Source organism: Nonomuraea sp. NPDC003214 (genome assembly GCF_053590035.1).
In genome coordinates, this window is record NZ_JBSFSX010000014.1 from 56,187 (window position 1) to 110,114 (window position 53,928).

Sequence of the window (53,928 nt, forward strand, 5' to 3'; positions counted from 1 at the left end):
GCTGGCGGCGCTCGCCCGGCGCTTCGGCGACCTCGACCTGGCCGAGGAGGTCACCTCCGAGGCCATCGAGGCGGCGCTGGAGCGCTGGCCCGTCGACGGCGTGCCGCCCAAGCCGGGCGCGTGGCTGATGACCACCGCCCGGCGCCGGGCCGTCGACCGGCTGCGGCGCGACCAGGCGTACGCGGCCCGGCTGGCCATCCTCCAGATCGAGGCCGAGCGGGCCGGGCCCGCCCCGGCCGCGGGGCTCGACGACGACCTGCCCGACGAGCGGCTGCAGCTCTTCTTCACCTGCTCGCACCCGGCGCTCGCCGCCGAGGACCGGACCGCGCTGACGCTGCGCTGCCTGGCCGGGCTGACCATGTCCGAGGTGGCGCGGGCCTTCCTGGTGCCGTCCCCGACGATGGCCAAGCGCATCACCCGGGCCAAGAAGAAGATCCGCGAGGCGCGCATCCCGTTCCGGGCGCCGGACGTGGACGAGCTGCCGCAGCGGTTGCCCGGCGTCCTCCAGGTGATCTACTCGATCTTCACCGAGGGCTACGCGGCCAGCGAGGGGCCGCTCCTGCAACGGCTCGACCTGGCCGAGGAGGCCATCCGGCTGGCCCGGATCCTGCGCCGGCTGCTGCCCGCCGAGCGGGAGGTCGCCGGGCTGCTCGCCCTGATGCTGCTGGTCCACGCCCGGCGGGACGCGCGCACCGGGCCCGGCGGGGAGCCGGTGCTGCTGGAGGAGCAGGACCGGGGGCGCTGGGACCGGCCGATGATCGAGGAGGGGGCGGCCCTGGCGACGGTGGCGCTGACCGGCGGCCCGCCGGGGCCGTACGGGGTGCAGGCCGCCATCGCCGCCCTGCACGACGAGGCGGCCGACGTCGCCGCCACCGACTGGGCGCAGATCGTGGCGCTGTACGACGTGCTGCTCGCGCTCACGCCGTCGCCGGTGGTGGCGCTGAACCGGGCGGCCGCCGTGGCGATGCGCGACGGGCCCCGGGCCGGGCTGGCGCTGCTCGACGAGCTGGCCGGGGAGCCGCTGCTGCGCGGCCACCACCCCTACCCGGCGGCGCGGGCCGACCTGCTGCACCGGCTCGGCCGCCACGCCGAGGCCGCCGCTGCCTATCGCGAGGCGCTCGCCCTGGCGGGCACCGCGCCGGACCGCGCCCTTCTGCGCCGCAGACTGCGGGAGGCCGAGCACGCCGGCTCGTAGACAGGAAGGGGTCAGGCGGCGGGGCAGGTGGTGCCGGAGCCGGGCATCGTGCCCTTGAGCAGGTAGGAGTCGACCGCGCGGGTGATGCAGGTGCTGCCGCTCAGGTAGGCGCCGTGGCCTTCGCCCTCGTAGGTGACCAGGACGCCGGTCTTGAGCTTCTCGGTGAGGGAGACCGCCCACTGGTACGGGGTGGCGGGGTCGCCCTTGCCGCCGATCACCATGATGGGCGCGGAGCCGGTGGCGTCGATGCGCTTGGCGTCGTCGGTGCCCTCGACGGGCCAGTGGGCGCAGGCGGAGCTGGCGCCGTCGGCGGCCAGGATGGGGAAGATCTTGCTGACCTTCTCGTTGATGGCGGCGGTCTCGGCCTTGGTGGGCCGTTCGGCGCTGTCGACGCAGTTGATCGCCTGGAGGCTGGTCATCATGGTCGAGTAGGTGCCGTCGTCCTTGCGGCCGGTGTAGGAGTCGGCGAGCGTGAGCAGCATGGCGCCGTCGCCCTTGAGCGCCGCGGCGGCGCCCTGCTCCAGGATGGGCCAGGTGGCCTTGGCGTACAGCGGGGTGATGATCGAGAGCTGGGCGAGACCGTAGGTGAGCTCGCGGTCGCCGACCTTGAGCGGCTTGGTCTTGAGGCCGTCCAGGAGCTTCTCGACGGTCTGCTGCACGGCGGCGGGGGTCTTGCCGAGGTCGCAGCCCTGGGCGACGCAGTCGTCGGCGAAGGCGTCGAAGGCGTCGGCGAAGCCGGTGGCCTGGATGACGGCCCGCTCCTCGAAGGTGACGGACGGGTCGTAGGCGCTGTCGAGGACGAAGCGGCCGACGTTGCCGGGGAACTTGGTGGCGTACACGGCGCCGAGGTGTGTCCCGTACGAGAGGCCGAAGTAGTTGAGCTTGTCGTCGCCGAGCGCGACGCGGAGGCGGTCGAGGTCCTGGGCGGCGTTGACGGTGCCGACGTGCGGCAGCACCTTGGCGGAGTCCTTCTCGCAGGCGGCGGCGAACTCCTTGGCGAGCTGGTCGGAGCCGTCGCCGGTCATCTGGAGGAGCTTGTCGATCTGGCCGCCGCACTTGACGCCGGCGCTGCGGTCGACGCCGCGGGGGTCGAAGCTGACCAGGTCGTAGGAGGAGCCGAGGCCGGCGAACGCCTGGCGGGCGAGGGCGAGCGTGTCGACGCCGGACCCGCCGGGGCCGCCGAAGTTGAAGACCAGGGAGCCGAGCTTGTCGCCGGTGGCCTTGACGCGGATCAGCGCCAGGTCGATCGTGTCGCCGCTGGGCTTGGCGTAGTCGAGCGGCACCGGGACCTTGCCGCATTCGACGGCGGGATCGGGGGCCATGGGCTTGCCGTCGGCGCCGGTCAGGTCGGTGCACGGGCTCCACGCGACGGTGCCGGTGTCGCGGCCGGCCTCCTTCTTGGCGGCCGGCTCGGTGTCGGTGCCGGTGCCGCAGGCGGTGGCGGCGGTGGCGCACAGGAGCAGGGCAATCATGGACTTCTTCATGGCATCCAGCATGGTACGGCCGCTTTTGCCCAGGTAGTGCCGTGTAACAGCAGTTGCGGATGACATCCGGGACCTGCCGGATGTGACAGATGTCAGCGTTTGCGGACCATCCACATGCCGAGCAGGCCGAAGCCGACGCCGGTGGCGCAGGTCCAGATCCACCAGGTGTTCTCGGGGGCGGGGCGGAAGATCAGCAGAGCGACCAGGGCGAGCGCCCACAGGCCGGTGCCGGCGGCGACCGCCGCGGTGTCGTTGGTCTCGATCGGCTCGGGGTCGGGGTGCCACTGCTGCGTCACGGGATCCAGCCTAGCTTCCAATCGGGTCTCGATACGATTACCGGCATTTGTCACAAAACCCGATGACTGTCACTCTTCGCGCGTGAGTGACACTCGTAACGCAATCGATCGATACTTCGCAATCACCGCACGTGGTTCGACCATGTCCCGGGAGATCCGTGGCGGCTTGGCCACGTTCTTCACCATGGCGTACATCGTCGTGCTGAACCCGATCATCATCGCCAACGGCACCGACGTCGAGGGCCAGGTCATCGGGGACGGCACGACGCCCAACACGGCGCTCGTCGCCGCGGGCACCGCGTTCGTGGCCGGCGTGCTGACCATCCTCATGGGCGTCATCGGCAAGGTGCCGTTCGCCATGGCCGCCGGGCTCGGGCTCAACGCCTTCGTCACCTTCAACATCGCCACCCAGATGACCTGGGAAGAGGCCATGGGCCTGGTGTTCCTCGAAGGGATCATCATCGGCCTCCTGGTGCTGACCGGGTTGCGGGTGGCGGTGTTCAAGGCCATCCCGGGCCAGCTCAAGACCGCCATCAGCGTGGGCATCGGCCTGTTCATCGCACTGATCGGCTTCGTCGACGCGGGCTTCGTGCGCCGCGCCGCCGGGACGCCGCTGGAGATGGGCATCGCCGGCAGCCTGACGTCGTGGCCGATCTTCGTGTTCATCGTCGGGTTGCTGACCACGGCGGTGCTGGTGGCGCGGAAGGTGCGCGGCGCGATCCTGATCGGCATCGTGGGCACCACCGTGCTGGCCATCGTGGTCGAGCTGATCACCAAGTCCGGCGCGTTCGGCCCCGACAACCCCGGCGGCTGGCAGCTCAACGTGCCGTCCGTGCCCGAGCAGGTCTTCGGGCTGCACAACGTGTTCACGCTCTTCACCGAGTTCGACCCGTTCGGCGCGTTCAGCCGGGTCTCGGTGCTGCTGGTCGTCCTGCTGGTGTTCACGCTGCTCATCACGGACTTCTTCGACACGATGGGCACGATGGTCGGCGTCGGCCGCCAGGCCGGGCTGGTCCAGGAGGACGGCACGCTGCCGCGCACCCGCGAGATCCTGCTCGTCGACTCGCTCGGCGCGGTCGCGGGCGGCGCCGGCTCGGTGTCGTCCAACACCACCTACATCGAGTCGGCCGCGGGCGTCGGCGAGGGCGCGCGCACCGGCCTGGCCAGCGTCGTCACCGGCCTGCTGTTCCTGGTCGCGATCTTCTTCGCGCCGCTCGTCACGGTCATCCCGTACGAGGCCGCCGCGCCGGCCCTGGTCATCGTGGGCTTCCTGATGATGACCGCGATCCGCGAGATCGACTGGACCGAGTACGAGATCGCCATCCCGGCGTTCCTGACCATCGTCATCATGCCGTTCACGTACTCGATCTCCAACGGCATCGGCGCCGGCTTCATCAGCTACGTGCTGATCAAGGTCGTGCGGGGCAAGGCGAAGGAGCTGCACCCGCTGATGTGGGCGGTCGCCGGGCTGTTCGTGGTGTACTTCGCGCTCGGGCCGATCAAGGTTCTGCTCGGGCTCTGACGAAGGAAGGGGCCGCCATGCTCGGCGGGGCGGCCCCGGGGTATCAAGGAGTGAGACACGCACCGTTTGGGAGAAATATCTTGTCTTCCTGTATAGTTAGCAAAGGTAATGACTCGTGCTAACCAGACCCCAGCAGCCCAAGATCAACCTGCGCAGCGACGCAGGACTGGCTACGGCTTTGCGCGTCTCCCTCGCAAGGCTGAACAGGCGACTCCGACGACAGGGAGCGGCGCACCCGCTGACGCCCACGCAGTTCGCGACCCTCGCCGCCGTGGAACGGCATTCCGCGATAACCCCCGGCGAATTGGCCGAGCTCGAGAAGGTGCAACCGCCCTCGATGACGCGCGTGATCGCCGCGCTCGAGGAACGCGGCCTGCTGCACCGCACCCCGCATCCGACCGACCGGCGCCAGGTGACCGTGACCGTGACCGAGGCCGGCCAGACGCTGCTGAAGGAGGAACGCCGCCGCAAGGAGGCGTGGCTGACCAGGCAGTTGAAGGAGCTCACGCCCGAGGAGCGGTCGATCCTCAGGCAGGCGGCGCCGATCCTGGAGAAGCTCAGCAGGATATAGAGCCTGAACAACCCAAGACCGGGATGTTCCGGTCGCTCAAGATTCGCAATTACCGCATGTTCGCGGTCGGCGGCGCTGTGTCCAACGTGGGCGGCTGGCTGCAGCGCACCGCCCAGGACTGGCTGATCCTCGAACTGACCGGGGGCAGCGCCTCCGCGCTCGGCACCGCCACCGCCCTGCAGTTCCTGCCGATGCTGCTGTTCGGGATGTTCGGCGGCGTGCTCGCCGACCGCTACCCCAAGCGGCCCATCCTCATCACCGCCCAGTCCATGATGGCCGTGCTCGCCCTCGCGCTCGGCGTGCTCACGATGACGGGCACCGCGCAGGTGTGGCACGTGTACGTGATGGCGTTCGCGCTCGGCCTCATCGCCTGTGTCGAGGTGCCGGCGCGGCAGGCGTTCGTCGTCGAGATGGTCGGCAGGCGCGACCTGCCCAACGCGATCGCGCTCAACAGCTCCAGCTTCAACCTGGCCCGCGTGCTCGGCCCGGCGCTGGCCGGCGTGCTCATCTACCTGCTCGGCGGGACCGGCCCGATCTTCCTGATCAACGCGCTCACCTTCGCCGCGGTCATCTCCAGCCTGGCCTTCATGCGCAAGTCGGAGCTGAACCTGGCCGACCCGGTGCCACGGGCCAAGGGGCAGCTCCGCGAGGGGCTGAAGTACGTGATCCGGCGCGAGGAACTGCTCATGCCGATCCTCCTGATCGCGTTCGTGTCGATGTTCTCGCAGTCGTTCTCCATGTCGATAGCGCTCATGGCGCGCGAGGTGTTCGACGCGGGGGCGTCCTCGTTCGGGCTGGCGTCCAGCATGTTCGCCGTCGGTGCGCTCGGCGGGGCGCTGCTGGCCGCGCGCAGGGTCAGGCTGTCCCGCAAGGTGCTGTTCGCCGGGGCGATCGGGTTCGGGCTGTTCCAGATCGCGACCGGGCTGGCCCCGGTCTACCCGGCCTACCTGGCGCTGCTGGTGCCCACCGGCATCGCGCTGATCACCATCAACACGGCGGCCAACGCCAGCGTCCAGCTCGCCACCTCGCCCGAGATGCGGGGCCGGGTGATGGGCATCTACATGCTGGTGTTCACCGGAGGCGCGCCGCTGGGGGCGCCGCTGATCGGGTGGCTGTCGGACCTGGCCGGGCCGCGGGCGGGCGTCATGCTGTCCGGCGCGCTCGTGCTGGTCGGCACCGGGCTGGCGGTGCTGGCGACGCGCCTGATCCGCAACCGGCTGGCCCGCCGCGCGGCGGTCACCGCCTGACCGCGCGGGACGGGCGGCGGGGGCACAATCGGAGGGCATGAGACTGTTCGCGGCCGTGGTGCCGCCCGCCGAGGTGCTCGACGAGCTGGAGCGGGCGATCGCGCCGCACGTCGGGCAGGTGCCGGAGCTGCGCTGGCCCGACCGGGCCACGTGGCACATCACGCTGGCGTTCTTCGGTGACGTGCCCGAGCGGGCGCTGCCCGACCTGCGCACCAGGCTGGCCCGCGCCGTCGCCCGCCACCCCGCCGCCCGCCTGGCCTTCACCGGCTTCGGGGCGTTCTCGTCGCTGCGCCGGGCCCGGGTGTTCTGGGCCGGTCTGTCCGGCGACCCGATGAACCGGCTGGCCGACTCGGTCAAGGCGGGCGCCCGCCGGGCCGGCGCCTCGCAGACCGACGAGAAGCGGTTCCACCCGCATCTCACGCTCGCCCGCGCCAAGGCCGAGACGGACCTCCGCCCGCTGGCCGAGTCGCTGTCCGGGTTCAGCGGCTCGCCCTGGCGGGCGGAGACCGTACGGCTCGTCAAGAGCGAGCTCGGCGCGCAGGTGAGGTACGAGTCACTCGACGAATGGGACCTGGCACCCGCGCCGCGCGGCTAGGCTCCAGGGCGTGGACCGTCCCCGTTCCTGGCTGCTGCCCGTCGTGCTGGGCCTTCTGATGCTGATCGTGATCGTCGGCGCCCTGGTGACCTGACCTACCAGGCGTAGTCCTCGGGAGCCGTGCGGTGACCGGGGAAGATCTCGTCCAGGCGGGCCAGCGTCTGCTCGTCCAGCGTGATCTCCAGCGTGCGCATGGTGCCTTCGAGCTGCGCCAGCGTGCGCGGGCCGATGATCGGCGCGGTGACCGCGGGCTGCGCGAGCAGCCAGGCCAGCGCCACGTACGCCGGGTCCTCGCCCAGCTCGTCACAGAGCTTCTCGTACGCCACGATCTTGTCGCGGTGCTTGTCGAGCTCCCTGGTCATGTGCTCGCTCGCCGAGCGGCCCTTGTCCAGCTTGCGCAGCACGCCGCCGAGCAGGCCGCCGCCCAGCGGGCTCCACGGGATCACGCCGATCCCGTAGTCGAGGCAGGCGGGCAGCACCTCCAGCTCGACCGCCCTGGTCAGCAGGTTGTAGTGGCTCTGCTCGCTGGTCAGGCCGAACGAGCCGCGCCGCGCCGCCGTCTCCTGCGCCTTGGCGATGTGCCAGCCGGCGAAGTTGGACGAGCCCACGTACAGGATCTTGCCCTGCTGGCGCAGGATCTCCATGGCCTCCCAGAACTCCTCGAACGGGGTGTTCCGGTCGATGTGGTGGGCCTGGTAGACGTCGATGTAGTCGGTCTGCATGCGCCGCAGCGAGGCGTCGCAGGCCCGGCGGATGTTCAGCGCCGACAGGCCCCGCTCATTGGGCCAGTCGCCCATGTCGCCGTAGAGCTTGGTCGCGATGACCGTCTTCTCCCGGCGTCCGCCGCCCTGCGCGAACCACCGGCCGACGATCTGCTCGGTGATGCCCTCGCCCTTGACCCAGCCGTAGACGTTGGCCGTGTCGAAGAAGTTGATGCCCAGTTCGTGCGCCTTGTCCATGATCGCGAAGGAGTCGTCCTCCGAGGTCTCGGGCCCGAAGTTCATCGTGCCGAGGCAGAGCGGGCTGACCTTGAGGCCACTGCGACCGAGGTTCACGTAGTCCATGGATCAACCCTAAATACCTGGAGTGGACTCCAGGCCATAGGGTGGCCGCGTGAGTTCGGTGACCGGCCTGTTCAAAGCCGCCGCGCCGCTGTTCCTGTCCATGGTCACCGGGCTGGCGGGGACGCTCGTGGTCACCGCCGTGCTCGGCCGGCACGCGACCGTCACGCTGGCCGCCTTCGCCGTCATGACCGCCGTGCTCACCCCGGCCTCCACCGCCGTCGCGGGGGCGCTGCGCGGGCTGGCGCCGTTCGTCGCGCCCCACCGCGACGACCCCGACACCGTGCTGCCGATCCTGCGTGACGCCCGCTGGCTCAGCCTGCTCGTCGGGGCGGCCGGGGCGCTGGCCGTGCTCGGCGTCCCGGCGCTGGCGGGCGTGAGCGGGGTGCCCGGCGAGGTGGTGGCCGAGCTCGGCGCGCTGCCCTGGCTGCTGGCCCTCTACCTGCTGGTGTTCGCGGCCGGGGGCGGCGCCACGTCGGTGCTCGTCGCCATCGGGCGCAGCCGGCCGGTGCTCTGGGCGGGCCTCGCGGGCACGTCGGTGATGGTCGTCCTCGCCCTCACGCTGGTGCCCCGGCTCGGGCTCACCGGCGTCGGCGTCGCCTGGCTGCTGTCGGGCGTCGCCTCCGTCACCGTCGCCGATCTCTGCCTGCGCCGCGCGCTCGGCCGCCGCATCGGCAGGGGCAGGCCGCGCCCGCGCGAGATCGCCAGGCTGGCCCGGGTGAGCGTCCCGCTGGCGGCCACGGTGCTGATCAAGTTCGGCGCGCTCGGCGTCGTCACGTTCGCCGCGAGCACCACCAGCACCCGCGACACCGCCGCGCACGCCGTGCTGACGACGCTCACCGGCTTCACCATGCTGGCCTCGCTGGCCGTGGCGCAGGCGTCGGTGCCGGACGTGGCCCGCGCCGCCACGCCCGCCGCCGCCCGCCGCGCCAACCGCACCGCCGCGCTGCTCGCCGTCGCCGGCACCACCCTGGCCGCGCTCGCGCTGCTGGCGCTCGGCGATCCGCTGCTCGGCCTGTTCAGCGACGACCCCGGCGTACGGGCGCGGGTGCTCGGGCTGATGCCGCTGATGCTCGTCTCCTCGATGGCCGACGCCGCCCAGGCCGTGCAGGGCTTCGGGCTGACCGCGCTCAAGCGGTCCGGGGCCAGCCTGCTCTACTTCGCCGCCGGCTACGGGCTGCTCGCGCTGGCGGCGGTGCCGGTGGCCGCCACCTGGGGCGTCACCGGGCTGTGGGCCGCGATGGCCGCCGGGAACGCGCTGCTCCTGGCGTTGCAGGGCGCGGGGTTCCACCGGCACAGCGCTCGCGTGGGCACCGCCCGGGCTGCGGCATGATGGCGACGTGGTCCTGATCCGAGCCTGCGCCGTGGCGGTGACGGCGCTCGCCGCCTGCGCGGCCCCCGCCGCCGCGTCCGACGTGTCCGCCGTCTCCCCCGCGCCGCGCGACGGGGAGAAGCTGTTCACGTTCAAGGACCCGCGGATCACCGAGTCCAGCGGGCTGGCCCTGTCGCCCACCCGCGACGACGTCTACTACACGCACAACGACAGCGCCGCCCAGCCCGAGTTCTACGCCGTCGGCCCCGACGGCCGCACCCGGGCCACCTTCCGCCTGCGCGGCGCCGAGGCCCGCGACTGGGAGGCCATGGCGGCCACCCGCGACCCGCAGACCGGGCGCGGCGTGCTCTGGTTCGCCGACATCGGCGACAACCTCGACGGCGCCTGGCCCGACGTCTCGATCTACAAGGTCGCCGAGCCGGCCACGCTGACCGACGCCACCCTGCCCGCCACCCGCTACCGGTTCCGCTACGAGGGCGGCGGGCGCAACGCCGAGGGCATCATGGTCAACCCGGTGACCGGGCGGCTCTACGTCGTCTCCAAGGAGTTCAGCGGGTCCGTCTACGAGGCGCCGAAGAAGCTGCGCACCGGGCGGGTCAACGTCCTGCGCAAGGTCGCCGCCGCGCCCATCATGGCCACCGACGCCGCCTACGCCCCCGACGGCTCCTCGTACGTGATCCGCACCTACTTCTCGGCTACCGTCTACAAGCCCTCGGGGGAGGTGCTGACCCGGGTGTCGATGCCCGACCTGGAGCAGGCCGAGTCCATCGCCTACACGCGCGACGGCAAGGCGCTGCTGACCGGGTCGGAGGGCGAGAACAGCCCCGTATACAAGGTGCCGATCCCGGCGACCGGCGCGCCCTCGCCCGCCGCCGAACCGCCGTCGCCCTCCGCCGGGCGGCCGGAGGCCGAGGGCACCCGGGCCGCGGCCGACGCCCCGGCGGCCTCTCCGGGGCTGACCGTGCGCGACGTGCTCATCTGGCTCGCGGCGGCGGCGGTCGCGATCGGCTTCATCACCTTCCTGGCCCGCCGCACCCGCTGACGCCGCCGCTCAGCGCGAGATGTCGCGCATGGTGGCGGTGAACATGTCGCCCCGTAGCGCCCGCTCGACGGCCTCGACCGAACGCGACAGGCGGACCAGCCGGGGCCCCTCCTCGCGGTAGGCGTCGAGCACGGCCTCGATGGCGTGGGGCGGCAGGTGGCCCTTGAGGTCGACGGCGGCGCCCCGATAGCCGGCGCGGGCCGCCTCGATGGCCGAGCGGACATGATGGCCGGCCATGCGGGCCAGCGCGACCGGGTGGCGCCGGAGCACCTCGTAGGCGCGGTAGTCGGGCGGGACGGCGTCGAGCAGCCACGCCACGGCCGAGGTCTCCCAGTCGGGGACGCTGGGCGGCCGGACCTCCGCGGGCCAGTCGGACGGGACGTACATGCCGCCATCGTACTCGTGTTCGATTGTCGAGCCGAGTAGCACCTACCGTTTCGGATACATTGCCCCCGAGAGCGGACGAACGGCTGCCACGCAGGCACACTGGCCTCGTGACGGAGAAGATCGGAGTCGTGGGGGCCGGGATCGTCGGCCTGGCGGTGGCCCGCGAGCTCGCGGGCGCGCGGGGCGCCGAGGTGACCGTGCTGGAGAAGGAGGGCCGCGTCGGCGCCCACCAGACCGGCCACAACAGCGGCGTCGTGCACGCCGGCCTCTACTACCCGCCGGGCTCGCTGAAGGCCAGGCTGTGCCGCGAGGGCGTGGCCATGCTCAAGGACTACTGCGCCGAGCACGCGCTGCCCTACCGGGAGGTGGGCAAGCTCGTCGTGGCGAGCACCCGGGCGGAGCGGCCGAGGCTGGCGGCGCTGGCCGAGCGGGCCAGGGCCAACGGCGTGCCGGGGATCGCCGAGCTCGACGCGCTGGCGCTGCGCGAGGTCGAGCCGCACGCGGTGGGCGTGGGCGCGGTGCACTCGCCGCACACGGCGATCGCCGACTTCCCGGCCGTGGCGCGCCGGCTCGCGCTGGACGTGGCCGAGCTGGGCGGTTCGGTACGGCTCGGGCATCCGGTCAGGGGGATCAGGCAGGGCGCCTCGGGTGTGGAGGTGCTGGCCGGGAGGCGCAGGTTCGTCTTCGACCGGCTGGTGGTGTGCGCGGGGCTGGGCACCGACGCGGTGGCGCGGATGGCGGGGCAGCCGGGTGACGTGCGGATCGTGCCGTTCCGGGGCGAGTACTACGCGCTCGGGGAGTCGGCCAGGGAGCTGGTGCGGGGGCTGATCTATCCGGTGCCGGACCCGCGGTATCCGTTCCTGGGGGTGCATCTGACCCGGCACATCGACGGGGAAGTGCTGGTGGGGCCGAACGCGGTGCTGGCCGGGGCGTACGAGGGCTACAGATGGCGAAATTTCCGTAATGTCGGGCAGATTCTCCGCTGGCCCGGCACCCTCCGCATGGCCCGCCACCACTGGCGCACCGGCGTCAAGGAGGTCTACGGCTCGCTCGCCAAGGCCGCCTTCGTCCGTGCCGCCCGCCGCTACGTGCCCGAGCTCACCTCCGCCGACCTGCACCGGACCGAGGGCGGCGTGCGCGCGCAGGCCGTCGCCCGCGACGGCAGCCTGGTCGACGACTTCGCCGTGGACGTGCACGGCGACGTGGTGCTCGTGCGCAACGCCCCGTCGCCCGCGGCCACGTCGAGCCTGGCCATCGCCCGGCACATCGCCGGAATTGTCCCAGCACCTGTCCGATGAGGGCATCCTTGAGGGGGACATCATCCCCTTCGAGGACGAAGAGGACACCGGCCCCTTCCAGGCCGACAGGTGCAGACAGGAGGACAGGTTGAGGTTCGCGGCTCGTCCGCCCCGGCAATCCGGAGCGTCCCCGCGCGGCTCCCGCACGTCAGGCCCGGTGGGCCGGCACCCGGCGGGCGGCCGATGATGGAAGCGCGCCTGCTGATCGTCGAGGACGACCCGAACATCCTCGAACTCCTCGCCGCCAGCCTGCGGTTCGCCGGATTCGACGTGTGCACCGCCAAGAGCGGCCACGACGCGGTCGCGGCGGTGCAACGGCAGCGGCCCGACCTGGTCGTGCTCGACGTCATGCTGCCCGACCTGGACGGCTTCGAGATCGTCCGGCGGATGCGCGGCGGCGGCGTCCACACGCCCGTGGTGTTCCTCACGGCCAGGGACGAGACCGAGGACAAGATCCGCGGCCTGACCATCGGCGGCGACGACTACGTGACCAAGCCGTTCAGCCTGGAGGAGGTCGTCGCCCGCATCCACGCGGTGCTCCGCCGCACCAGCGGCGAGGCGCAGCCGCCGCCGCCCCGGCTGACGTTCGCCGACATCGAGCTGGACGAGGAGAGCCACGAGGTGTGGCGCGGCGGCCACGCGGTCGCGCTGTCGCCCACCGAGTTCAAGCTGCTGCGCTACTTCATGACGAACGCCGGGCGGGTGCTGTCCAAGCCGCAGATCCTCGACCACGTGTGGGACTACGACTTCCGCGGCGAGGTCGGCATCGTCGAGTCGTACGTGTCGGTGCTGCGCCGCAAGATCGACAACCGCAGCCCCCGGCTGATCCACACCCTGCGCGGCGTCGGTTACGTCCTGCGCCTGCCCTCGGGCCCGTAGATGCCGCTCAGGATCAAGCTGATGGCCGTCATGCTGGCCCTGCTGGGGCTCGGCATGACGTTCATCGGGGTGGTCAGCGTGTCGGTCCTGCACGGCTACCTGCTCGACCGGGTCGACAGCCAGGTCAACCTCGTCTCCGTACGGGTGCACAAGCGGCTGGTCAACGACGCGCAGCGGCGCGCGGCGGGCAAGCAGAACACCGAGAAGCCGCTGCTCATCGAGTCCGACACGATCGTCCTGGTCAAGGACGCCGCCGGGGTGCTCACGCCCACGCAGAGCGAGCGCGACGTCGACGTCAAGCCCAAGCCGGTGCTCGACCCGTCACGCGGACGCGACATCTACACCGCCCCGGCCGCCGGCGGCGACGGCGAGTGGCGGGTGCGGCAGAGCACGACGCCGCAGGGCACGTTCGTCGTCGCCACCGACCTGGGCGAGGTCAACGAGATCACCCGGCGGCTCGTCCTCATCGAGCTGCTGGGCGGCGGCGGCATCGTCATCCTGCTGGCGATCGTCGGCGTGGCGACCGTGCGGCGCAGCATGCGGCCCCTGGCCGAGATCGAGCGCACCGCGGGCACCATCGCCGCCGGGGAGCTCGGCCGCCGGGTGCCCGACGGCGACCCCCGTACCGAGGTGGGGCGCCTGGCCGCCGCGCTCAACGGGATGCTGGCGCAGCTCGAAAGCGCGTTCACCGCGCGGTCGGAGGGCGAGGCGGCGGCACGCCGGTCGGAGGACCGGATGCGCCAGTTCGTCGCCGACGCCTCCCACGAGCTGCGCACCCCGCTGACCTCCATCCGGGGCTTCGCCGAGTACGCCCGCCAGAACCCCGGCGCCGACCCCGCCGAGCTGATGAAGCGGGTCGAGCACGCGGCCGGCCGCATGAGCCTGCTCGTGGACGACCTGCTGCTGCTCGCCCAGGTGGACCAGTCGAGGCCGCTGAAGATGCGGCCCGTCGACATGCTGGCGCTGGCCGCCGACGCCGTCCAGGACGCCCGCATCCTGGCCCCCGACCGCGAGATCGGGCTGGACGTCGTGGGCGGCGCCGCGCTCATCGTCTCCGGTGACGAGGTACGGCTGCGCCAGGTCGTCGGCAACCTGATGTCCAACGCGCTCATCCACACCGACCCGGGCACGCCCATCACGATCCGGGTCGGGGCAGGCGACGGCACGGTCTTCCTGGAGGTGGCCGACCAGGGCCCCGGCCTCACCCCCGAACAGGTCGAGCGGGTCTTCGAACGCTTCTACCGGGCCGACTCGGCCAGGTCCAGACGCCGGTCCGGCGAGGACCGGGGCAGCGGCCTCGGCCTGGCCATCGTCCAGGCGCTGGCGCACGCCCATGGCGGCACCGTCGTCGTCCGCAGCACGCCGGGCGAGGGATCGACCTTCCGCGTCGAACTCCCACTCGCCTTGGAGTGAGCATTCAGCATTCCCTCAGGTCGCTGGGTCACCCTGGAAGGGTGAGCAAGAGCGAAGCGCTGATCATGGTGGTGGACGACGAGCCCAGCATCAGGGACCTGCTCTCGGCCAGCCTGCGCTTCTCCGGGTTCGAGGTGCTCACCGCCGCCGACGGCAACGAGGCGGTCGAGGTGGCCCAGCGGGCCGCGCCCGACCTGGTGGTGCTCGACGTCATGCTGCCCGACCTGGACGGGTTCGAGGTGGCCAGGCGGATCGACGCGCCCGTGCTCTTCCTCACCGCCCGCGACGCCACCGAGGACAAGATCGCCGGGCTGCGCGTCGGCGACGACTACGTCACCAAGCCGTTCAGCCTGGAGGAGGTCCAGGCCCGCATCCGCGCCGTGCTGCGCCGCACCCGGGGCGAGGGCGCGCCCGCCACCCGCCTGAAGGTGGCCGACCTGGAGCTGGACGAGGACGCGCGCGAGGTGTGGCGCGGCGGCCGTCAGGTGCGGCTGTCGCCGACGGAGTTCAAGCTGCTGCACTACTTCATGGCCAACGCCGGGCGGGTGCTGTCCAAGGCGCAGATCCTCGACCACGTGTGGAACTACGACTTCGGCGGCGACGCCGGCGTGGTCGAATCGTACGTGTCCTACCTGCGGCGCAAGGTCGACGACGTGGAGCCGAGGCTCATTCACACGCTGCGCAGCGTCGGTTACGTGCTGAGAGAGCCACCCGCGGGCTAGCGTGGTCCGTATGGACCTGCTCGGCGCGCTGGAGGAGCTGCGGCAGCCGCTCGACCGGGAGCTGTTCCCGCTCGAGATCGGCGACGCCGCGACCGATCGGCGCGCGCTGCGCGAGCTGACCGGGCAGCTCGACGACTACCTGCTGCCCCGGCTGCGGGCGATCGACGCGCCCCTGCTCGCCGTCGTCGGCGGCTCCACCGGCGCGGGCAAGTCCACGCTGGTCAACTCGCTGGTCGGCGTCGACGTGACCGAGCCCGGCGTGCTGCGGCCCACCACGCTCGTGCCGACGCTCGTGGTGAGCCCGGCCGACCGCGACTGGTTCATGGCGCAGAACGTGCTGCCCGGCCTGTCCCGCGCCACCGGCGTCGGGCCCGGCGCGCTGCGCGTGGTCACCGCCGACGCGCTGGGGGCCGGGCTGGCGCTGCTCGACGCGCCCGACATCGACTCCGTCGTGACCGCCAACCGCGAGCTGGCCGCGCAACTCCTGGCCGCCGCCGACCTGTGGCTGTTCGTCACCACCGCCGCCCGCTACGCCGACGAGGTGCCGTGGAGCTTCCTGCGCTCCGCCCGCGAACGCAGCACCGCCCTCGCCGTCGTGCTCGACCGCGTGCCGCCCGAGGCCGCCGGGCCCGTCGCCCGCGACCTCGAACGCCTCCTGGAGGAGAACGGCCTGGCCGGCAGCCGCCTGTTCACCGTCCCCGAGACCGTGCTGCCCACCGAGAAGGCCCGGCTGCCCGCCGACGCCGTCGCGCCCATCGCCGGCTGGCTCGCCGGGCTCGCCGCCGACGCCGCCGAACGCTCCCGCGTCGTACGCCAGACGCTGTCCGGCGCGCTCGACAGCCTCGCCACCCGCGTGCCGTCGCTGGCCACCGCCGTCGAACGGCAGGAAGCCGGCCTCGACGCGCTGCGCTCCATCGTGACCGCCGCCTACGCGGGCGGGCTCGCCGACTTCGACGAGGGCATGCGCGACGGGTCGCTGCTGCGCGGCGAGGTGCTGGCCCGCTGGCAGGACTTCATCGGCACCGGCGACCTGATGCGCTCCCTGGAGAGCCGCGTCGGCTGGCTGCGCGACCGCATCGTCGGCTTCTTCACCGGGCGCGCCCCCGAGGTCGAGCTCCGCGACGCCCTGGAGAGCGGCGTCGAGACCCTGATCAAGGGCGTCGCCGACAGCGCCGCCGAACGCGCCCTCGACGGCTGGGCCGCCGCGCCCGGCGGGCCCGGCCTCCTCGAACGCGCCGGCCCCGTCGAGTCCGCCCGCCTCGGCCGCGCCTCCGCCGCACTCGGCGAACAGGCCGAGACCGCCGTGCGCGGCTGGCAGGAGTACGTCCTCGACCTCGTACGGGAGGAAGGCGCCGAACGGCGCACCACAGCACGGATGGCGTCGTTCGGGGTGAACGGCGCGGGGCTGCTGCTGATGCTGGCCGTGTTCGCCTCCACCGGCGGGCTGACCGGCATCGAGGTCGGCATCGCGGGCGGCACCAGCGTGCTGTCCCAGAAACTCCTCGAAGCGATCTTCGGCGACCAGGCCGTCCGCACCCTCACCGCCCGCGCCCGCGACGACCTGCGCGAACGCGTCCGCGAACTGCTCGACCACGAAGCCGATCGCTACCTGGCCCTGCTCGCCTCCGTCGAACCCCCGCCCGGCACCGCCGCCGCCCTGCGCGACGCCGCCGCCACCGTCCGCCGCCACCGGGCCGAACTGCCGGGCGGTGACCAGGCGTGAAACTGCTGCGCCGCAAGGACCGGCCCACCCTGGAAACCCGGCTCGACGCCCTGCTCGAAGCCGCCTCGCTCGGCGAAGGACGGCTGGCCGACGACGCCGTCCAGGCCGCCCGCGAAGTCGCCGAACGAGCCGGGACCCGGCGGCGGCTCTCCGTCGCCCACACCGTGGCCGCGCTCGCCGGAGCCACCGGCAGCGGCAAGTCGTCCCTCTACAACGCGCTGGCCGGGGCCGAACTCGCCGGCGTCGGCGTCACCCGGCCCACCACCGCCACCGCCCAGGCCGCGCTCTGGGACGGCGAAGGCGCCGGGCCGCTGCTCGACTGGCTGGAGGTGCCGCACCGGCACTCCGCCTCCGGTGGCGGGCTCGGCGGGCTCGTCCTGCTCGACCTGCCCGACCACGACTCCATCCGGCTCACCCACCGGCTGGAGGTCGACCGGCTGGTCGAGCTCGTCGACCTGCTCGTGTGGGTGCTCGATCCGCAGAAGTACGCCGACGCCGCCGTGCACGAACGCTACCTGCGGCCGCTCGCCGGGCACCGGGACGTCATGGTCGTCGTGCTCAACCAGATCGATCGGCTGCCGCCCGAGGCCGTCGAGCGGTGCCTGCGCGACCTGCGCCGCCTCCTCGACGACGACGGGCTCACCGGCGTGCCCGTCCTCGGCGTCTCGGCCCGTACGGGGGCCGGGGTCGCCGACCTCCGCGCGCTGCTGGCCGACCGGGTGGCCCGCCGCAAGGCCTGGTCCGACCGGCTCGCCGCCGACGTCCGCGACGCCGCCACCCTCCTCACCACCGCTTCCACCCTCCCACCCCACCCCGAGAGGAGCGCCGCCCCGCCCGAACAGACCACCACCCCCGAGGCGCCGCCTCCCAGCGCGGGCCCCGGCGTCTCCGAGGCCGAGGGCCCCTCCCGACAGGGCCGGACCGCCGCTTCCGAGGGGAGAGCGTCCGGGGTGGAGGGCGCTGGCGTCTCCGGGGGCGCTTCCCCGCAAGGGCGGAACGCCGCCTCCAAGGGGACGGCCTCCGGGGCGGAGGACACCGTCGCCTCCGGGGACGCTTTCCCGAAGGGACGGGCCGCCGCACCCGAGGGCGCGGGCCTCTCCGGGGGCCCTTCCTGGCAGGGGCGGGCCGCCGCCTCCGGGGGGACGGCTTCCGGGGCGGAGGACACCGGCGTCTCCGGGGGCGCTCCCCCGAAGGGCCGGGCCGCCGCACCCGAGGGGACGGCTTCCGGCGTGGAGGGGAGGGGGGTTCTGGCGTTGGGGCGGGCGGCGCTCGCTCAGGGGGGACCTCAGCAGGGGGAGTCAACCGTGCCCGGGGAGCAGGGCGTCGGGGGGTTGGCGGGGGCGTTGACGGCGGCGTTGTCGAAGGCGGCCGGGGTGCCGCTGGTGGTGGCGGCCGTGGCGAAGGGGCACCGGCATCGGGCGGTCGTGGCGACCGGGTGGCCGGTGACGCGGTGGGTGCGCAGGTTCCGGCCGGACCCGCTGCGCAGGCTGCGGATCGGGGTGGCGGCCCCGTCCGGGCGCGGCCGAGGCGACCGGGCGGACCGCGCGGCGGCTCGTACGGGGCAGGGGGTCGAGCCGGTGAGCCGCACGTCGGTGCCGGCGGCGTCGGCGGTGCAGCGGGCGCAGGTGGAGACGGCGATCCGGGACGTCGGCGAGCAGGCCGCGCGGGGGCTGACGGCGGCGTGGGCGGCGGCGGTGCGGCGGGCGGCCCGGTCGCGGTCGGCGGAGCTGGCCGACGCGGTGGACCGGGCGGTGGGGCGCACGTCGCTGGGGGTGACGCGGCGGCCGCGCTGGTGGCGGGCGGTGAACGTGCTGCAGTGGCTGGTGTTCGCGGGCATGGTGGCGGGCGCGGGCTGGCTGGCGGCGCTGTTCGGGATGGACTACCTGCGGTTGCCGGAGCCGCCGATGCCGACGGTGTGGGAGGTGCCGTGGCCGACGGCGCTGCTGGTGGGCGGGGCGCTGGCGGGCGTGCTGGTGGCCCTGCTGTCGAGGCTGGCCGCGTGGCTGGGCGGGCGCCGTCGTGCCCGTAAGGCCGCGCGGGCGTTGCGGGCCGCGATCGGCGAGGTGGGTCAGGCGTACGTGCTGGGGCCGGTGGAGGAGGAGCTGGCCCGTCACGCCCGCTTCACCGAGGCCGTGGAGAGGGCCCGCGCCGAGTAGGGGTGCCGCAGGACTGCCGGTGTCTCACCCGATACCGAGAGAGCCGGAGATCTGCTGGAGGCTGTCCAGCAGCGGACGCAGCAGCGGGTGCGACTCGGCCCCGCGCCGGACGGCGGCGAACACGCGGCGCTCCATGCCGGCCGCGAGCGGGCCCGGCGTGTGGTGCACCGTGACGCCGGGCAGCGTCATGTCGCGCAGCGCCAGCCGGGGCACCAGGGCGATGCCCGCCCCGGCCCCGACCAGCGCCACCACGGCGCGGAAGTCGTCCGAGCAGTGCGCGAACCGGGGCGAGAAGCCCGCCTGCTCGCAGGCGAACGCGATCACGTCGTGCACGGGGTTGCCGGGGTAGGGGCCGATCCACGTCTCCCCGGAGGCGGCGGCGAGGTCCACGGGGGAGCCGGACAGCGGGTGGCCCTCCGGCAGCACCAGGTCGAACGGCTCGGCGTACAGCGGGACGCGGAACAGGCGGCGGTCGGCCGCGTCGGGGCCGCCTCGGTACTCGACGGCGATCGCCACGTCGGCCTCGCCGTCGAGGAGCATCGCCAGGCTCTGGTGGCCCTCGGCGTCGCGTACCCGCACCTGGACGCCGGGCGCGGCGGCGCGCAGCGCGACGATCGCGGGGGAGAGCACGGCGCTGATCGCGGTGGCGAAGCAGGCCGCGGTGACCTCGCCCGCCGCGCCCGTGGCGTAGGCGGCGACCTCGGCCTCCGCCCTTTCGAGCTGGGCCAGCACCTCGTTCGCGTGGGCCAGCATGATCTTGCCCACGGCGTTGAGCCGGACGCCGCGCCCGTCGCGCACGAACAGCCGGTGCCCCACCTCGTGCTCCAGGGCGACGAGCTGCTGGGAGACCGCCGACGGCGTCAGGTGGAGGGTGGCCGCCGCGGCGGTGACCGTGCCGTGGTCGGCCACCGCGCGCAGCGTGCGCAGCCGCCGCGTGTCTATCACGCTGCGAGGATACGGGTCAGGCGCGTGCCCGTACGAACGCGGTCACCGCCCGGTCCACGTCGGCGGCGGAGTGGGCGGCCGAGAGCTGGACGCGGATCCTGGCCTGGCCGTGCGGCACCACCGGGTAGGAGAAGCCGATCACGTAGACGCCCAGCGCCAGCAGTCGCTCGGCCATGGCGGAGGCCTCGGCGGCGTCGCCGATCATCACCGGGACGATCGGGTGGTCGCCCGGCAGGATGTCGAACCCCTCGGCCGCCATCCGGCTGCGGAACCGCTCGGTGTTGGCGCGCAGTTGCTCGCGGGCGTCGCTGGAGGTCTCCAGCAGGTCCAGGATGCGCAGCGACGCCGCGGCGATCACCGGGGCGAGCGAGTTGGAGAACAGGTACGGGCGCGAACGCTGCCTGAGCAGGTCGCAGATCTCCTGCCGGGCGGCGACGTAGCCGCCGCTGGCGCCGCCGAGCGCCTTGCCGAGCGTGCCGGTGATGATGTCGACCCGGTCGCTCACCCCGTGCAGCTCGGGCGTGCCGCGCCCGGTGGGGCCGACGAAGCCGACGGCGTGCGAGTCGTCGACCATGACCATGGCGTCGTAGCGCTCGGCCAGGTCGCAGATGTCGGCGAGCGGCGCCAGGTAGCCGTCCATGGAGAAGACGCCGTCGGTGACGATCAGCCTGCGCCGCGCGTCGGCCGACTCCTTCAGCCTGGACTCCAGCTCGGCCATGTCGCGGTTGGCGTAGCGGTAGCGGCGGGCCTTCGACAGCCGGATGCCGTCGATGATGCTGGCGTGGTTGAGCGCGTCGGAGATCACCGCGTCCTGCGCGTCGAGCAGCGTCTCGAACACGCCGCCGTTGGCGTCGAAGCACGAGCTGTAGAGGACGGTGTCCTCCTGGCCGAGGAAGTCGGACAGCCGGGCTTCGAGCTCCTTGTGCACCTCCTGGGTGCCGCAGATGAACCGCACCGAGGCCATGCCGAACCCCCACCGGTCCAGCGCCTGCTTGGCGGCCTCGACGACCTCGGGGTGGTCGGCCAGGCCCAGGTAGTTGTTGGCGCAGAAGTTGAGCACCTCCTGGCCGGCCACGCTCACCGCCGAGCTCTGCGGGGTGCTGATCACCCGCTCGGGCTTGAGCAGCCCGGCCTCGGTGATCTCGTCAAGCGTCGCACGCAGCTGCTCGCGTACGTTCGTGAACATCAAGCGCTCCAATCCAGGATGACTTTGCCCGTGCGGCCACTGGCGGCGGTGTCGAAGGCGGCGTCGAACTCGTCGTACGGGAAGCGGTCGGTGATCACCGGGGTGAGGTCGAGCCCCTTCTCCAGCAGGACCGACATGTTGTACCAGGTCTCGAACATCTCGCGGCCGTAGACGCCCTTGATGGTGAGCATCGAGGTGACGACCGTGGCCCAGTCGATCGCGAACTCCTCGGCGGGCAGGCCGAGCATGGCGATCCGGCCGCCGTGGGTCATGTGCGCGATCATGTCGCGCATCGCCGCCGGGTTGCCGGACATCTCCAGGCCGACGTCGAAGCCCTCGCGCATGTCGAGGCGGCGCATGCCGTCGGCGATGGTGTCGCGGGAGACGTTCAGCGCCAGGTTGACGCCGAGCTTGCCGGCCAGGTTGAGCCGCTCGTCGCTGACGTCGGTGATGGCCACGTGGCGGGCGCCGACGTGGGTGGCGACGGCGGCGGCCATGAGCCCGATCGGGCCGGCCCCGGTGATCAGCACGTCCTCGCCGACGAGGGGGAAGGAGAGCGCTGTGTGCACGGCGTTGCCGAATGGGTCGAAGATGGCGGCCACGTCGGGGTGGACGGGGGTGCGGTGCACCCACACGTTCGTGGCGGGCAGCGTGACGTATTCGGCGAACGCGCCGTCGCGGTTGACGCCGAGGCCGATGGTGTTGCGGCACAGGTGGCGGCGGCCGGCCATGCAGTTGCGGCACTTGCCGCAGACGATGTGGCCCTCGCCGCTGACGAGGTCGCCGACCGCGATGTCCTCGACGCCGGGCGCCACCTCGACCACGTGCCCGGAGAACTCGTGTCCCACGATGAGCGGAAGCGTCAGTGTTTGCTGCGCCCAATCATCAAATTTCCGAATATGCAGGTCTGTGCCGCATATGCCGGTCCGCAGGACCCTGATCTTCACCTCGCCCGGCCCCACCTCGGGCTCCGGGACGTCGACCAGCCAGAGCCCCGGCTCCGCCCTCTCCTTGACCAGCGCTTTCATCGCGTGCATCCCCCTCGATCCGAACCTAACGCACTGTGCCGCTTCCCCTCCCGCGTGTCCATCGAGGGATTCTTAACTGCCCCCCAAGCTCTGCTTCACGCTGAAGGGCGTACGCGGGCTGAGCAGGAGATCGTCAACGCTTGGTGCGCATTAATGTGCAAAAATGCCGACTTACAGGCACAAAAAGACCAGAGGGGCATCCGTGGAAGACCTGCGATTCGGCGTCATCGGCCTCGGCCTGCGCGTGAGCCTCGCCGTGGCCGCCCACCAGCCCGGCCGGGGCTCGGTGGTGGCCGCGGTCTGCGACACCGACCCGGCGACGCTCAAGGAGCAGGCCGCCCGCTTCGGCGACCCGGTGACCACCACGGACCACCGCGACCTGCTCCGCCGCGCCGACCTCGACGCGATCATCGTGATGACGCCCGACGACACCCACGAGGAGATCGCGATCGCCTGCCTGGAGGCGGGCAAGGCCGTCTACCTGGAGAAACCGCTGGCCATCACCGTCGAGGGCTGCGACGCCGTCCTGCGCGCCGCCCGCGACACCGGCACCCGCCTGTACGTGGGCCACAACATGCGGCACATGGGCGTCGTCCGGCTGATGCGCGACATCATCGCCCGCGGCGACATCGGCGAGCCGAAGACCGTCTGGGTGCGCCACTTCGTCTCCTACGGCGGCGACTACTACTTCAAGGACTGGCACGCCGACCGGTCCCGCACCACCGGCCTGCTGCTGCAGAAGGCCGCCCACGACCTCGACGTCCTGCACTGGCTGGCCGGCGGCTACACCACCCGGGTCAACGCCCTCGGCGACCTCGCGCTCTACGGCGACCTGCCGCGCCGCGCCCCCGGCACGCCGCGCCCCGACGGCTGGCTGCGCGAGTTCGACTGGCCGCCCACCAGCCGCCGCGACCTCCACCACGTCGTCGACGTCGAGGACGTCTCGGTCATGAACATGCGCCTCGACAACGGCGTCGTCGCCGCCTACCAGCAGTGCCACTTCACGCCCGACTACTGGCGCAACTACACCGTCATCGGCACCGAAGGCCGCCTGGAGAACTTCGGCGACGGCCCCGGCGACACCGTCAAGGTGTGGAACACCGGCCCCACCGGCTACCGCGACGACTGCGACATCGCCTACCGGGTCCCGCAGGCGCAGGGCAGCCACGGCGGCGCCGACCTGGACATCGTCGCGGAGTTCCGCCGGTTCGTGCGCGAGGGCGGCGTCACCGACACCTCCCCGGTGGCGGCCCGCATGAGCGTCGCCGCCGGCTACATGGCCACCCTGTCCCTGCGCGACGGCGGCGCCCCGTACGACGTGCCGTCCCTGGACCCGGAGCTGGCCGCCTACTTCGACGGCGGCCAGCGCTGACGGGAGCCCGCGGCCGGGCGGGTCAGCGGCCGGATTCGCGGTGGCGCTCGTCCAGGTCGGCGGGGGCGGTGTCGCGGTCGACGCCCGGGAAGGGCGACGGCTCCTGGGCGGCCTGGGTGAGCTGGCGGGGGCCGTTGGGGTTCTCGGCGTCCTGGGCGTCGGCGACGGCCTCGGCGGCGGCTTCGGACGCCTTGGCGATCTCCTCGTCCATGGCCGACGTCTCCGGGGCCTCCTCGCGCGTGGCGGCAGAGCGGGGGAGCGCCTCGGTGAAGGCCTTGGAGACGCCCTGGAGGGCCGAGGTGACCTCGCTGGGGATGACCCAGAACGTGTTGCCCTCGCCCTGCGCGAGCTGCGGCAGCACCTGCAGATACTGGTAGGCGAGCAGCTTGGGGTCGGGGTCGTTGCGGTGGACGGCCTGGAAGACCTGGTCGATGGCGCGCGACTGGCCCTCGGCTTCGAGGATCGCGGCGGCGCGCTGGCCCTCGGCGCGCAGGATGCTGCTCTGCTTGTCACCCTCGGCGGTGAGGATCTGCGACTGGCGCTGGCCCTCGGCGTTGAGGATGGCGGCGCGCTTGTCCCGCTCGGCGCGCATCTGCTTCTCCATCGCGTCCTTGATGGTCTTGGGCGGGTCGATGGCCTTGATCTCGACCCGGTTGACCCGGATGCCCCACTTGCCGGTGGCCTCGTCGAGGACGCCGCGCAACTGGCTGTTGATGGTGTCGCGGGAGGTCAGCGTCTTCTCCAGGTCCATGGAGCCGACGACGTTACGCAGGGTGGTGACCGTGAGCTGCTCGACGGCCTGGATGTAGTTGGCGATCTCGTACGCGGCGGCGCGCGGGTCGGTGACCTGGAAGTAGAGGACGGTGTCGATCTCGACGACCAGGTTGTCCTCGGTGATGACCGGCTGGGGGCGGAACGACACCACCTGCTCGCGCAGGTCGATCATCGGATAGACGCGGTCCACGTACGGGATGACGAAGTTGAGCCCGGGCTTGAGCGTGCGGTGGTAGCGGCCGAGGCGTTCGACGTTGCGCGCCCGCGCCTGCGGGATGATCCGCACGGCCTTGAGCACGGTGAACACCGCGAAGAGTATGACGAAGATGCCGACGAGCAACAGCGGATCCATGGCTCACTCCCGGGGATATACGAGGGCGGTGGCACCGTCGATCTCGATGACGTCGACGGTGGCGCCGGTGGGGATCACGAGGGTCTCGTCGTAGGCGCGGGCCGACCATTCCTCGCCGCCGATGCGGATGCGGCCGTCCCGCCCGGTGACCTCGGACAGGACGTAGGCGGGCTTGCCGACGAGGGCTTCGACGCCGAAGCGGCGCAGTTGCGGCTGGCGGATGTGACGTGCGGCGATGGGCCGGATCACGACCAGGCCGGCCGCGGACGAGAGGGCGAACAGCAGCAGCTGGAGCGGGACGGGCAGGCCGAGCGCGGCGCCCGCCGCGGTCAGGAGGGAGGCGACGCCGAGCAGGCCGAGGGCCGCGGTGAGCGTGAAGATCTCGGCCACCCCGAGGACGACTGCGAGGATAATCCAGATGATCCATTCATCCATGCTCCGGCCTCCTATAGGGACAACGGGCCTGCGCAGGCACCGGTTCCCCCCTGTTCCACCGTAATGCCGGAAGCGGCGCTACGGCAGGGGCGGGGCCGAACGCAGGGCGCTTCCGCGCAGCCACTGCTCCCACGACAGTTGCCAGAAGCCCCATCCGTTGTCCCATTCGAGCCGGCGGTCGGTGCCGGTGATCGTCACGGGGTCGCCGCGCAGTGAGGTGTCGTAGAACCAGGCGGCCTGGTCGGGGCGGGCGTTGACGCAGCCGTGGCTGACGTTGGCGCGGCCCTGGGCCCACACGTTGTCCTTGGCGTGCACGTACTCGCCGCTGTCGGAGATGCGGACGGCATGGTCGATCATGACGTCGTAGTAATCAGGGTCGCCTTCGGAGCGGCCGGGGGAGATCATGCGGACCGGGTTGCCCTTGTCCATCGTCAGATGGACGCCGCTGGTCGTGGTGTATTCGCGGGTGGTGGCCATGCCGGCGCTGATGGCCATGCGCTGCACCACGCGGCCGTCGCGCCGGACGGTCATCTGGTGGGTGCGGGTGTCGATGGCGCTGGTCTGCGCGCGGCCCACGGTGAAGGCGAAGGTCTGGTCGCTGACGCCGTAGACGCCGGGGGCCAGGCGGATGCCGGCCAGATGGGCGGTGACCGTGACTTGCTGGCGGGGCCGCCAGAACCGCCGGGGCCGGTAGACGGCCCGGGTGTCGTCGATCCACCTCCAGGCACCCTCGGCGGGCGGCTCGGCCCGGACCTCCAGGGCGCGCTCGACGGCCGCCTTGTCGCGGACGGGCGTGTCGAAGTCGAGGATGACCGGCATGCCGATGCCGACGGTCTCGCCGGGCTGCGGGGTGGTGGCGGCCAAGCCGAAGGAGCGGGCGGCCTGGCGGGTGCGGAAGCGGCCCATCGTCACCGTCGAGGGGCCTTCGGCGCCCGCGGCCTTGACGGTGACGGTGTATTCGGCGCCGGGCTTCAGCGTCCAGGAGGAGCGCCAGGTGGTGCGGGTGGGGTCGAGCGTGCCGCGCACGGGCACGCCCGACACGTACGCGAGCACCTGGCTGAGCGTGCCGCCCTTGGCGCTGACCACCAGGCCCTGGTCGGGGCGGGCGCGCTTGGTGTCGAAGGCGGGGGAGACGTGGACGACGGGCGGGCGGGGCGGGGGCTCGGCCGAGGCGCAGCCGGCTGCCGCGAGCAGCACGGCCACGCAGATCGTCGCGGCACGCCGCAGCATGACACTCCTGCTTTCCGGGGACCGGGGAGCCTCAAGGGTAGCGGGGAGTCATGGCTCAAGCACGCCGAGTCACTTATCCGACAGTTCCGGTTACCTCCCCCAAGGAGATGTCGCCGGCCATCGCGCTGATCGTCACCGTGTCGCCGTCCTGGAGGAACGTCCTGGTGTCGCCGCCGGCGAGCTTGAGCGGGTCGGTGCCGTTCCAGGTGATCTCGATGAGGGAGCCGCGCTCGTCCACCTGGCCGCCGGAGACGGTGCCGCTGGCGAACAGGTCGCCGGTGCGCAGCGGCGCGCCTCCAGAGGTCAGGTGCGCGAGCATCTGGTCCGGCGTCCAGTACATGTCCCGGTACGGCGGGCGCGAGACGACCTCGCCGTTGAGCCGGATCTCCATGGTCAGGTCGAGCCCCCAGTCGCCCTTGCGGCGCAGGTAGTCGAGCGGCGGCGGGTCCTGCTCGCGACCGGGGACGCGCGGCAGCGCCTCCAGCGGCGTGACCCACGGCGAGATCGACGTGGCGAACGACTTGCCCAGGAACGGCCCGAGCGGCACGTACTCCCAGGCCTGGATGTCACGCGCGGTCCAGTCGTTGACCAGCGTCACCCCGAACACGTGGTCCTCGAAGTCGCCGGTCCCCGGCACGCCGACCACGAACCCCAGCTCGGCCTCGATGTCGAGCTTGGCGGTCGGCCCGTAGGAGCCGGCGCCGAGCTGCCCGTGCGGCCGCCTGATCGGGGTGCCGGACACCACGACGGTGCCCGCCCTGCCGTGGTAGCCGACGGGCAGGTGCCGCCAGTTGGGCAGCAGCGGCTCGCTGCCGGGCCGGAAGATGCGGCCCAGGTTGCCCGCGTGCTCCATCGAGCAGTAGAAGTCGACGTAGTCGGCCACCTCGAACGGCAGGTGCAGCTCCACCTGGTCGAGCGGCACCAGGTGCGGCTCGGTGATGGCCAGGTCGCCGGTGAGCTTGTTGCGGATGAGCGTGCGGGTGTCGTGCCAGGCGCTGCGCCCGCGGGCCATGAACGGGTTGAGCGTGGGCGCCGCGAACACCTCGTCGTGCAGCGCGGCCGCCAGGTCGAGCACCCGGTCGCCGTATCGCACCCCCACCCTCGGCGCCTCACCGTGCCGTGAGAACACCCCGTAGGGCAGGTTGTCCACTCCCCAGCTCACGCTTCCTCCTCGATCAGTCCCAGGGCCCGCAGGTCGTCGACGGGCGTGCCGGTGCTGCACGAGCCGTAGCTCACCAGCAGGTGCCTGGCCCGCTTCGCGGTCTCCTCCGGTACGTTGCGCGCGAGCTGCACGAGCTGGCCCACGTCGGTGGAGCGCAGCACGGGCGCCGGGTCGCGGCCCGCGACGGCCTCGCACACGGCCAGCACCAGGTTGAGGAAGCCGTAGCGGTCCACGCCGAGCGTCGGGTCGAAGTGCCGTACGGCGTGGTGCAGCCCGGCGGTCGCCTTGAACGGGATGTCGTTCTCGACGCAGAACCGGACGAACGCGGCGACCTGCTCGACCGGCGGGAAGGCGTCGGCCGCCTCGCCGCCGCAGCGGATCTTCAGCCCCACCCCGGCGGGCACGTCCGGGACGAACTTGCCCGGCGGCACCTCGACGAACAGCCGTATCCCCGACGGCAGGTCCAGCTCGCGGGCCACGTCCTCGACGGTGCGCTCGGCGGGCAGCCTTGCCTCGACGAAGTCGACGGGCAGGTCGTCGAAGGGCGGCAGCTCGGGCGTGTCCTTGATCAGCCCGATGCGGCGCGGCTGCCAGTCCTCGGCGCGCAGCCGGTCGAGCCGGCTGGCCGGGCACAGGAAGCGGTGCGTGAGCACCTCGACGTTCTCCTCGACGCCGCGCCGGTTGCGGGCCAGGGCTTCGGACATGTGCAGCGACGTCGGCGGGAACAGGCCCGCGTCGTCGACGAGTGCGGTGAAAAGCGTCATCGTGACCAGGTCCAGGCGTATCCGGGGTCCTCGCAGGACAATGCGCCCTGCCCGAGATCGAGCGGGCGGAAGGTGTCGACCATCACCGCCACCTCGTTGGTGGTCGTGAGGCCCTTGGCGACGGCGTCGATGACCGCCTCGACCGCGCCGGGCTGCGGCCCGTGCGTGAATCCGGCCGGGTGCAGTGAGATCGAGCCGATGTCGATGCCGGAGCCCTGGCGCGCGGAGTAGTCGCCGCCCACGTAGAACATGAACTCGTCGGAGTCCACGTTGTGGTGGTTGTAAGGGATCGGCACGGATTCGGGATGGAAGTCGAGCGGCCGGGGGCAGAACGAGCACACGACGAAGCCGGGGCCCTCGAACGTCTGGTGGGCCGGCGGCGGCGCGTGCGTCTTCTTCACCACGGGCTCGAAGTCGTTGATGTTGAACGCGTACGGGTAGAGGCAGCCGTCCCAGCCGACCACGTCGAACGGGTGATTGCGGTAGACCAGCCGGGTGAGCCCGCCGCGGGTGCGGACGAGCACCGGCACCTCCTCGCCCTCGACGGTCAGCGGCTCGGCGGGGGCGCGCAGGTCGCGCTCGCAGTAGGGGGCGTGCTCCAGGAACTGGCCGTGCTGCGACAGGTAGCGCTTGGGCGGCCTGATGTGCCCGGACGCCGCGATGACCAGCGCGTTGACGGGCCCGTCGGGCACCCAGCGGTGGATGGTGCCGGTCGGGATGACGACGTAGTCGCCGGGCCCGGCCTCGATCACCCCGTACGTGGACTCGAACCGGGCGCGGCCGGCCTGGACGTACACGCACTCGTCGCCCATCGAGTTGCGGTAGAGCTCGCTGGGCCGGTCGGTGGTGGCGTACGACAACCGGACGTCGCCGTTGCCCGCCAGCAGGACGCGCCCGGACACGAGGTCGCCGGCGCTGGTGAGCTGCTGGGTGCGGAAGTGGCGCGGCGACAGCGGCAGGTTGGGCTCGAGCCGCGTGCTGATCTCGGGGGTGACGGCCTCGGCCTTGAGGATGGCGGTCGGCAGGTGGCGGTGGTAGAGCAGCGAGGAGTCGGACGAGAAGCCTTCCTCGCCCATCAGCTCCTCGGCGTACAGGCCGCCGTCGGGCCGCCTGAACTGGACGTGGCGCTTGCGAGGCACCTCTCCCACGACGCGGTAGTACGGCATCCGCTCCTCCACCAACTGTCCGCTAATCGGACGCATGTGTCCTTTATGTGTAACAACCGTCCGTCATAGCCTCCGCAATGTCAACCCAGCGCGTCGGCGAGCCCGGCCGCCGCCTCGACGACCTGCGCGCCGGTGGAGGGAGGCAGCGGCCCGAACGTCACCACCCCGACGGACGCCTCCAGCCAGGGCAGCCCCGTCACCGGCGCCGCCATCCCCCGCGCACCCTCCTGCAACTGCCCCTCGGTGACGAGATAATCGGCCCGGCCCTCGCGCGCCGCCAGAATCGCCTGCCCGGCCGCGCCTTTGGCCAGCGGATGGCGCGAGCCCTCGCGGTAGGCCACGTGCATGTCCGTCCACGACGGCTCGACCACGGCCACCGCGAGCCCGTCGTCGCCCTCGGCCACGGTCAGGTGCGCGGTCGCGCCCACCTGCTCGGCCAGCCGCCGCAGCGTGGGCAGCGCCGCCGCGCGCAACAGCGGCTGCACGGCCTGCGCCAGCACGAGCACGCCGAACCCCAGGTGCACCCGCCCTTCGGCGTCGCGGCGGACGAACCCCTCGTTGAGCAGCGTGGTCAGCAGGCGGTACACCACGGGCCGGCTCAGCGACAGCTCGGCGCTCAGCTCGGTGGGCGTGCGGCCGCCCTTGCCGTCGGCGAGCAGGCGCAGCAGGCGCAGCCCGCGTTCGAGGGTCTGGGCGGATTCGGCGGCCATGACAACGATTATCTATGCGTGAGCCGAGGGTGACGTAACGCGATGAAAGGGGTACGTAACGGAGCAGAAGCACCGGGGGGTAAAAATGCGGTCAACGTGGATACTCCTGGTTGCCGGGTTGGCCATGTGCGGGTTGCTTCCGGCCCTTCCCTCCGACGGCGCGCAGGCGATCTACATGGCCCGGGGTCTGCCGGTGGCGACCCCGTCCGACCGGCTCGTGGAGGACACCTTCTACGTCACCGAGGGCATCGAGGTGGCGCGTCAGCTCCTGCCCGTCGAGAAGGGCGTCGCCTTCCGCGCCGCGACGGAGCTCGTGCCCGGCATCGGGGTCGACGCCGCGGGCAGGCTGTACGGCACGCCCGACCGCGCGGGCACGTACGCGGGGCACGTCCAGGTCTGCGCAGGCCAGAGCTGCACCGAGGAGCGGATCACGTTCGTCGTGCTGCGCAACGTGCCGTGGGATCCAGGCGTGCTCACTTTCCCCGGCTCGGCCGGACGGCCGCTGACCGGGCGCATCCAGATCAAGGGCGGGCCGTCGGGCGTGCTGCCGACCGTCAGCGTCACGAACCACGACGCGCTGCCGCACGGCGTCACGATCGGCCCCGACGGCAACATCAGCGGCGTGCCGACGGCGGCGGGCGTGACGCGGGTGCCGGTGCGCATCTGCGTGGCGGGCAACTGCGCGGGCGTCGTGGTCACATTCATCGTGGTCTGACCCTTGCGGCGGGACCGGCTTTCCGGTCACCGTGAATCCCATGAAATCGGTCATTGTGGTCGGGGCAGGGATCTGGGGATCGTCGCTGGCCTTGCGGCTGGCCGAGACCGGCTGGGCGGTGACGCTGGTCGAGCAGCACACCCCGGGGCACGTGCGCCAGGCGAGCGCGGGGGAGACCCGGCTGCTGCGCTGCTCGCACGGCGCCGAGGAGTGGTACGCCCGGATGGCCTGGCGGGCGCGCGAGGGCTGGCGGCGGCTGGAGGAGCGGGCCGGCGAGCCGCTCTATCACGAGGCGGGCCTGATGTGGTTCGCCGGGACGCCGGACGGCTGGGAGCACACCAGCGCCCAGGTCCTGAAAAATCTCGACATCCCGTGTGAGGTGCTGGACCCCGCCGACGGCGCCAGGTTCTTCCCCGAGTTCCGCGGCGACGACCTCAGCTTCCTGCTCTGGGAGCCGCACGCGGGCGTGCTGCGCGCCCGCCGCGCCACCCAGGTCACCGCCGCCCTCGCCGTGTCGGCCGGCGTCCGCCTGGTCCGCGCCCGCGCTGTCCCCGCCCCGGACGGCGTCCGCGTGGGCGGCGACGTGCTCACCGCCGACCGGATCGTGTGGGCCTGCGGCGCCTGGCTGCCCGAGCTGTTCCAGGCGCCGATGACCGTGACCAAGCAGGACACGCTGCACTTCGCCGTGCCCGCCGCCTGGACCACGCCCGGCACCCCCGCCTGGGTGGACCACGGCGCCTCGGCCTACGGCCACGGCGACGTTGACGGCGTGGGCATGAAGGCCACCTCCGACGCCGAGGGCAGGCCGTACGAGCCCGAACACGGCGAGCGCGTGGTCGACGAGGCCAGCGTCGCGAACGCCCGCGCCTACCTGGGCCGCCGCTTCCCGTCGCTGGTCTCGGCGCCGGTGCTGTTCAGCCAGGTCTGCCAGTACGCGCTCACGCCCGACGCCGAGTGGATCATCGCCGAGACGTCGCCCGGCGTGTGGCTGCTCGGCGGCGACTCCGGCCACGGCTTCAAGCACGCCCCCGCGCTGGCAGAGTACGTGGCGGGCATCCTGGACGGCGACCACGCGCCGGAGCCCCGCTTCGCCCTGCGCGAGCGGGTCCCGGCACGCGGCCTGCGGACCAGCGGCTCAACGTGAGGCGTGCTCGGGCGCGCGCAGGTTGCGCACCCCGGGGGACAGCAGCGCCGCGCACGTCGACAGCAGCACCAGGACCCCGCAGCCGACCAGCGCCGCCGGCGCGCCCACCCGCTCCGCCACCGGCCCCGCCAGCATGAGCCCGACCGGGCCGAACATCAGCGAGCCGAGCGCGTCGTACGAGCTCACCCGCGACAGCGACTCGGGCGGGATCTCCCGCTGCATCGTCGTCTGCCACAGCACCCCGAACACGTCGAAGCAGACGCCCAGCAGGAACGCGCCCGCCACGCTGGCCCACAGCGGGGCCTGTCCGCCGAGCAAGAAGTACGGCAGCGCCACCGGCAGGCAGCACAGGGTGCCGACCAGGATCGGGCGGCGCGGGCGCAGCCGCAGCGACACCACCACCCCGGCGATCGTGCCCACGCCCTCCCCGGCCAGGAACGCCGACCAGGCCGCCGCCCCGCCGAGACTCTGCTCGGCCAGCAGTGGCCCGAGCACCCCGTGACCGGCCTGGATCGCCATCACCAGCACGGAGAACTGCGCCACCACCACCCAGATCCACTGCCGGGACCTGAACTCGCGCCATCCTTCCCGCAGATCGGCCAGCACGGAGTCGCCGGGCTTGGCACGTTCCGACCGGGTCATCCGCAGGCCCGCGACGAGCACGCCGGCCAGCGCGTACAGCCCGGCGCTGACCGCCAGCGCCCAGCCGCCGCCGACCAGCACCACCGTGCCGCCGCCGAGGACCGCGCCGCCCACGCGGGACACGTTCGCGCCCAGGCCCAGCAGCGCGTTGCCGGCCTGCAGCCGCTCCGGCGGCACCACCTCGGGGATGATGCCGGTCAGCGCGGGGAAGATCACCGCGATCCCCATGCCGGTCACCGCCGCTGCCGCCGCCATGAGGGGCATCGGCGTCCAGCCGGTCAGCATCATGGCCGCCAGCGCGGCGAACCCGGCGGCGTTCACCCACTCGCCGGCCATCATCACCCGGTTGCGCGGCAGCCGGTCCGCGATCACCCCGCCGAACAGCAGTAACAGCACGGTCGGCAGCGACTGCGCGGTGAGCACCACCGACAGCGTGGTTGCCGTCGCGCCGGGCAGGCGCAGCACCCCGAACGCCAGGGCGACGGGCGCGAACGTGCTGCCCAGCACCGAGAGCGTCCGGGCGGACAGCAGCAACGCGAACCGCCGGTCCCGGAGCAGCGCGAGATCCCCGAGCACGCCTCTTCCCCCTTGCTGAGCCCCGCACTCGCCGTGGAGGACGGGCGTAAAGCAACCCCGTTGATGTGATTGAACGATACTGATTCGGCCGATAGTGTGCGATATGCCCGGCGATCACCCCCCTCGGAAGGCGCCATGAGACTGAGGCAGATCTTCGTCATCGGCCTGACCCTGTCGCTGCTCGGCATCGGCGTCCCCGCCTGGTCGCAGGACGACCCGCGCAGTTGCAACGACCTGATGGACGCCGACGCCCCCGCCTATGTCGTCTGCACCTGGCTCGCCACGCCCGAGGAGGCGGCCGACATCGCCCGGTTCTGGGCCGGCAACGACGGCCAGAACATGAAGGACTCCGGTCCCATGGACAAGGGCACCGTCGACTGCACCCAGCCGGGCAACGTCTGCCCCGGCGGCGGCGAGGGTGACGGCGAGATGCACGAGATCGGCGACCCGCTCCCCGAGGGCGCCGAAGAGGGCGGCACCCCCGAGTGCGAGGGCGCCGAGCCCTGCTACGTCGACCCCGACAACGTCACGCCCGCCCAGGCCAAGCAGGCCGCCGAGAGCCCCACCGGCCAGAGCGTCAAGACCGCCGCCGCGACCGGCATGCGCATCTGGATCGACGCCGAGCTCGCCGACGACTACAAGGCCGGCAAGCTCGCCGAGGCCGCCAAGCAGGTCGCCGCGCTCGCCGTGCAGCCCGGCGTCGTCGGCGTCCGGTTCAGCTCCCAGCTCGGCGCCAACAGCACCTTCGAGAGCGCCGACGAGATCGACGCCTTCCTGACCGAGGCGTCCACCGCCCTGCGCAACTCCGCCCCCGGCAAGAAGCTCGCCGTCCACACCGTCGTGCCGGTCCTCGGCTGCGGCGCCGACGACGCCTGCAAGGCCGAGCTGACCAAGAAGTACCCGCTCCTCGACCCCGAGCGCGTCGGCGGCTGGCTCGCCAAGGGCCTCGTCGACCAGCTCGCCCTCGACGGCGGCCACCTGGCCACCGAGTACGCCACCTGGCAGATCTCCGCCGCCGACGCCCAGCGCAACCAGTGGATCCAGGTCCGCGCCCGCGCCTGGGACGCCTACGGCCAGATCGCCGCCGAGGACGCCGGCTTCGCCGCCCCCGGCGGCCCGCAGCTCACCGCCGAGCAGGCCACCCAGTCGATCACCGACCGCGTCGCCGCCCCGCTCCAGGCCGATGCCGCCGAGACCGTCACCCTCTGGACCCGCTGGCAGAACGACCAGGGCCAGGTCAACCGGGCCTACGGCGAGAAGTGGGCGGCGAACACCACCTGGGACGAGCTCAAGAAGCTCACCTCGGTGCGGCCCCGCCTGGCCACGCTGTACAACCCGGCCGCCCCCGAGGTGGACGCCGCGACGGACCTGAAGAACCTCGCGCAGGTCTTCGGCCAGGTGTATCTCCACAGCGGCCTCTGAGCCCCCAGCGGACATGGACACCGCCGGGCGCTACCGAGCCTTCGCCCTGGAAGCCCGCGGCCACTCGCCCGCCTACGAGCTCCTGGCGAGCAGGATCGCCGACGACGACGGCCTGCTCGCCCTGATCGACCGGCTCCCCGAGGCCAAACGGCAGCCGAACCTGCTGCTGGGAGCCGTACGCCACCACGGCGGCCCGCACGACGACTACGCGGCCTTCCGCGCCTGGACGACCGCCCACTGGGACCGGGTCAGCGCCACCATGCGCGCCCGCAGCACCCAGACGAACGAGCCGGGCCGGTGCGCCACCCTCCTGCCGGTCCTCGCCGCCCTGCCCCAGCCGCTGGCCCTGATCGAGGTGGGCGCGTCGGCCGGCCTGTGCCTCTACCCGGACCGGTACGCCTATCGCTACGACGACCGCCCGGTGCTCGGCTCCGCCGAGGTCGTCCTCGACTGCCGCACCGGCGGCCGGGCCCCGCTCCCGCGGGAGGTGCCCGCCGTCGCCTGGCGGGCCGGCCTCGACCTCAACCCGCTCGACGTACGCGACCCCGGCGACGTGCGCTGGCTGGAGTCGCTGATCTGGCCCGAGCGGCACGAACGCCTGCGCCGCCTGCGGGCTGCCGTCCGCGTGGCCCGCGCGGACCCGCCCCGCCTCGTGCGCGGCGACCTCAACGAGGCGCTCGCCGGCCTGATCGCCCAGGCGCCCGCCGGGGCCACCCCGGTCGTCTTCCACAGCGCGGTGCTCGCCTACCTGCCGCCGGAGGCGCGGGCGGCGTTCGCCGGGACCGTGCGCGCCCTGCCCGGCCACTGGATCTCCAACGAGGCCCCCGGCGTGCTGCCGCTCCCGGGCACTCCCGAGCCGCCCGCCGGCCGCGCGGTGTTCGTGCTCGCCCTCGACGGCAGGCCGCTGGCGTTCGCCGGCCCGCACGGCCAGTCGCTGGACTGGTTCGCTAGTGAGCCGCCGCCAGCGACCGGTCCAGCAGCTCGCTGAGCGCCCCGCGCGCCTCCTGCAGCTCGTCGATCCGCTGGTCGAGGTCCGTCAGATGACTCCGTACGTGATCGAGCACGCACGCCTGGAGGCCCACGCCGTCGTCCAGGAAGCACGGCATGACCTCCCGGATCACCTTGGTCGGCAGCCCGGCTCCCAGCAGCGCCCGGATCTGCCCCACCCTGGCCGGGGCGTCGGCCGCGTAGGTGCGGTGACCGCCGCTCGTCCTGACGGACTCCAGCAGCCCCTGATCCTCGTAGTAACGCAGCAGGCGTACGTTGACGCCGGTGACGCGCGCCAGATCGCCGATCTTCACGTGACCCACCTCACCTTGAACCTCACACCGTTGGAGATCCTAACGTGGGCCGCATGACACAGATTTCCCTCTACGGCTTCCTTCGTCCCCGGCCCGAGCGCAAGGACGAGGTCCGGCGCATCCTCACGTCGCTCGTCGAGCCCAGCCGCGCCGAGCCCGGCAACGTGCACTACGACCTGCACGAGCAGGAGGACGGCCGGTTCTTCCTCTACGAGGTCTGGCGCTCCCGGGAGGACCTGGAGCTGCACAACCAGTATCCGCCGCTGCGCGACTTCCTCGGCAACCTGTCCGACTACCTGGAGGAAGCCCCGGAGGCGTACACCGGCACCCCGCTGAGCCCGCCCGCGCACGAGCGTCCGTGAGCATATGATCAGCGCATGGCATGCCGCATCACCGAGCTCGTGCTCGACTGCCGTGACCCCGAGCGCCTGGCGGCGTTCTGGTGTGACGTGCTGGGCTATGTCGTGCTCGACCGCGAAGAGGGCAGCGTGGAGATCGGGCCGGAGCGGCCGGGGCACCTGCCGACGCTCGTCCTCAGCCTCTCCGACGACCCGAAGACGGGCAAGCTGCCGCTGCACATCGACGTCAACGCCACCGACCGCGATCAGGAGGCGGAGCTGGCCCGGCTGCTGGCGATCGGCGCCCGCCACGCCGACGTGGGCCAGACCGGCGAGGAGACGTGGATCGTGCTGCAGGACCCGGAGGGCAACGAGTTCTGCCTGCTCCGGCGCACGGTCAAGGCTTGAGGAAGCTGCCGAACTCCTCGACGTCGATGAGCCCGTCGCCGTCCTTGTCGAGGCGCCGGACGCCTGCCTGGGCGGCTTCGAGGGTGATGGGCTGACCCAGCACCTCCATCAGCCGCACCAGCTCCTCGGCCGAGATGCGGCCGTCGTCGTCGGAGTCGATCAGGTCGAAGGTGATCGCGTAGTCGCTCATGGGTCAGACCTTAGTGGCGATCCGGCGGAGCGCGTCCACGAACCCGGTCACTTGCGGGCTGCGGTTGCCGGCCCGCCAGGCGATGGCCAGCCGGGCGGGCGGCAGGCCGGTGACCGGGCGGTGAAGGAGGCCGGGCCGCTTGTACAGCTTGGCGTTGCCCTCGGCGACGAGCACGACGCCGAGGCCGCCGGTGACGGCCTCGAAGACCTCCTCGGGGGTGCTCGCGGTGACGCCGACGACGGGCCCCGCGTCCGGGGAGGCGTCGCGGCCCAGCCAGAAGTCGCGCATCGGCCCGGCCGCGGCAGGCAGGGCGATGAACGGCTCGTCACGCAGCCGGTCGAACGGGATCTCGTCCAGACCGGCGAGCGGATGGTCGGCGGGCATGACGACGCATCGGCGCTCGGTGACGAGCACGTGCGTCTCCAGACCGGGCGGGGCGGGCAGCCAGAGGAAGGCCACGTCGGAGCTGCCGTCCGCCAGGCCGCCGCTGGGGTCCTCCCAGCTCACCAGCCGCAGCGCGACCTCCCAGCCGGGCATGGCGGCGCGGAAGCCGCGCAGCGCCTCCTGCTGCAGGCCCCGGCCGACGGCGGTCTGCAGGCCGATGACCAGCGTGCCGGTGGGCGCGGCGGCCCTGGCGGTCTCGTAGCCGGTGTTCCACCGGTCGAGCAGGTCGGCGGCCACGGGCAGCAGCGCCGCGCCCTGCCGGGTGAGCGTGACGCCGCCGGGCACGCGGTCGAACAGCGGGCAGCCGAGCTGCCGTTCGAGCGCCCTGAGCTGCTTGGACAGCGCGGGCTGCGAGACGAACAGCCGTTCGGCGGCCCGGGTCACGTTCAGCTCCTCGGCGACCGCCACGAAATACCGCAGATCCCGCAAATGCACGTCCATAGCTGATGGTTATAGCAAAGGGTCTTGGACGGGACCCGGCCCCCGGCAGCAGGATCGGCGGCATGAAGACACGCGAACTCGGCGGTTTGACGGTCCCCGCACTCGGCTACGGCGCGATGGTGCTGTCGCCCGGCATCTACGGCGACATCGACGAGGAACGGGGTGAGGCGGCGATCCGGGCCGCGCTGGACGCGGGCGCCACCCACGTGGACACCAGCGACGCCTACGGGCCCGACGGGCAGAACGAGCGCCTGGTCGGCCGGGCGATCAAGAGCCGCAGGGACGAGGTGGTCGTGGCCACCAAGTTCGGCCTGGCCGTGCCCGAAGGCGAGGACAGCAGGGCGCAGCCGGTCGGCTACGCCTTCGGCGAGCTGCGCGTGAACGCCGAGCCCCGGCTGGTGCGGCGCTACGCCGAGGCGAGCCTGCGCAACCTGGACACCGACGTGATCGACCTGTACTACCTGCACTACGCCGACCCCGGCGTGCCCGTCGAGGACACCGTCGGGGCGATGGCCGAGCTGGTCAAGGCCGGGCTGGTCAGGCACCTGGGCCTGTCCAACGTGACGGCCGCGCAACTGCGCCGGGCGCACGCCGTGCACCCGGTGGCCGCCGTGCAGAACGAGTGGTCCATGTGGCGGCCGATCGACCCGCTCCTGCTGCGCACGGCCGGCGAGCTCGGGGTGGGCATCGTGGCGTGGAGCCCGCTCGGCAACGGCTTCCTCACCGGCACCGTCCAGCAGCTCGGCGAGAACGACTTCCGGCACAACGCGCCGCGCTTCTCCGCCGAGAACCTGGCCGCCAACAACGACCGCTACGCGCCGATCCGCGGCCTGGCCGACCAGCTCGGCATCACCCCGGCCCAGCTCGCCCTGGCCTGGCTGCTCCACCAGGACGACCACGTCGTGGCCATCCCCGGCAGCCGCACCCCCGCGCACATCAGGGAGAACGTGGAAGCGGCCGGCATCACGCTGCACGCCGACACGCTCGCGACCATCGACGAGGCGCTCGGCCGGTTCGAGGTGACGGGCGGGACGCTTCTTTAACCGCATTTGGGGGTAGCTGGGGCCCCATGCGAATGACGTACACCAGCGACCTGTGGTGGAAGAACGCCGTCGTCTACTGCCTCGACGTCGAGACGTTCAAGGACGGCAACGGCGACGGCATCGGTGACTTCCGCGGGCTCACGCAGGAGATCGACTACCTCGCCGGCCTCGGCATCACCTGCCTGTGGCTGATGCCGTTCTACCCGACGCCCAACAAGGACGACGGCTACGACGTCACCGACTTCTACAGCGTCGACCCCAGGCTCGGCACGCTGGGCGACTTCGTGGAGTTCATGCGCACCGCCCACGACCGCGGCCTGCGGGTCATCGCCGACCTCGTCGTCAACCACACCTCCGACCAGCACCCGTGGTTCGTGGAGTCCAGGTCCGGCCGCGACTCGCCCAAACGCGACTGGTACGTCTGGTCCGACACGCCCGAGCCGAACCCGAAGGAGGTCGTCTTCCCCGACAAGGAGGACAGCGTCTGGGAGCACGACCCGCACACCGGCCAGTACTACCTGCACACCTTCTACCGCCACCAGCCCGACCTCAACGTCGCCAACCCCGAGGTGCGCGACGAGATCGCCCGGGTGCTCGGCTTCTGGATGGAGCTGGGGCTGTCGGGGTTCCGGGTGGACGCGGTGCCGTTCCTCATCGAGAACGTCTCGCCGGAGCTCGCCGACCCGCACGACTTCCTGGCCGAGCTGCGCGCGTTCATGACCCGCCGCAAGGGCGGCTCGGTCCTGCTCGGCGAGGTCAACCTGGAGTACGACCAGCTTCTCGAGTACTTCGGCGACGGGCTGGGCGACCAGCTCACGATGTGCTTCGACTTCGTCGCCATGCAACGCGCCTGGCTCTCCCTGGCCAGGCGCGACGCCGGGCCGCTCGCCTCGGCGTTGCGCGAGCGGCCCGAGCCGCCCAAGGACTGCCAGTGGGCGATGTTCCTGCGCAACCACGACGAGCTGACGCTGGACAAGCTCACCGAGGACGAGCGGCAGGAGGTCTTCGCCGCGTTCGGGCCGGACAAGGACATGCAGATCTTCGGCCGGGGCCTGCGCAGGCGGCTGCCGCCCATGTTCGGCGGGGACGAGAGGCGGATCAAGATGGCCTACAGCCTGCTGTTCTCGCTGCCGGGCACGCCGGTGCTCTTCTACGGCGAGGAGATCGGGCTGGGCGAGGACCTGTCGGCGGAGGGCCGGATGGCTGTGCGAACCCCCATGCGCTGGTCGGCCGAGGGCGGCTTCACCCAGGCCGAGCGGCCCGTGCGCGCCATGCCTGACGGGCCGAACGTCGCCGACCAGAGGCGCGACAACGACTCGCTGCTGCGCTGGATCCAGCTGCTCATCGAGCGCTACCGGGAGTCGCTGGAGCTGGCCTGGGGCGACCACACGGTGCTGGACGCGGGCGACCCGGCGGTGCTGGCCCACCGCTGCGACGCCGACGGGGCGACGATCGTGGCCGTGCACAACCTGGACGACCGGGAGTGCGAGGCCGAGCTCGACCTGACCGGCCTGGAACGCTGCGTGCTCACCGACCTCCTGGTCGACGGCACGGTGAAGGTGCCCGGCTCGGGCCGGGTGCGGCTTCCGCTGGACCCGTACGGCTGCCGCTGGCTCCGGGTGTCGGCCCCCGAGGTCTCCCCGGAGGACGCCTCCGTCAAGGCCCAATGACGTTCATGCTGACGCGGTGGCGGGCCAGGCGCGCATGGCGAGCGCGGCCAGCTCGGTGAGCGCCTCGGGCGAGGCCCCGTCGCGCGCCTGGTTGGACATGCCCTGCAACACCGCCGCGTAGTAGGTCGCCAGCGCGGCCGTGTCGGTGCCCGGGGGCAGCCGCCCGGCCGCCGCGTCGTCGTCGAACCGTGCCTGGATGGCCGCCTTCGTCCGCTCGCGCTGCCGCCGCAGCAGCTCCTGCACCTCGGCCGACTCCGGCCCGCAGTTGACCCCGGCGGAGACGACCATGCAGCCGGGCGGGTGCTCCGGGGCGGAGAACTCGGTGGCCGCCTCGCGCAGCACGCGTTCGATCGCCTGGCGGCCGGTCGGCTCCTCGGCCAGCGCCCGGGCGGTGAACGCCCCGTAGGTCTCCTGGTAGAGGCCCAGCGCCTCCTCGAACAGCCGCCGCTTGTCGCCGAACGCCGCGTACAGGCTGGGGGGCCTGATGTTCATGGCGGCGGTCAGCTCGGCGACGGAGGTGGCCTCGTAGCCGTGCCGCCAGAACGCCAGCACCGCGCTGTGCAGTGCCGTGTCCCGGTCGAACGCCCGTTGTCTCGCCATCCCCCCATTCTAGAGCGATCGCTATAAAACGAGCACCTCGGTACGGGGCGTCGTTTGTGTAGCGATCGCTATGTTATGGTTCTTCTGTATCGATCACTACAGAAAGAGCCCGTCATGAAGACTGCCCTCGTCACCGGTTCCAGCAGGGGGATCGGCCGTGCCATCGCGCTGCGCCTGGCACGTGACGGCTTCCGCGTCATCGTCAACTACGCCGCCGACGAGGCCGCCGCCAAGGAAGTCGTCCGGCTCGTGGAGGAACAGGGCGGCAGCGCGCTCGCCGTCCAGGCCGACCTGGGCGACCCGGCCCAGGTGGAGGCGCTGGCCGAACGCGTCAGGCTGGAGAGCGGCGTGCTGGACGTGCTGGTCAACAACGCCGGCGTCGCCGTGCACCGGCCCATCGAGGAGGAGACGCCCGAGTCGTTCGACCGGCACTTCGCGGTCAACGTCAAGGGCCTGTTCTTCCTGACCCAGCGGCTGCTGCCCCTCATCCCCGACGGCGGCCGCATCGTCAACGTCACCTCCGGCGTCACGCGCATCGCCTTCCCCAGCGCGATCGCGTACTCGATGACCAAGGGCGCCGTCCAGACGTTCACGCTGGCGCTGGCCAAGCAGCTCGGCCCGCGCGGGATCACGGTCAACAACGTCGCCCCCGGCATCATCGACACCGACATGAACGCGGGCTTCCTGCGCGACAACCCGGAGGGCCGCGCGAACGCGGCCGGCTATCACGCGGTCGGCCGGATCGGCCGCCCGGAGGAGATCGCCGACGTGGTGGCCTTCGCCGCGTCGCCCGAGGCGAGCTTCATGACCGGCACCACGCTCGACGCCACCGGCGGCGGCAACCTCTGAAGGCCCTGGAAGACCAAGAGGCCCTAGAGGTACGACGGGCCGGTCACGCGGTGGCGGAACGTCCACCACACCCACGCCTGGGCCGCGACCAGCAACGGGATCATCACCAGGGTCACCGGCACCAGCAGCGCCCCGGACGTTCCGGCCACCGGCTCCAGCCGCACCCCCGCCACCACGCCGACCGCGGCCAGCGCCACCGCCGTCAGCGCGAACGTGCGCAGCTCGCCCGCGCCGCCCGACAGCACCGAGGCCCGCTCGCGCAGCACCCCGCGCAGCCGCAGCGCGGCGAACGCCAGCCCGTGCGTGCCGAACAGCGCGGCCAGAGCCAGCGCCGGCAGCGCCAGGAGCGGCCCCTGGACGCCCAGCGCCACGACGCTGAGCAGCGCCCCCCAGCACAGCGCCAGCCCCCAGCTCCCGGCGACGATCGCGCCGTCCCACACCGCCTGCCAGCCGCGCCCCGGCACCCGGCCGCGCAGCCACAGCCCCATGTCGCGGATCACCCACGCCAGCAGCAGCACCACGACCAGCGGGTAGTTCTCGTGCAGCAGCTCCGCCTCCAGCGCCGGGAACAGCCCGGCCAGCACGCCCGCGGTCACCACCAGCCACACCTCGTTGCCGAGGAAGAACGGCGCGATCGCGGCGATCGTCTCCCGCCGCTCTCCCGGCGTCCGCCCCAGGTACGGAAGCACCATGCCGACCCCGATGTCGGACCCGGCCAGCACCAGGTAGCCGAGCGCGAAGAAGGCCAGAACGAAGATCTCCATGTCGGCTCCTCAGAAGGTCAGGACGGGCTGGGGGGCGTCGATGGGCCGGTCGCCCAGGGCCACGGCCGCCGGCCCCGCCTTGGCGGCCCTGGCCAGCAGCCAGTAGTTGATCAGGACCAGTACGGCGAACACCGAGGTGAAGGCGATGACCGAGAACCGCATCTGCCCGGCCGACACCGGCGACATCGCCTCGGAGGTGGTCAGCAGCCCGTAGACGGCCCACGGCTGGCGGCCCATCTCCCGGAAGATCCACCCGGCCAGCATCGTGGCGAACGGCACCGGGATCATCGCCACCAGCAGCCAGTGCCACACCCGCAGCCCGCGCACCACCGGCCTGAACAGCATGAGCAGCGTGCTCGGCGCGGCCACGAACAGCATGAGCGCGAACAGCCCCATCATCCAGGTGCCGCCTGCCTGCACCCAGCCCACCGGGGGCAGCCAGTCGCCCGGCCCGTGCCGGGCCACCATCTCGGCCTGGGCCGCCGCCAGGTCGCCCGACCAGGCGGCGAGCTTGGTCACCTGCATCGTGCCGAACCCCATGCCGCCGAACGTCGCCGTGACCATCAGCGCGGGCGCGGCCACGCCCAGCCCGAGCCGCAGCGACTTGCGGAAGAAGTCCTGCTCGGGGGTCCGCTTGCTCAGGTGGTAGGCGCTCACCCCGGCCATGAAGAACCCGCCGACGACCATCGCGCCGCTCAGGATGTGCGCGAACGCCACCAGCGCCGCCGGGTTGGCGACCATCGCGCCGAAGTCCGCCAGGTGGAGCACGCCGCCGTCGAGCCGGTAGCCGACCGGGTTCTGCAGGAAGCCGTTCGACACCATGATCCAGAACGCGGACGCGTACGCGGTGAGCGTGACCACCCAGATCAGCGCCAGGTGCGCCCACCGGTTCAGCTTGTTCCAGCCGAAGATCCACAGGCCCAGGAACGTGGCCTCGACGAAGAACGCGACCATCGTCTCCAGGGCCAGCGCCGAGCCGAACGCGTTGCCCGCGAACTCCGTGAGCCCGCTCCACGACAGCCCGAGCTGGAACTCCATGACGAGCCCGGTGACGATGCCCATCGCGTAGTTGATGATGTAGAGCTGCCCCCAGAAACGCGTCATCCCCTGGTGGACGGGGTTGCCGCCGAAGGTGGCCCGGGTCTGGATGACGGCCACGAGCGTCGCCAGGCCGAGTGTCAGCGCCACGAACAGGAAGTGCGCGCCCGCGGTGAGCGCGAACTGCAGGCGGGCCAGTTCAACGGTGTCCATGCGTAGCAGGATCCGATGACGGTTACGCCCGGGTCGTCCACCTCAGGCGGGCACCCGCCGTACCCCTGGGGTGACACGGCGGGCCGCGGCGTACACCTCAGGTTGTAAGCCAGCCCGGGGTGATCATGCCGGCCTCGTAGGCGAGGACCACGAGCTGGGCCCGGTCGCGCACCCCGAGCTTGGTCATGATGCGGCTGACGTGCGTCTTGGCCGTCGCGGGGCTCAGCACCAGCCGGGCGGCGATCTCGTCGTTCGACAGGCCGCCCGCGACCAGGCTCATGACCTCGCGCTCGCGCTCGGTGAGGGAGTTGAGCTCGGGGCCGGGCTCGGGGCGCTTGACGCGGCCGGCGAACTCGGCGATCAGCCGCCGGGTGATCGACGGCGCGATCAGCGCGTCGCCCCTGGCCACGACCCGGACGGCGTGGATCAGCTCGGCCGGCTCGGTGTCCTTGACCAGGAAGCCGCTGGCCCCGGAGCGCAGCGCGCCGTAGACGTAGTCGTCCAGGTCGAACGTGGTCAGGATGATGACCTTGACCTCGTCCAGCCGGGGGTCGGTGACGATCTGCCGGGTGGCCTCCAGGCCGTCGAGCTCGGGCATGCGGATGTCCATGAGCACCACGTCCGGCCGGGTCTCGCGGGCCAGGGTCACGGCCTGCGTGCCGTTGGCGGCCTCGGCGACGACCTCGATGTCGTCCTCGTCGCTGAGGATGGACCGGAAGCCGGCCCGTACCAGGGTCTGGTCGTCGGCCAGCAGCGTGCGGATCATGTGGCTCCGTTCAGGGGTAGTTCGGCGACGACCCGGAAGCCGCCCTCGGGGCGGGGGCCGGCGTCGAGCCTGCCGCCCAGGGCCGTGGCGCGCTCGCGCATGCCCTGCAGCCCGTAGCCGCTGCCCTCGGTGAACACGGCCCCCGGTCCATCATCCTCCACGCGGATCAGGATATTTCCGGACATGTTGCTGACGGAGAGTGTCGCCGCCTTCGTCCCGGAGTGCCGTGACACGTTCGTCAGCGCCTCGCGGATGATCCGCGTCGCCGCGAGATCCACCTCGACCGGCACCTCGTCCAGCGGCCCCGACAGCTCGGTCCGCACCTCCAGCCCCGACGCCGCCACCAGCGCGTCGATGCGGCCCAGGCTGTCGGCGGGCGCCGTCGGCGCGTCCTCGTCCACCTGGCGCAGCACCCCCAGCGTGGTGCGCAGCTCGCGCAGCGTCTCCTTGCTGGTGTCCTTGATCGCGCGCAGCGCCGCCTCGGCGTCCTCCGGCCGCTTCTTCAGCCCGTGCAGCGCCGCCGACGCCTGCACGTTGATCATCGAGACGTTGTGCCCGAGCACGTCGTGCAGCTCCCTGGCGATGCGCAGCCGCTCCTCGCCGGCCCGCCGCCTGGCCTCCTCCTCGCGCCCGTGCTCGGCCTCGCGCACCCGGCGGTCGGCCTCCTCGAGGTAGGCGCGGCGGTTGCGGCTCACGCTGCCCGCCGCGATGGCCGCCACCACCCAGCCCGCGATCATCGCCAGCGCGCCGTCGTCGACGTGCCGCACGTCACCGGTCTCGCCGAGCCCCATGAGCAACAGCGACGCCGACCCGGTGGTGATGGCGGCGGTGAGGTGCCCGTGGTCGGCCGCGGTGTAGAGCATCAGGAACGGCACGAAGATGAGCGGCCCGTCCAGCCGGGCGAGCGGGTAGTAGGCCACCACCGCGGCCGACACCACGATCAGCGTCAGCACCGGGTAGCGCTTGCGCAGCAGCACCCCGGCCGCCGTGATCAGCGGCAGCACCACGTCGAGCGCGTTCGGTTGCTGGTCGGCCCGGATGATCCAGGCGGCCAGGACGCCGAGCAGCGTGATCGCCACCGCGGCCACCGAGACGATGGTGCTCCTCCGCATGCCTCCCATTCTGTACGGGACGTGACCCGGGCCGGTCGCTGGGTAGGTGCGGGAGATGAGCACAGAGGACGAGCTCGCCAGACTCGACGAGGAGCTGGCGAAGCTGAAGCGGGACAACCAGGAGCAGCGCGACCAGATCCGCGACCAGGGCGCCACCGACCAGTTCGAGATCTCGGCCCAGATCGCCCAGGCGGACGAGCAGGCCGAGATCATCGCCGAGCTGGAGCAGCGCAGGGAGGCCCTGCGCCGGCGCCTGGAGCAGGGCTGATCACCTCAGCGCCGCGCCGACCTCGTGCAGGTGCTGGAGAGCCTGGCCGTACGACCTGAACAGGCCCGTCTCCAGATAGCTGACCCCGATCTCCGCGCAGTAGCGCTGGACGATCGGCTGCGCCTTGCGCAGGTTGGGGGCCGGCATGTTGGGGAACAGGTGGTGCTCGATCTGGTAGTTGAGCTGGCCCAGCCCGATGTCGGTGAGCAGGCCGCCCTTGACGTTGCGCGAGGTGAGCACCTGCTTGCGCAGGAAGTCGAGCTTGTCCTCGGCGGTGAGGATCGGCATCCCCTTGTGGTTGGGCGCGAACGAGCAGCCCAGGTAGACGCCGAACACGCCCTGGTGCACGGCCAGGAAGGCCACCGCCATCCAGAACGGCAGCACGGCGAAGACGAGGCCGAAGTAGAGCGCGAAGTGCGCCAGCAGCAGCGCGCCCTCCATGCCCCGGCGCTTGGTCGTCGGCTTGAACACGGCCTTCACGCTGGCCACGTGCAGGTGCCAGGCTTCCAGGGTGAGCAGCGGGAAGAACCAGTAGGCCTGCCACTTGGCGATGAACTTGGGCAGCCCGACGCTCCTGGCCACCTGGTCCTCCGACCAGACGATGACCGCGGGGGAGACGTCGGGGTCGTGGTCCTCGTGGTTGGGGTTGGCGTGGTGGCGGTTGTGCTTGGTGTTCCACCACCCCCAGCCGAGGCCGATGGCCAGGTTGCCGATCAGCAGCCCGGCCATGTCGCTGGCCCGCCGGGTGCGGAACACCTGCCGGTGGCCGATGTCGTGGGCGACGAACCCGATCTGGGTGAAGACCACGGCCATGAGGACGGCGACGAGAAGCTGCAGCCAGGAGTCGCCGACCCAGACGAACAGCGCCCAGCCGCCCAGATAGGCGCCCATGACGAGGCTGATCCTGACCGCGTAATAGACGGGACGCCGGTCCAGAAGCCCGGCTTCGGTGATCTTGGTGGCGAGTCTGGCGAAATCGCTGCCCCGCGTCTCTAGCTTGACGGGATCGGCCACTGGTCTCCTCATGTTGCGACGGTAGCTGTCCCCAGACTGGCTTATCCGCCGACATTGCGGAAGATCGCTTGTCGCCCCGGGCGCCCGTCACCCGGAGCGTACCCGACCCGCTACAGTGCGCCCCCCGCAGTCAGGCGAAGACCTTGGCCTTGAGCGACGGAACCCGCTGGACCGTGCGCAGGAAGGTCTTGAAGCCGAAGCGGGCCAGCCGGCCGCCGCCGACGAACTGCTCGGCCGCGCGCAGCGAGTCCCGCACGGCGGCGAAGCCGTATCCGCGCATCTCCGCCTCGTAACGGCCGATGGCCTGGACGGGGTCGCCGCCACCGGCGAGCGCCTGGGTGAGGAGGCGGGCGTCGCGCAGGGCGGTGTTGGCGCCGATGCCGCGCATCGGGGTCATGCTGTGGATGGCGTCGCCGAGCAGGGTGATGGTGGACGGCTCCCAGGCGTCGACGGGGACCGACGTGCGGATCGGCAGCAGCGAGACCGTGTCGGGGTCCGAGTCGGCGACGAGGCGGCGCAGGTCGGGGTGCCAGGAGGTGATCATGGCGGAGACGGCGTCGCGGAGCTGCTGGCCGGACATTTCTGAAATGTCGCCCGGGAAGCGGTCGAGGGCCGCGCCGACCGCCCACAGGATGTAGCTGCTGCCGTTGTCCATCAGCGCGCCCTCCTGCTCGGTGCGCCCGATGCCGGTGGTGGGCGCGTCGCTCAGGTCGTGCGGGGCGCAGAACAGCCCCAGGCCCGACGGCGGGATCACGTTGTTGGGCCCGTCGACCAGCCGGGGACTCAGCAGCCGCCGCGTTCGCTCGGTGAGCGGGAACTTGCCGGCGACCGTGGTGATGCCGGTGTCGACCCGCCGCGCGTGCGGCAGATACTGCCTGCGCACCCGCGAGTTGCCGCCGTCGGCCGCCACCACGATCCCGGCCGTCTCGCTGGTGCCGTCGGCGAAGAACAGCCTGACCCGCCCGTCGGGCAGCCGTTCGTACTTTTCGTACGCCCTGCCGAACCGTACGACGTCGTCCAGGTCCGACAGCAGCACCTGCCTGAGCGTGATGCGGCTGACCGAGTGGTGGTCGTCGGCCGGGTCGGCGGCGGGCGGGGTCTCGATGAGCGCGAGCAGGTCGAGCTGTTCGGTGAGGAAGCCGAAGTCCTGGCCGCCCTGCCCGGTCGTGTCCAGGAACGCCTGCCACAGGTGGGGCGGCAGGCAGTCGCGCAGCGCCCGTGCGCCGTGGGGGTCGATGTGCACCCGGTAGCCCTGCAGCCGGTCGGCCGGGGTGCGGTCCCGCTCGTAGACCGTCACGTCGAGGCCCGCCTTGCGCAGCCCGTGCGCCAGGCAGAGCCCGCCGATGCCGCCGCCGATGATCGCGATGTCGTTCGTCATGCCGCAACTATCACCCGTACGGATGAAACTGTCAACCAAACGGATGGATGATAAAGTGGGCCGGTATGAGGCGAGCACCCGAGGAGAAGCAGCGCGACCCCGAGCGGACCAAGGCCCGCATCCTTCAGGCGGCGCTGGAGGAGTTCGCGGCCAAGGGGTTCGCCGGGGCGAGGGTCGGCGAGATCGCCGCCAGAGCGGGGATGAACAAGCAGCTCATCTCCTACTACTTCGGCGGAAAAGAGGGCCTTTACCAGGCGCTCAGCGCGAGCTGGCAGCGTGAGGAGAGCGCGTTCGCCGACCGGGGCGCCACGCTGGGCGAGCTCGCGGCGGGCTACGTGCGGGCCAACGCCGAGCGGCGCGACTACGGCAGGCTGATGGCCTGGCAGGGGCTGACCGACGACGCCCCGCCCGACCCGGGCTTCGCCGACGACCTGCGCCGCGACGTCGAGCAACTGCGCCGGCGGCAGGAGGCGGGGGAGCTGCCCGCCGACCTCGACCCGGCGGCGGTGCTGGTGGCGCTGTTCGCGATGGCGGCGGCCGGCATCACGTTCCCGCAGGTCGTCAGGGCCGCCACCGGCCTCGACCCGGAATCGCCGGAGTTCGCCGGCCACTACGCCGAGCAGGTCCGGCGCCTGGTCGCGCACCTGGCCGGGACATGACGGAAGGCCCGGCGCCGATCAGGCCCGGGCTGACGTGGCTCGGGGGATCAGTCCGCTGAGATGCGCTCGAACAGGGCCAGCGCCGCCTGCCGCACGTCGTCGGGCGTGACCCCGTCCAGGGTCTGCCTGGCCTGCGCGATGTCGCGGGTCGTGGCCAGCGTGATCGCCACGGACTTCGCCGCCGCCCGGTCCAGCGAACCGGCCGGCGCGGCGTCGGCGAGCTGCTGGGCGCTCGCGGCGAGGTCGAGGTTGTCTCTCAACGGGCCTCCTCGGATGGTCGTCGGCTCATTGCATCACCTGAGGTCATGCTCCATCCACCATTCGGTGAATTCCCGGCACCTGCCGTCGGGAACGAACCGGATCACCCAGAGGTTGCTGTACGTCTTGTCCGGATATGTCGTGACGCCTTGGATGACGCTCACCTCGGCCGTCACGCACACCGGATGCCACTGGAACGTCGTCTCACCTGGCCTGTCCTGCCTGGCCAGCCAGTTGGAGACGATCGCGTCACGGCCGCGCACCGGCATGCTGTACGGCTCGTTGTAGTACACCGCGTCCTCGGTGAAGAGGGCGGCGATCTCGTCCGGATCGTTGGACTCCCAGGCCCGCAGGTAGCCCGCGATCCAGTCCTGCGGCTGGATCATCGCCTATGCCCGCAGCGGGTCGTGCCCCGCGGACATCAGCATGTGCCGCGCCTGGTCGTCGCTCTTGTTGCCGACCGTCTCCACCAGCTCGACCACCCGGCGCATCACGTCGCGGTCGGCGTCGGTCAGGTCCGTCTTCCGCTTGCTCAGCACGTGCAGCACGCCCCGGCCGAGCTCGTCGATGCCCAGGTCGGGATCGGCGCTGAAACCGTCCTCGCCCGAGGCGTCGGCCAGCAGGTAGGAACGCAGCTCCTCGGAGTTCATGTTGACCACCCGATGGAACTCGTCCCAGAGCATGTCCGTCTCGAAGCCCTCACTCATACGAGCCCGCCTACCCGTCTGCGGGTCCCTTACGCTCCCGGCACGGCCAGCCCCGACTCGTACGCGGCGATCACCGCCTGCACCCGGTCACGCAGCCCGAGCTTGGTCAGCAGGTTGCTGACGTGCGTCTTCACCGTGTGCTCGCTGACCACCAGCGTCCGCGCGATCTCCGCGTTGGACAGGCCGCGCGCGATCAGCTGCAGCGTCTCGCGCTCCCTGGCCGTCAGCACGTCCAGCGCCCCGGGAGCGGCGCCCGGCCTGCCCGCCGGCCGCGAGGTGAACTCGTGGATCAGCCGCGTGGTGACCGCCGGCGCGAGCAGCGACTCGCCACCGGCGACCACCCGCACCGCGTTCACCAGGTCGTCGCGGCGCACGTCCTTGAGCAGGAACCCGCTCGCCCCCGCCCGCAACGCGTCGAACACGTAGTCGTCCAGGTCGAACGTCGTCAGCATGAGCACCCGGCAGGCCGTCTCGGCGCACACGATCCGGGCCGCCTCGATGCCGTCCATCCGGGGCATGCGGATGTCGAGCAGCAGCACGTCGGGCGCGTGCTCGCGCACCGCCGCCACCGCCTCGACGCCGTCGCCGGCCTCGGCCACCACGTCGATGTCGGGCTGCGCGGCCAGGATCATCGCGAACCCGCCCCTGACCAGCTCCTGGTCGTCGGCCACGACCACCCGGACCGTCATGCCGGCAGCCGGGCGGTGACGCGGAAGCCGGGACCGTCGGTGCGCGGCCCGGCCGTAGCGGAGCCGCCGCAGGAGGCGGCGCGCTCGCGGACGCCGATCAGCCCGTTGCCGCCCGAGGGCAGGGCCCGGCCCGAGCCCCGGCCGTCGTCGGTGATGTCGATCATCAGGGTGTCGTCCTCCCAGGTGAGCCGGATGTCCGCGCGGGTCGCGCCGGCGTGCTTGACGATGTTGGTGAGCGCTTCCTGTGTGATCCGGTACGCCGCGACCGCCGAGTCGGACCGGAGCGGGCGCGGCTCGCCGGTGGTCTCGAAGGCGACCTTCAGCCCCGTGCCCGCCACCTGGTCCGCCAGGCCGGGCAGCTCGTCGAGCGTCGGCTGCGGGGCGAGCGGCGCCTGCTCCTCCTTGAGCGCGCCGAGCATCCGCCTGAGCTGCACCATCGCGTCGCGGCCCGCCCCCGCGATCGCGTCGAACGCCGCCTCCGCGCGGTCCGGGTCGGTCCTGACCGCCACCGGGCCCGCCTCCGCCTGCACGACCATGAGACTGACCGCGTGGGCGAGGATGTCGTGCATGTCGCGGGCGATCCGCGCCCGCTCGCGTTCGGCCGCGCGTTCGGCTTCCATCTCCCGCTCCCGTTCCAGCCTCGCGGCCCGTTCCTCCAGCGCCGCCGCGTGCGCGCGCGACGTGGCCGCCGCCCTGCCGATCGCGTACGCGGCCACGTACAGCACGGTGCTGCGCAGGGCCGTCTCCGACGAGCCGACCAGCGCGAACATGCCGCCGGCCATGAGGCAGAGCGCGGTGATGCGCACCCAGCGGGGCGAGCTCGTGGCCACGGTGTAGAGGGCGACCAGGGAGCCGTACCAGATCGGCTGGTCGGCCACGCTGTCGGCGAGGTCGTACAGCCCGCTCACGATCAGGGACGTCACCAGCACGGTCACCGGGAAGCGGCGGCGCCACAGCACCGGCACCGACGAGCCGACCGCCACCGCGTAGCCCCACCAGGACCACGGCACCCCGAAGTAGCTGGTGCTCGACAGCAGCGGCCAGAGCTGGGCGAGCGTGATCGCGCCGGTGAGGGCCACGTCCAGCAGCGGCTGGGGGAGCGCCCGGTAGCGGCGGCGGAGCACGGTGACGAGCGGAGGTTCGGGCACGATGTCCCAGTTTCGCGCAAGATCAGGCATGTGCGGGGACTCGCCGGTCACGTACCGCCAGCGGCAGGAACGCGATCAGCGCGAGCAGTCCACCGAGCGGGATCAGGTCCAGCGACACGAACGGCAGCAGCACCTGGACCAGCACCAGCGCCGGAACCCAGACCGGCACCTGACGCCGGACCGCGAGCATGGCCACGAGCACGACCTGCGCGACGTAGAAGAGGACCGGCCCGGCCTGGTAGACCAGCAACGACACCCCCGGCACCGCCTGCACCTGGTCGAACAGCGGCCCCATCGCCTCGTGGTCGGCCGCCATGAACCCCACGACGACGTCGATCGCGAACTGGACGAACGCCAGCCCGGCCCCGGCCGCGCCGGCGACGAGCACGGCGGTGGCGCCCCGGCTGCGCCCGAGCATCAGCCACATTTCCCGAAATACGTAGACAAAAAGCACCAGTGCGCCCATGAACGCCAGATGTCCGACCGTCCAGGCCGGTCCCGGCCCTCGGCTGCCGTCGATCCCGTCGACGAGCCGCAGGATTCCGTAGCCCGTGGAGAGCAGTGGCGCGGCGAGGTAGGCGGGGCGGATCCGCATGATCTTCTCCTGGGGGAGGCGCTGGTTGACGTCCCCATCCTCGGATTTCCCGCCGCGAAAGGGATCGCCGCCCGGGGCGATCCTGGCTCTCACTCTCAAGAGCGAGACGGACTCACCGGCACGACCGATCCGCCTCACCGGCACGGCCCGGCCGGGAGGTCATGCCTCGCCGGCGGCCAGCTTGGTGATCGCGTCGGCGACGCGGCGCTGCCGGGTCTCGGCCTTCTTGGCGCCCTCGACCTGCAGGACGACCCGGCGCCTCCGCGAGTAGGACAGGCCGTCGAAGAACGCCTTCGCCTCCGGCGCCCGGTCGAGCGCCTCGGCCAGGTCGCCGGGGACCGCCACCTCGCGCGGCGCGGTGTCGAGCTCCAGCGTCACCTCGACCTCGTCACCCGCCGCCACCCCGGCGCCCCGGCGGTGCTCGGCGCTGAGCGGCAGCAGGTAGCGCCCGCCCATGACGGCGACCGTGCTGCGGTAGCTGTAGCCGTTGACCGTGACCGTCACGGCGGGCCGCCTGCCCGAGCCGAGCGTCTCCACGATGCCGGCGGGCACCTCGAACCCCGTCGCGGTCCTGCCCGCCAGCTCGACGGTGGTGCGGAAGCTCATGCGAAGAAGCCCTTCAGGACGGGGGCCAGCGCCCGCGCCTTGACCAGGTGCGTCTGGCCGTCGAGGGTGCGCGCGGCGGCGTCGGGCAGCACGCGGGCCAGGTCGGCGGCGCCGTTGCGGATCCAGGCCGGGCTCTTGCCGCCGTCGATCACCAGCGCGGGCACCTTCACCGCGTCCCACTCGTGCTCGGGAAGCGGCTTGCCCTGCCCGAAGCGTGCCACGAACGCCGCGTCGTAGACCAGCGTGTGGGCGATCGCCTTCATGCCGGACCAGCCGGGCATGAAGCGCATCATGGCCACCATGATGCCGGGCAGCCCGACGCCCGTGCGCATGAAGTAGCGGATGGCGTCGGCCGGGCGGCCGGCGGCGATGAAGTCGCGGATGCGCTCCTCGTAGTCGTGGGGCATGGGGGCGCGGGTGCCGTCGACCACGAACGGCGGCTCGTACACGGCGACCTTGGTGACCGGGAGCCCGGCGGCGGTGGCGGCCAGGGCCAGCGCCGCGCCGGACGAGATCCCGTACAGGAAGACGGGCTCGCCGATCGCCTCGATCAGCGCGGCGAGGTCGTCGATCTCGCGCTCGACCGCGAACGGCGCGGTGTCGCCGCTGTCGCCGCGCCCGCGCCGGTCGTAGGTGTAGACCGTGTGGCTGCCGGCGAGCTCGGCGGCCAGCGCGGGGTTGGGGCCGGAGGCGCGGTGGCACATCGCCCCGTCGACGAGGATGACCGCCGGCCCGTGGCCGACGCGGGTGTAGGCGATGGTGGTGCCGTCCTGGGAAGTGACCGTGTTCTCCATGCCTTGAGCGTCCCACCGACAAATGAATTTGTCAAGGCGCTTACCTGCGAGGTAATGGCGCCCCGGGCCGCGCCGCTGCCAGGCTTCC

58 protein-coding genes (1 of these 58 cut by a window edge) are annotated in these 53,928 nt (G+C 72.2%); 25 read left to right on the forward strand and 33 right to left on the reverse strand.

The window, feature by feature from the left end; translation table 11 throughout:
* Positions 1–1,195, forward strand: the 3' portion of a protein-coding gene (locus ACWDXC_RS35860) for an RNA polymerase sigma factor (RefSeq protein ID WP_364180581.1). The gene continues 98 nt to the left of window position 1, outside the view; 1,195 of the gene's 1,293 nt are visible here — the last part of the coding sequence; the start codon falls outside the window, past its left edge; its stop codon occupies positions 1,193–1,195.
* A gap of 11 nt (positions 1,196–1,206) precedes the next feature.
* Here ACWDXC_RS35860 and ACWDXC_RS35865 read toward each other — a convergent pair whose 3' ends face one another.
* Both ACWDXC_RS35865 and ACWDXC_RS35870 read right to left on the reverse strand, forming a co-directional pair.
* Positions 1,207–2,667, reverse strand: a complete 1,461-nt coding sequence (locus tag ACWDXC_RS35865; RefSeq protein WP_449989714.1) for an alpha/beta hydrolase — start codon at positions 2,665–2,667, stop codon at positions 1,207–1,209.
* Between the two features lie 104 nt (positions 2,668–2,771).
* The gene (locus ACWDXC_RS35870) at positions 2,772–2,975 is read right to left on the reverse strand and encodes a DUF2530 domain-containing protein (protein ID WP_449989717.1); all 204 of its coding nucleotides are present in this window, start codon (positions 2,973–2,975) and stop codon (positions 2,772–2,774) included.
* A gap of 142 nt (positions 2,976–3,117) precedes the next feature.
* Between ACWDXC_RS35870 and ACWDXC_RS35875 the strand changes: the two genes are divergently transcribed.
* The 4 genes from ACWDXC_RS35875 (at position 3,118) to thpR (ending at position 6,910) form a co-directional block, all read left to right on the forward strand.
* Positions 3,118–4,497 carry an NCS2 family permease gene (locus ACWDXC_RS35875; RefSeq protein ID WP_219506295.1) on the forward strand — a complete coding sequence of 460 codons (1,380 nt, stop codon included), beginning with the start codon at positions 3,118–3,120 and terminating at the stop codon, positions 4,495–4,497.
* 178 nt (positions 4,498–4,675) lie between these two features.
* Entirely contained in the window at positions 4,676–5,068 is a 393-nt protein-coding gene (locus ACWDXC_RS35880; protein WP_357591515.1) for a MarR family winged helix-turn-helix transcriptional regulator, read from the forward strand.
* A 23-nt stretch (positions 5,069–5,091) separates the two neighbouring features.
* Complete coding sequence (locus ACWDXC_RS35885; RefSeq protein ID WP_449989720.1) at positions 5,092–6,315, forward strand: MFS transporter; 1,224 nt, start codon at positions 5,092–5,094, stop codon at positions 6,313–6,315.
* Positions 6,316–6,352: 37 nt separating this feature from the next.
* A complete protein-coding gene (thpR, locus tag ACWDXC_RS35890) occupies positions 6,353–6,910 on the forward strand; it encodes an RNA 2',3'-cyclic phosphodiesterase (RefSeq protein WP_449989723.1) in 558 nt (185 codons plus the stop codon).
* A 95-nt stretch (positions 6,911–7,005) separates the two neighbouring features.
* Here thpR and ACWDXC_RS35895 read toward each other — a convergent pair whose 3' ends face one another.
* Positions 7,006–7,974, reverse strand: coding sequence for an aldo/keto reductase (locus tag ACWDXC_RS35895; protein ID WP_364180587.1), 969 nt, complete (start codon positions 7,972–7,974; stop codon positions 7,006–7,008).
* 49 nt (positions 7,975–8,023) lie between these two features.
* On the opposite strand from ACWDXC_RS35895, the gene ACWDXC_RS35900 reads away from it, so the two are divergent.
* Entirely contained in the window at positions 8,024–9,304 is a 1,281-nt protein-coding gene (locus tag ACWDXC_RS35900; protein WP_449989726.1) for an MATE family efflux transporter, read from the forward strand.
* 7 nt (positions 9,305–9,311) lie between these two features.
* Positions 9,312–10,346 (forward strand): hypothetical protein, encoded by a 1,035-nt coding sequence (locus tag ACWDXC_RS35905; protein WP_449989729.1) that lies wholly within the window; start codon positions 9,312–9,314, stop codon positions 10,344–10,346.
* Positions 10,347–10,355: 9 nt separating this feature from the next.
* Here ACWDXC_RS35905 and ACWDXC_RS35910 read toward each other — a convergent pair whose 3' ends face one another.
* Positions 10,356–10,733 carry a hypothetical protein gene (locus ACWDXC_RS35910; protein WP_449989732.1) on the reverse strand — a complete coding sequence of 126 codons (378 nt, stop codon included), beginning with the start codon at positions 10,731–10,733 and terminating at the stop codon, positions 10,356–10,358.
* Positions 10,734–10,840: 107 nt separating this feature from the next.
* Here ACWDXC_RS35910 and lhgO point away from each other — a divergent pair, with 107 nt between their 5' ends.
* The 6 genes from lhgO (at position 10,841) to ACWDXC_RS35940 (ending at position 18,924) form a co-directional block, all read left to right on the forward strand.
* Positions 10,841–12,031 (forward strand): L-2-hydroxyglutarate oxidase, encoded by a 1,191-nt coding sequence (gene lhgO / locus ACWDXC_RS35915; RefSeq protein ID WP_449989735.1) that lies wholly within the window; start codon positions 10,841–10,843, stop codon positions 12,029–12,031.
* Between the two features lie 183 nt (positions 12,032–12,214).
* Positions 12,215–12,910 carry a response regulator transcription factor gene (locus tag ACWDXC_RS35920; RefSeq protein WP_357591452.1) on the forward strand — a complete coding sequence of 232 codons (696 nt, stop codon included), beginning with the start codon at positions 12,215–12,217 and terminating at the stop codon, positions 12,908–12,910.
* A gap of 21 nt (positions 12,911–12,931) precedes the next feature.
* Positions 12,932–14,323, forward strand: a complete 1,392-nt coding sequence (locus ACWDXC_RS35925) for a sensor histidine kinase (RefSeq protein WP_246645088.1) — start codon at positions 12,932–12,934, stop codon at positions 14,321–14,323.
* A 65-nt stretch (positions 14,324–14,388) separates the two neighbouring features.
* Entirely contained in the window at positions 14,389–15,045 is a 657-nt protein-coding gene (locus ACWDXC_RS35930; RefSeq protein WP_246645101.1) for a response regulator transcription factor, read from the forward strand.
* A 10-nt stretch (positions 15,046–15,055) separates the two neighbouring features.
* Positions 15,056–16,768 carry an ABC transporter gene (locus ACWDXC_RS35935; protein ID WP_449989739.1) on the forward strand — a complete coding sequence of 571 codons (1,713 nt, stop codon included), beginning with the start codon at positions 15,056–15,058 and terminating at the stop codon, positions 16,766–16,768.
* Entirely contained in the window at positions 16,765–18,924 is a 2,160-nt protein-coding gene (locus tag ACWDXC_RS35940; protein ID WP_449989742.1) for a GTPase, read from the forward strand. Before ACWDXC_RS35935 ends, ACWDXC_RS35940 begins: the two co-directional genes overlap by 4 nt.
* A gap of 24 nt (positions 18,925–18,948) precedes the next feature.
* Here the strand turns inward: ACWDXC_RS35940 and ACWDXC_RS35945 are convergent, their stop codons facing one another.
* From ACWDXC_RS35945 to tdh, 3 genes are read right to left on the reverse strand one after another with little or no spacing between them, the layout of a single operon-like run.
* Positions 18,949–19,869: a LysR family transcriptional regulator gene (locus ACWDXC_RS35945; RefSeq protein ID WP_219506330.1), complete on the reverse strand. Its 921-nt coding sequence runs from the start codon at positions 19,867–19,869 to the stop codon at positions 18,949–18,951.
* A 16-nt stretch (positions 19,870–19,885) separates the two neighbouring features.
* Entirely contained in the window at positions 19,886–21,055 is a 1,170-nt protein-coding gene (locus ACWDXC_RS35950) for a glycine C-acetyltransferase (RefSeq protein WP_364180603.1), read from the reverse strand.
* On the reverse strand, positions 21,055–22,083 hold the full coding sequence (gene tdh / locus ACWDXC_RS35955; RefSeq protein WP_449989746.1) for an L-threonine 3-dehydrogenase: 1,029 nt from the start codon (positions 22,081–22,083) through the stop codon (positions 21,055–21,057). Before tdh ends, ACWDXC_RS35950 begins: the two co-directional genes overlap by 1 nt.
* Positions 22,084–22,285: 202 nt before the next feature.
* On the opposite strand from tdh, the gene ACWDXC_RS35960 reads away from it, so the two are divergent.
* Positions 22,286–23,455: a Gfo/Idh/MocA family protein gene (locus ACWDXC_RS35960; RefSeq protein ID WP_449989749.1), complete on the forward strand. Its 1,170-nt coding sequence runs from the start codon at positions 22,286–22,288 to the stop codon at positions 23,453–23,455.
* A 22-nt stretch (positions 23,456–23,477) separates the two neighbouring features.
* On the opposite strand, the gene ACWDXC_RS35965 is transcribed toward ACWDXC_RS35960, so the two are convergent.
* The 7 genes from ACWDXC_RS35965 to ACWDXC_RS35995 form a co-directional block, all read right to left on the reverse strand.
* A complete protein-coding gene (locus ACWDXC_RS35965) occupies positions 23,478–24,581 on the reverse strand; it encodes an SPFH domain-containing protein (RefSeq protein ID WP_364180609.1) in 1,104 nt (367 codons plus the stop codon).
* A 3-nt stretch (positions 24,582–24,584) separates the two neighbouring features.
* The gene (locus ACWDXC_RS35970) at positions 24,585–25,016 is read right to left on the reverse strand and encodes an NfeD family protein (RefSeq protein WP_219506337.1); all 432 of its coding nucleotides are present in this window, start codon (positions 25,014–25,016) and stop codon (positions 24,585–24,587) included.
* A 78-nt stretch (positions 25,017–25,094) separates the two neighbouring features.
* Positions 25,095–26,246, reverse strand: coding sequence for a L,D-transpeptidase (locus ACWDXC_RS35975; RefSeq protein WP_219506338.1), 1,152 nt, complete (start codon positions 26,244–26,246; stop codon positions 25,095–25,097).
* A gap of 73 nt (positions 26,247–26,319) precedes the next feature.
* Complete coding sequence (locus ACWDXC_RS35980; protein ID WP_364180614.1) at positions 26,320–27,408, reverse strand: fumarylacetoacetate hydrolase family protein; 1,089 nt, start codon at positions 27,406–27,408, stop codon at positions 26,320–26,322.
* Positions 27,405–28,172 (reverse strand): hypothetical protein, encoded by a 768-nt coding sequence (locus tag ACWDXC_RS35985; RefSeq protein ID WP_449989753.1) that lies wholly within the window; start codon positions 28,170–28,172, stop codon positions 27,405–27,407. Before ACWDXC_RS35985 ends, ACWDXC_RS35980 begins: the two co-directional genes overlap by 4 nt.
* Positions 28,169–29,338 (reverse strand): homogentisate 1,2-dioxygenase, encoded by a 1,170-nt coding sequence (locus ACWDXC_RS35990; RefSeq protein WP_449989980.1) that lies wholly within the window; start codon positions 29,336–29,338, stop codon positions 28,169–28,171. Before ACWDXC_RS35990 ends, ACWDXC_RS35985 begins: the two co-directional genes overlap by 4 nt.
* An 80-nt stretch (positions 29,339–29,418) precedes the next feature.
* Positions 29,419–30,048: a helix-turn-helix domain-containing protein gene (locus ACWDXC_RS35995; protein WP_364180620.1), complete on the reverse strand. Its 630-nt coding sequence runs from the start codon at positions 30,046–30,048 to the stop codon at positions 29,419–29,421.
* Between the two features lie 133 nt (positions 30,049–30,181).
* Here ACWDXC_RS35995 and ACWDXC_RS36000 point away from each other — a divergent pair, with 133 nt between their 5' ends.
* Both ACWDXC_RS36000 and ACWDXC_RS36005 read left to right on the forward strand, forming a co-directional pair.
* Positions 30,182–30,763 carry a hypothetical protein gene (locus ACWDXC_RS36000; RefSeq protein ID WP_449989756.1) on the forward strand — a complete coding sequence of 194 codons (582 nt, stop codon included), beginning with the start codon at positions 30,182–30,184 and terminating at the stop codon, positions 30,761–30,763.
* Positions 30,764–30,803: 40 nt separating this feature from the next.
* Complete coding sequence (locus tag ACWDXC_RS36005) at positions 30,804–31,907, forward strand: NAD(P)/FAD-dependent oxidoreductase (protein WP_449989759.1); 1,104 nt, start codon at positions 30,804–30,806, stop codon at positions 31,905–31,907.
* Here the strand turns inward: ACWDXC_RS36005 and ACWDXC_RS36010 are convergent.
* Complete coding sequence (locus ACWDXC_RS36010) at positions 31,899–33,125, reverse strand: MFS transporter (RefSeq protein ID WP_449989761.1); 1,227 nt, start codon at positions 33,123–33,125, stop codon at positions 31,899–31,901. The two genes, ACWDXC_RS36005 and ACWDXC_RS36010, sit on opposite strands and share 9 nt — an antisense overlap.
* A 135-nt stretch (positions 33,126–33,260) precedes the next feature.
* Here ACWDXC_RS36010 and ACWDXC_RS36015 point away from each other — a divergent pair, with 135 nt between their 5' ends.
* The gene (locus ACWDXC_RS36015) at positions 33,261–34,547 is read left to right on the forward strand and encodes a hypothetical protein (protein ID WP_449989764.1); all 1,287 of its coding nucleotides are present in this window, start codon (positions 33,261–33,263) and stop codon (positions 34,545–34,547) included.
* Between the two features lie 13 nt (positions 34,548–34,560).
* Entirely contained in the window at positions 34,561–35,535 is a 975-nt protein-coding gene (locus ACWDXC_RS36020) for a DUF2332 domain-containing protein (protein ID WP_449989767.1), read from the forward strand.
* Here ACWDXC_RS36020 and ACWDXC_RS36025 read toward each other — a convergent pair.
* Positions 35,495–35,848, reverse strand: coding sequence for a MerR family transcriptional regulator (locus ACWDXC_RS36025; protein WP_449989769.1), 354 nt, complete (start codon positions 35,846–35,848; stop codon positions 35,495–35,497). The genes ACWDXC_RS36020 and ACWDXC_RS36025 overlap by 41 nt on opposite strands.
* A 53-nt stretch (positions 35,849–35,901) precedes the next feature.
* On the opposite strand from ACWDXC_RS36025, the gene ACWDXC_RS36030 reads away from it, so the two are divergent.
* Positions 35,902–36,210: a putative quinol monooxygenase gene (locus tag ACWDXC_RS36030; RefSeq protein ID WP_449989771.1), complete on the forward strand. Its 309-nt coding sequence runs from the start codon at positions 35,902–35,904 to the stop codon at positions 36,208–36,210.
* A 15-nt stretch (positions 36,211–36,225) separates the two neighbouring features.
* Positions 36,226–36,594 (forward strand): VOC family protein, encoded by a 369-nt coding sequence (locus tag ACWDXC_RS36035; RefSeq protein WP_449989774.1) that lies wholly within the window; start codon positions 36,226–36,228, stop codon positions 36,592–36,594.
* Here the strand turns inward: ACWDXC_RS36035 and ACWDXC_RS36040 are convergent.
* Positions 36,584–36,784 carry an EF-hand domain-containing protein gene (locus ACWDXC_RS36040; protein WP_219506365.1) on the reverse strand — a complete coding sequence of 67 codons (201 nt, stop codon included), beginning with the start codon at positions 36,782–36,784 and terminating at the stop codon, positions 36,584–36,586. The two genes, ACWDXC_RS36035 and ACWDXC_RS36040, sit on opposite strands and share 11 nt — an antisense overlap.
* Before the next feature lie 3 nt (positions 36,785–36,787).
* Positions 36,788–37,669 (reverse strand): LysR family transcriptional regulator, encoded by an 882-nt coding sequence (locus ACWDXC_RS36045; RefSeq protein WP_449989777.1) that lies wholly within the window; start codon positions 37,667–37,669, stop codon positions 36,788–36,790.
* A gap of 62 nt (positions 37,670–37,731) precedes the next feature.
* Between ACWDXC_RS36045 and ACWDXC_RS36050 the strand changes: the two genes are divergently transcribed.
* Positions 37,732–38,712, forward strand: a complete 981-nt coding sequence (locus ACWDXC_RS36050) for an aldo/keto reductase (protein ID WP_449989779.1) — start codon at positions 37,732–37,734, stop codon at positions 38,710–38,712.
* Between the two features lie 26 nt (positions 38,713–38,738).
* A complete protein-coding gene (locus ACWDXC_RS36055; RefSeq protein WP_449989782.1) occupies positions 38,739–40,382 on the forward strand; it encodes an alpha-amylase family protein in 1,644 nt (547 codons plus the stop codon).
* Between the two features lie 3 nt (positions 40,383–40,385).
* Here ACWDXC_RS36055 and ACWDXC_RS36060 read toward each other — a convergent pair whose 3' ends face one another.
* Positions 40,386–40,982 carry a TetR/AcrR family transcriptional regulator gene (locus ACWDXC_RS36060; RefSeq protein ID WP_449989785.1) on the reverse strand — a complete coding sequence of 199 codons (597 nt, stop codon included), beginning with the start codon at positions 40,980–40,982 and terminating at the stop codon, positions 40,386–40,388.
* A gap of 114 nt (positions 40,983–41,096) precedes the next feature.
* On the opposite strand from ACWDXC_RS36060, the gene ACWDXC_RS36065 reads away from it, so the two are divergent.
* The gene (locus ACWDXC_RS36065; RefSeq protein ID WP_449989788.1) at positions 41,097–41,831 is read left to right on the forward strand and encodes an SDR family NAD(P)-dependent oxidoreductase; all 735 of its coding nucleotides are present in this window, start codon (positions 41,097–41,099) and stop codon (positions 41,829–41,831) included.
* 23 nt (positions 41,832–41,854) lie between these two features.
* On the opposite strand, the gene ACWDXC_RS36070 is transcribed toward ACWDXC_RS36065, so the two are convergent.
* The 4 genes from ACWDXC_RS36070 to ACWDXC_RS36085 all read right to left on the reverse strand — a co-directional run bounded on the left by ACWDXC_RS36070 (position 41,855) and on the right by ACWDXC_RS36085 (position 45,724).
* Positions 41,855–42,595: a cytochrome d ubiquinol oxidase subunit II gene (locus tag ACWDXC_RS36070; protein WP_449989791.1), complete on the reverse strand. Its 741-nt coding sequence runs from the start codon at positions 42,593–42,595 to the stop codon at positions 41,855–41,857.
* Positions 42,596–42,604: 9 nt separating this feature from the next.
* Complete coding sequence (locus tag ACWDXC_RS36075; RefSeq protein ID WP_364180639.1) at positions 42,605–43,846, reverse strand: cytochrome ubiquinol oxidase subunit I; 1,242 nt, start codon at positions 43,844–43,846, stop codon at positions 42,605–42,607.
* A 97-nt stretch (positions 43,847–43,943) separates the two neighbouring features.
* Positions 43,944–44,612 carry a response regulator gene (locus tag ACWDXC_RS36080; RefSeq protein ID WP_219506378.1) on the reverse strand — a complete coding sequence of 223 codons (669 nt, stop codon included), beginning with the start codon at positions 44,610–44,612 and terminating at the stop codon, positions 43,944–43,946.
* Positions 44,609–45,724 (reverse strand): sensor histidine kinase, encoded by a 1,116-nt coding sequence (locus tag ACWDXC_RS36085; RefSeq protein ID WP_449989795.1) that lies wholly within the window; start codon positions 45,722–45,724, stop codon positions 44,609–44,611. Before ACWDXC_RS36085 ends, ACWDXC_RS36080 begins: the two co-directional genes overlap by 4 nt.
* Positions 45,725–45,779: 55 nt before the next feature.
* On the opposite strand from ACWDXC_RS36085, the gene ACWDXC_RS36090 reads away from it, so the two are divergent.
* The gene (locus ACWDXC_RS36090) at positions 45,780–45,992 is read left to right on the forward strand and encodes a hypothetical protein (RefSeq protein WP_219506382.1); all 213 of its coding nucleotides are present in this window, start codon (positions 45,780–45,782) and stop codon (positions 45,990–45,992) included.
* On the opposite strand, the gene ACWDXC_RS36095 is transcribed toward ACWDXC_RS36090, so the two are convergent.
* Both ACWDXC_RS36095 and ACWDXC_RS36100 read right to left on the reverse strand, forming a co-directional pair.
* Positions 45,993–47,018 carry a fatty acid desaturase family protein gene (locus ACWDXC_RS36095; protein WP_449989798.1) on the reverse strand — a complete coding sequence of 342 codons (1,026 nt, stop codon included), beginning with the start codon at positions 47,016–47,018 and terminating at the stop codon, positions 45,993–45,995.
* 118 nt (positions 47,019–47,136) lie between these two features.
* On the reverse strand, positions 47,137–48,384 hold the full coding sequence (locus ACWDXC_RS36100; protein WP_449989800.1) for an FAD-dependent oxidoreductase: 1,248 nt from the start codon (positions 48,382–48,384) through the stop codon (positions 47,137–47,139).
* A 65-nt stretch (positions 48,385–48,449) separates the two neighbouring features.
* Here ACWDXC_RS36100 and ACWDXC_RS36105 point away from each other — a divergent pair, with 65 nt between their 5' ends.
* A complete protein-coding gene (locus ACWDXC_RS36105) occupies positions 48,450–49,043 on the forward strand; it encodes a TetR/AcrR family transcriptional regulator (protein WP_219506388.1) in 594 nt (197 codons plus the stop codon).
* Between the two features lie 47 nt (positions 49,044–49,090).
* Here the strand turns inward: ACWDXC_RS36105 and ACWDXC_RS36110 are convergent, their stop codons facing one another.
* The 8 genes from ACWDXC_RS36110 to ACWDXC_RS36145 all read right to left on the reverse strand — a co-directional run bounded on the left by ACWDXC_RS36110 (position 49,091) and on the right by ACWDXC_RS36145 (position 53,840).
* Positions 49,091–49,303, reverse strand: coding sequence for a hypothetical protein (locus ACWDXC_RS36110; RefSeq protein ID WP_219506397.1), 213 nt, complete (start codon positions 49,301–49,303; stop codon positions 49,091–49,093).
* Positions 49,304–49,336: 33 nt separating this feature from the next.
* Positions 49,337–49,687 (reverse strand): nuclear transport factor 2 family protein, encoded by a 351-nt coding sequence (locus ACWDXC_RS36115; protein ID WP_449989804.1) that lies wholly within the window; start codon positions 49,685–49,687, stop codon positions 49,337–49,339.
* A gap of 3 nt (positions 49,688–49,690) precedes the next feature.
* Positions 49,691–50,008, reverse strand: coding sequence for a DUF3140 domain-containing protein (locus ACWDXC_RS36120; protein ID WP_449989806.1), 318 nt, complete (start codon positions 50,006–50,008; stop codon positions 49,691–49,693).
* 29 nt (positions 50,009–50,037) lie between these two features.
* Positions 50,038–50,697 carry a response regulator gene (locus tag ACWDXC_RS36125; RefSeq protein ID WP_449989809.1) on the reverse strand — a complete coding sequence of 220 codons (660 nt, stop codon included), beginning with the start codon at positions 50,695–50,697 and terminating at the stop codon, positions 50,038–50,040.
* Positions 50,694–51,845 (reverse strand): sensor histidine kinase, encoded by a 1,152-nt coding sequence (locus ACWDXC_RS36130; RefSeq protein WP_449989812.1) that lies wholly within the window; start codon positions 51,843–51,845, stop codon positions 50,694–50,696. Before ACWDXC_RS36130 ends, ACWDXC_RS36125 begins: the two co-directional genes overlap by 4 nt.
* Positions 51,846–51,867: 22 nt before the next feature.
* Complete coding sequence (locus ACWDXC_RS36135; protein ID WP_449989815.1) at positions 51,868–52,440, reverse strand: hypothetical protein; 573 nt, start codon at positions 52,438–52,440, stop codon at positions 51,868–51,870.
* A 159-nt stretch (positions 52,441–52,599) separates the two neighbouring features.
* A complete protein-coding gene (locus ACWDXC_RS36140; protein WP_449989818.1) occupies positions 52,600–53,046 on the reverse strand; it encodes a YdeI/OmpD-associated family protein in 447 nt (148 codons plus the stop codon).
* A complete protein-coding gene (locus ACWDXC_RS36145; RefSeq protein WP_449989821.1) occupies positions 53,043–53,840 on the reverse strand; it encodes an alpha/beta fold hydrolase in 798 nt (265 codons plus the stop codon). Before ACWDXC_RS36145 ends, ACWDXC_RS36140 begins: the two co-directional genes overlap by 4 nt.
* Positions 53,841–53,928 lie beyond the last annotated feature (88 nt).

Excerpts from the sequence above, each read along its gene's own strand:
- ACWDXC_RS36060 (WP_449989785.1), bottom strand. The coding sequence starts at position 40,982 with ATGGCGAGACAACGGGCGTTCGACCGGGACACGGCACTGCACAGCGCG.
- ACWDXC_RS36100 (WP_449989800.1), bottom strand. The coding sequence starts at position 48,384 with ATGACGAACGACATCGCGATCATCGGCGGCGGCATCGGCGGGCTCTGC.
- ACWDXC_RS35995 (WP_364180620.1), bottom strand. The coding sequence starts at position 30,048 with ATGGCCGCCGAATCCGCCCAGACCCTCGAACGCGGGCTGCGCCTGCTG.
- ACWDXC_RS36090 (WP_219506382.1), top strand. The coding sequence starts at position 45,780 with ATGAGCACAGAGGACGAGCTCGCCAGACTCGACGAGGAGCTGGCGAAG.
- ACWDXC_RS35935 (WP_449989739.1), top strand. The coding sequence starts at position 15,056 with ATGGACCTGCTCGGCGCGCTGGAGGAGCTGCGGCAGCCGCTCGACCGG.
- ACWDXC_RS36080 (WP_219506378.1), bottom strand. The coding sequence starts at position 44,612 with ATGATCCGCACGCTGCTGGCCGACGACCAGACCCTGGTACGGGCCGGC.
- ACWDXC_RS35975 (WP_219506338.1), bottom strand. The coding sequence starts at position 26,246 with ATGCTGCGGCGTGCCGCGACGATCTGCGTGGCCGTGCTGCTCGCGGCA.
- ACWDXC_RS36125 (WP_449989809.1), bottom strand. The coding sequence starts at position 50,697 with ATGACGGTCCGGGTGGTCGTGGCCGACGACCAGGAGCTGGTCAGGGGC.
- ACWDXC_RS36040 (WP_219506365.1), bottom strand. The coding sequence starts at position 36,784 with ATGAGCGACTACGCGATCACCTTCGACCTGATCGACTCCGACGACGAC.
- ACWDXC_RS35990 (WP_449989980.1), bottom strand. The coding sequence starts at position 29,338 with ATGCCGTACTACCGCGTCGTGGGAGAGGTGCCTCGCAAGCGCCACGTC.
- ACWDXC_RS36075 (WP_364180639.1), bottom strand. The coding sequence starts at position 43,846 with ATGGACACCGTTGAACTGGCCCGCCTGCAGTTCGCGCTCACCGCGGGC.
- ACWDXC_RS35865 (WP_449989714.1), bottom strand. The coding sequence starts at position 2,667 with ATGATTGCCCTGCTCCTGTGCGCCACCGCCGCCACCGCCTGCGGCACC.
- ACWDXC_RS36015 (WP_449989764.1), top strand. The coding sequence starts at position 33,261 with ATGAGACTGAGGCAGATCTTCGTCATCGGCCTGACCCTGTCGCTGCTC.
- ACWDXC_RS36115 (WP_449989804.1), bottom strand. The coding sequence starts at position 49,687 with ATGATCCAGCCGCAGGACTGGATCGCGGGCTACCTGCGGGCCTGGGAG.
- ACWDXC_RS36105 (WP_219506388.1), top strand. The coding sequence starts at position 48,450 with ATGAGGCGAGCACCCGAGGAGAAGCAGCGCGACCCCGAGCGGACCAAG.
- ACWDXC_RS35970 (WP_219506337.1), bottom strand. The coding sequence starts at position 25,016 with ATGGATGAATGGATCATCTGGATTATCCTCGCAGTCGTCCTCGGGGTG.
- ACWDXC_RS36140 (WP_449989818.1), bottom strand. The coding sequence starts at position 53,046 with ATGAGCTTCCGCACCACCGTCGAGCTGGCGGGCAGGACCGCGACGGGG.
- ACWDXC_RS36030 (WP_449989771.1), top strand. The coding sequence starts at position 35,902 with ATGACACAGATTTCCCTCTACGGCTTCCTTCGTCCCCGGCCCGAGCGC.
- ACWDXC_RS35875 (WP_219506295.1), top strand. The coding sequence starts at position 3,118 with ATGTCCCGGGAGATCCGTGGCGGCTTGGCCACGTTCTTCACCATGGCG.
- ACWDXC_RS36050 (WP_449989779.1), top strand. The coding sequence starts at position 37,732 with ATGAAGACACGCGAACTCGGCGGTTTGACGGTCCCCGCACTCGGCTAC.
- ACWDXC_RS36020 (WP_449989767.1), top strand. The coding sequence starts at position 34,561 with ATGGACACCGCCGGGCGCTACCGAGCCTTCGCCCTGGAAGCCCGCGGC.
- ACWDXC_RS35950 (WP_364180603.1), bottom strand. The coding sequence starts at position 21,055 with ATGTTCACGAACGTACGCGAGCAGCTGCGTGCGACGCTTGACGAGATC.
- ACWDXC_RS36045 (WP_449989777.1), bottom strand. The coding sequence starts at position 37,669 with ATGGACGTGCATTTGCGGGATCTGCGGTATTTCGTGGCGGTCGCCGAG.
- ACWDXC_RS36095 (WP_449989798.1), bottom strand. The coding sequence starts at position 47,018 with ATGAGGAGACCAGTGGCCGATCCCGTCAAGCTAGAGACGCGGGGCAGC.
- ACWDXC_RS35930 (WP_246645101.1), top strand. The coding sequence starts at position 14,389 with ATGGTGGTGGACGACGAGCCCAGCATCAGGGACCTGCTCTCGGCCAGC.
- ACWDXC_RS36035 (WP_449989774.1), top strand. The coding sequence starts at position 36,226 with ATGGCATGCCGCATCACCGAGCTCGTGCTCGACTGCCGTGACCCCGAG.
- ACWDXC_RS36070 (WP_449989791.1), bottom strand. The coding sequence starts at position 42,595 with ATGGAGATCTTCGTTCTGGCCTTCTTCGCGCTCGGCTACCTGGTGCTG.
- tdh (WP_449989746.1), bottom strand. The coding sequence starts at position 22,083 with ATGAAAGCGCTGGTCAAGGAGAGGGCGGAGCCGGGGCTCTGGCTGGTC.
- ACWDXC_RS36120 (WP_449989806.1), bottom strand. The coding sequence starts at position 50,008 with ATGAGTGAGGGCTTCGAGACGGACATGCTCTGGGACGAGTTCCATCGG.
- ACWDXC_RS35885 (WP_449989720.1), top strand. The coding sequence starts at position 5,092 with ATGTTCCGGTCGCTCAAGATTCGCAATTACCGCATGTTCGCGGTCGGC.
- thpR (WP_449989723.1), top strand. The coding sequence starts at position 6,353 with ATGAGACTGTTCGCGGCCGTGGTGCCGCCCGCCGAGGTGCTCGACGAG.
- ACWDXC_RS35920 (WP_357591452.1), top strand. The coding sequence starts at position 12,215 with ATGATGGAAGCGCGCCTGCTGATCGTCGAGGACGACCCGAACATCCTC.
- ACWDXC_RS35895 (WP_364180587.1), bottom strand. The coding sequence starts at position 7,974 with ATGGACTACGTGAACCTCGGTCGCAGTGGCCTCAAGGTCAGCCCGCTC.
- ACWDXC_RS35985 (WP_449989753.1), bottom strand. The coding sequence starts at position 28,172 with ATGACGCTTTTCACCGCACTCGTCGACGACGCGGGCCTGTTCCCGCCG.
- ACWDXC_RS36135 (WP_449989815.1), bottom strand. The coding sequence starts at position 52,440 with ATGCGGATCCGCCCCGCCTACCTCGCCGCGCCACTGCTCTCCACGGGC.
- ACWDXC_RS36005 (WP_449989759.1), top strand. The coding sequence starts at position 30,804 with ATGAAATCGGTCATTGTGGTCGGGGCAGGGATCTGGGGATCGTCGCTG.
- ACWDXC_RS36145 (WP_449989821.1), bottom strand. The coding sequence starts at position 53,840 with ATGGAGAACACGGTCACTTCCCAGGACGGCACCACCATCGCCTACACC.
- ACWDXC_RS36055 (WP_449989782.1), top strand. The coding sequence starts at position 38,739 with ATGCGAATGACGTACACCAGCGACCTGTGGTGGAAGAACGCCGTCGTC.
- ACWDXC_RS36085 (WP_449989795.1), bottom strand. The coding sequence starts at position 45,724 with ATGCGGAGGAGCACCATCGTCTCGGTGGCCGCGGTGGCGATCACGCTG.
- ACWDXC_RS36065 (WP_449989788.1), top strand. The coding sequence starts at position 41,097 with ATGAAGACTGCCCTCGTCACCGGTTCCAGCAGGGGGATCGGCCGTGCC.
- ACWDXC_RS35965 (WP_364180609.1), bottom strand. The coding sequence starts at position 24,581 with ATGGATCCGCTGTTGCTCGTCGGCATCTTCGTCATACTCTTCGCGGTG.
- ACWDXC_RS35925 (WP_246645088.1), top strand. The coding sequence starts at position 12,932 with ATGGCCGTCATGCTGGCCCTGCTGGGGCTCGGCATGACGTTCATCGGG.
- ACWDXC_RS35910 (WP_449989732.1), bottom strand. The coding sequence starts at position 10,733 with ATGTACGTCCCGTCCGACTGGCCCGCGGAGGTCCGGCCGCCCAGCGTC.